This is a genomic window from Coprobacillus sp. AF33-1AC (assembly GCF_003475785.1).
Lineage (GTDB): Bacteria > Bacillota_I > Bacilli_A > Erysipelotrichales > Coprobacillaceae > Faecalibacillus.
On the sequence record NZ_QRQB01000013.1, the window covers coordinates 1 to 57,671 of the forward strand.

General features: G+C 29.5%; 62 protein-coding genes (1 of these 62 running past the window's edge). 47 read left to right on the forward strand and 15 right to left on the reverse strand.

Translation table 11 applies throughout. From position 1 onward, the window contains the following. Window positions 1–263 precede the first annotated feature (263 nt). The 5 genes from pulA (at window position 264) to DWZ53_RS06025 (ending at window position 7,865) form a co-directional block, all read left to right on the forward strand. Complete coding sequence (gene pulA / locus DWZ53_RS06005; protein WP_118432793.1) at window positions 264–2,345, forward strand: type I pullulanase; 2,082 nt, start codon at window positions 264–266, stop codon at window positions 2,343–2,345. A 3-nt stretch (window positions 2,346–2,348) separates the two neighbouring features. Continuing rightward, window positions 2,349–2,903, forward strand: a complete 555-nt coding sequence (gene pth, locus DWZ53_RS06010; protein ID WP_118432794.1) for an aminoacyl-tRNA hydrolase — start codon at window positions 2,349–2,351, stop codon at window positions 2,901–2,903. Between the two features lie 8 nt (window positions 2,904–2,911). Further along, the gene (gene mfd, locus DWZ53_RS06015; RefSeq protein ID WP_118432795.1) at window positions 2,912–6,346 is read left to right on the forward strand and encodes a transcription-repair coupling factor; all 3,435 of its coding nucleotides are present in this window, start codon (window positions 2,912–2,914) and stop codon (window positions 6,344–6,346) included. Between the two features lie 112 nt (window positions 6,347–6,458). After that, complete coding sequence (locus tag DWZ53_RS06020) at window positions 6,459–7,439, forward strand: aldo/keto reductase (RefSeq protein WP_118432796.1); 981 nt, start codon at window positions 6,459–6,461, stop codon at window positions 7,437–7,439. Window positions 7,440–7,448: 9 nt separating this feature from the next. After that, window positions 7,449–7,865, forward strand: coding sequence for a flavodoxin family protein (locus DWZ53_RS06025; protein WP_118432797.1), 417 nt, complete (start codon window positions 7,449–7,451; stop codon window positions 7,863–7,865). Window positions 7,866–7,887: 22 nt separating this feature from the next. Here the strand turns inward: DWZ53_RS06025 and DWZ53_RS06030 are convergent, their stop codons facing one another. The 3 genes from DWZ53_RS06030 to DWZ53_RS06040 form a co-directional block, all read right to left on the reverse strand. Continuing rightward, window positions 7,888–9,354, reverse strand: coding sequence for a family 1 glycosylhydrolase (locus tag DWZ53_RS06030; RefSeq protein WP_118432798.1), 1,467 nt, complete (start codon window positions 9,352–9,354; stop codon window positions 7,888–7,890). Between the two features lie 100 nt (window positions 9,355–9,454). Beyond that, window positions 9,455–9,925, reverse strand: coding sequence for a dUTP diphosphatase (locus DWZ53_RS06035; RefSeq protein WP_118432799.1), 471 nt, complete (start codon window positions 9,923–9,925; stop codon window positions 9,455–9,457). Window positions 9,926–9,974: 49 nt separating this feature from the next. Beyond that, window positions 9,975–10,574, reverse strand: coding sequence for a YigZ family protein (locus tag DWZ53_RS06040; protein WP_118432800.1), 600 nt, complete (start codon window positions 10,572–10,574; stop codon window positions 9,975–9,977). 88 nt (window positions 10,575–10,662) lie between these two features. Here DWZ53_RS06040 and DWZ53_RS06045 point away from each other — a divergent pair, with 88 nt between their 5' ends. From DWZ53_RS06045 to DWZ53_RS06080, 8 genes are all read left to right on the forward strand, one after another. Continuing rightward, window positions 10,663–11,529 carry a DegV family protein gene (locus tag DWZ53_RS06045; RefSeq protein WP_118432801.1) on the forward strand — a complete coding sequence of 289 codons (867 nt, stop codon included), beginning with the start codon at window positions 10,663–10,665 and terminating at the stop codon, window positions 11,527–11,529. Window positions 11,530–11,548: 19 nt separating this feature from the next. After that, window positions 11,549–12,016: a MarR family winged helix-turn-helix transcriptional regulator gene (locus tag DWZ53_RS06050; RefSeq protein WP_118432802.1), complete on the forward strand. Its 468-nt coding sequence runs from the start codon at window positions 11,549–11,551 to the stop codon at window positions 12,014–12,016. Between the two features lie 64 nt (window positions 12,017–12,080). Next, the gene (locus DWZ53_RS06055) at window positions 12,081–13,178 is read left to right on the forward strand and encodes a DEAD/DEAH box helicase (RefSeq protein WP_118432803.1); all 1,098 of its coding nucleotides are present in this window, start codon (window positions 12,081–12,083) and stop codon (window positions 13,176–13,178) included. Beyond that, window positions 13,145–13,774 (forward strand): ComF family protein, encoded by a 630-nt coding sequence (locus tag DWZ53_RS06060; RefSeq protein WP_118432804.1) that lies wholly within the window; start codon window positions 13,145–13,147, stop codon window positions 13,772–13,774. The genes DWZ53_RS06055 and DWZ53_RS06060 overlap by 34 nt, the downstream gene beginning before the upstream one ends. Before the next feature lie 145 nt (window positions 13,775–13,919). Next, window positions 13,920–14,117 carry a cold-shock protein gene (locus DWZ53_RS06065; protein WP_118432805.1) on the forward strand — a complete coding sequence of 66 codons (198 nt, stop codon included), beginning with the start codon at window positions 13,920–13,922 and terminating at the stop codon, window positions 14,115–14,117. Window positions 14,118–14,221: 104 nt separating this feature from the next. Further along, window positions 14,222–16,855, forward strand: coding sequence for a preprotein translocase subunit SecA (gene secA / locus DWZ53_RS06070; RefSeq protein ID WP_118432806.1), 2,634 nt, complete (start codon window positions 14,222–14,224; stop codon window positions 16,853–16,855). Then, window positions 16,855–17,970, forward strand: a complete 1,116-nt coding sequence (prfB, locus tag DWZ53_RS06075) for a peptide chain release factor 2 (protein ID WP_118432807.1) — start codon at window positions 16,855–16,857, stop codon at window positions 17,968–17,970. The genes secA and prfB overlap by 1 nt, the downstream gene beginning before the upstream one ends. Continuing rightward, window positions 17,963–18,832, forward strand: a complete 870-nt coding sequence (locus DWZ53_RS06080) for a YitT family protein (RefSeq protein WP_118432808.1) — start codon at window positions 17,963–17,965, stop codon at window positions 18,830–18,832. The genes prfB and DWZ53_RS06080 overlap by 8 nt, the downstream gene beginning before the upstream one ends. Window positions 18,833–19,050: 218 nt before the next feature. Here the strand turns inward: DWZ53_RS06080 and DWZ53_RS11315 are convergent, their stop codons facing one another. Continuing rightward, a complete protein-coding gene (locus DWZ53_RS11315; protein ID WP_233541851.1) occupies window positions 19,051–19,449 on the reverse strand; it encodes a hypothetical protein in 399 nt (132 codons plus the stop codon). 118 nt (window positions 19,450–19,567) lie between these two features. Here DWZ53_RS11315 and ftsE point away from each other — a divergent pair, with 118 nt between their 5' ends. The 10 genes from ftsE to hisC all read left to right on the forward strand — a co-directional run bounded on the left by ftsE (window position 19,568) and on the right by hisC (window position 27,276). After that, the gene (gene ftsE, locus DWZ53_RS06090; RefSeq protein ID WP_118432809.1) at window positions 19,568–20,254 is read left to right on the forward strand and encodes a cell division ATP-binding protein FtsE; all 687 of its coding nucleotides are present in this window, start codon (window positions 19,568–19,570) and stop codon (window positions 20,252–20,254) included. After that, entirely contained in the window at window positions 20,251–21,162 is a 912-nt protein-coding gene (gene ftsX, locus DWZ53_RS06095; RefSeq protein WP_118432810.1) for a permease-like cell division protein FtsX, read from the forward strand. The genes ftsE and ftsX overlap by 4 nt, the downstream gene beginning before the upstream one ends. Window positions 21,163–21,249: 87 nt before the next feature. Continuing rightward, complete coding sequence (locus tag DWZ53_RS06100) at window positions 21,250–21,822, forward strand: CDP-alcohol phosphatidyltransferase family protein (protein ID WP_118432811.1); 573 nt, start codon at window positions 21,250–21,252, stop codon at window positions 21,820–21,822. Further along, entirely contained in the window at window positions 21,815–22,195 is a 381-nt protein-coding gene (locus DWZ53_RS06105; RefSeq protein WP_118432812.1) for a hypothetical protein, read from the forward strand. Before DWZ53_RS06100 ends, DWZ53_RS06105 begins: the two co-directional genes overlap by 8 nt. Window positions 22,196–22,243: 48 nt before the next feature. Further along, complete coding sequence (locus DWZ53_RS06110; RefSeq protein ID WP_118432813.1) at window positions 22,244–22,432, forward strand: LiaI-LiaF-like domain-containing protein; 189 nt, start codon at window positions 22,244–22,246, stop codon at window positions 22,430–22,432. A gap of 81 nt (window positions 22,433–22,513) precedes the next feature. After that, window positions 22,514–24,034 carry a 2,3-bisphosphoglycerate-independent phosphoglycerate mutase gene (gpmI, locus tag DWZ53_RS06115; RefSeq protein WP_118432814.1) on the forward strand — a complete coding sequence of 507 codons (1,521 nt, stop codon included), beginning with the start codon at window positions 22,514–22,516 and terminating at the stop codon, window positions 24,032–24,034. After that, window positions 24,034–24,549 (forward strand): bacteriocin, encoded by a 516-nt coding sequence (locus DWZ53_RS06120; RefSeq protein WP_118432815.1) that lies wholly within the window; start codon window positions 24,034–24,036, stop codon window positions 24,547–24,549. Before gpmI ends, DWZ53_RS06120 begins: the two co-directional genes overlap by 1 nt. A 2-nt stretch (window positions 24,550–24,551) precedes the next feature. Continuing rightward, a complete protein-coding gene (locus tag DWZ53_RS06125; RefSeq protein WP_118432816.1) occupies window positions 24,552–25,364 on the forward strand; it encodes a zinc ribbon domain-containing protein in 813 nt (270 codons plus the stop codon). A 65-nt stretch (window positions 25,365–25,429) separates the two neighbouring features. Beyond that, window positions 25,430–26,209: an HAD-IIB family hydrolase gene (locus DWZ53_RS06130; protein ID WP_158568193.1), complete on the forward strand. Its 780-nt coding sequence runs from the start codon at window positions 25,430–25,432 to the stop codon at window positions 26,207–26,209. An 11-nt stretch (window positions 26,210–26,220) separates the two neighbouring features. Beyond that, window positions 26,221–27,276 (forward strand): histidinol-phosphate transaminase, encoded by a 1,056-nt coding sequence (gene hisC, locus DWZ53_RS06135; protein WP_118432818.1) that lies wholly within the window; start codon window positions 26,221–26,223, stop codon window positions 27,274–27,276. 13 nt (window positions 27,277–27,289) lie between these two features. Here the strand turns inward: hisC and DWZ53_RS06140 are convergent, their stop codons facing one another. Then, entirely contained in the window at window positions 27,290–28,015 is a 726-nt protein-coding gene (locus DWZ53_RS06140; protein ID WP_158568195.1) for a YaaA family protein, read from the reverse strand. 65 nt (window positions 28,016–28,080) lie between these two features. Here DWZ53_RS06140 and DWZ53_RS06145 point away from each other — a divergent pair, with 65 nt between their 5' ends. Then, complete coding sequence (locus DWZ53_RS06145; RefSeq protein WP_118432820.1) at window positions 28,081–29,085, forward strand: nucleoid-associated protein; 1,005 nt, start codon at window positions 28,081–28,083, stop codon at window positions 29,083–29,085. Window positions 29,086–29,102: 17 nt separating this feature from the next. Here the strand turns inward: DWZ53_RS06145 and DWZ53_RS06150 are convergent, their stop codons facing one another. The 3 genes from DWZ53_RS06150 to DWZ53_RS06160 form a co-directional block, all read right to left on the reverse strand. After that, a complete protein-coding gene (locus tag DWZ53_RS06150) occupies window positions 29,103–32,693 on the reverse strand; it encodes a UvrD-helicase domain-containing protein (RefSeq protein ID WP_118432821.1) in 3,591 nt (1,196 codons plus the stop codon). Continuing rightward, window positions 32,680–35,463 (reverse strand): PD-(D/E)XK nuclease family protein, encoded by a 2,784-nt coding sequence (locus DWZ53_RS06155; protein WP_158568197.1) that lies wholly within the window; start codon window positions 35,461–35,463, stop codon window positions 32,680–32,682. Before DWZ53_RS06155 ends, DWZ53_RS06150 begins: the two co-directional genes overlap by 14 nt. 107 nt (window positions 35,464–35,570) lie before the next feature. Further along, window positions 35,571–37,475: an NAD(+) synthase gene (locus tag DWZ53_RS06160; RefSeq protein WP_118432823.1), complete on the reverse strand. Its 1,905-nt coding sequence runs from the start codon at window positions 37,473–37,475 to the stop codon at window positions 35,571–35,573. A gap of 111 nt (window positions 37,476–37,586) precedes the next feature. Between DWZ53_RS06160 and DWZ53_RS06165 the strand changes: the two genes are divergently transcribed. The 4 genes from DWZ53_RS06165 to DWZ53_RS06180 are packed head-to-tail and all read left to right on the forward strand — an operon-like array spanning window position 37,587 to window position 40,315. Beyond that, complete coding sequence (locus tag DWZ53_RS06165) at window positions 37,587–38,114, forward strand: flavodoxin family protein (protein WP_118432824.1); 528 nt, start codon at window positions 37,587–37,589, stop codon at window positions 38,112–38,114. 33 nt (window positions 38,115–38,147) lie between these two features. Continuing rightward, window positions 38,148–38,648, forward strand: coding sequence for a 2'-5' RNA ligase family protein (locus DWZ53_RS06170; RefSeq protein ID WP_118432825.1), 501 nt, complete (start codon window positions 38,148–38,150; stop codon window positions 38,646–38,648). A gap of 59 nt (window positions 38,649–38,707) precedes the next feature. Continuing rightward, window positions 38,708–39,493 (forward strand): ZIP family metal transporter, encoded by a 786-nt coding sequence (locus DWZ53_RS06175; protein ID WP_118432826.1) that lies wholly within the window; start codon window positions 38,708–38,710, stop codon window positions 39,491–39,493. 60 nt (window positions 39,494–39,553) lie between these two features. Further along, complete coding sequence (locus DWZ53_RS06180; RefSeq protein ID WP_118432827.1) at window positions 39,554–40,315, forward strand: formate/nitrite transporter family protein; 762 nt, start codon at window positions 39,554–39,556, stop codon at window positions 40,313–40,315. A 34-nt stretch (window positions 40,316–40,349) separates the two neighbouring features. Here the strand turns inward: DWZ53_RS06180 and DWZ53_RS06185 are convergent, their stop codons facing one another. Genes DWZ53_RS06185 through DWZ53_RS06195 form a run of 3 tightly spaced genes read right to left on the reverse strand, consistent with a single transcriptional unit; the run spans window position 40,350 to window position 41,360 of the window. Continuing rightward, the gene (locus tag DWZ53_RS06185) at window positions 40,350–40,697 is read right to left on the reverse strand and encodes a DUF6120 family protein (protein ID WP_118432828.1); all 348 of its coding nucleotides are present in this window, start codon (window positions 40,695–40,697) and stop codon (window positions 40,350–40,352) included. Window positions 40,698–40,714: 17 nt separating this feature from the next. Next, entirely contained in the window at window positions 40,715–41,032 is a 318-nt protein-coding gene (locus DWZ53_RS06190) for a DUF6120 family protein (RefSeq protein ID WP_118432829.1), read from the reverse strand. Beyond that, window positions 41,022–41,360 (reverse strand): PadR family transcriptional regulator, encoded by a 339-nt coding sequence (locus tag DWZ53_RS06195; protein WP_118432830.1) that lies wholly within the window; start codon window positions 41,358–41,360, stop codon window positions 41,022–41,024. The genes DWZ53_RS06190 and DWZ53_RS06195 overlap by 11 nt, the downstream gene beginning before the upstream one ends. A gap of 158 nt (window positions 41,361–41,518) precedes the next feature. On the opposite strand from DWZ53_RS06195, the gene DWZ53_RS06200 reads away from it, so the two are divergent. The 8 genes from DWZ53_RS06200 to DWZ53_RS06235 all read left to right on the forward strand — a co-directional run bounded on the left by DWZ53_RS06200 (window position 41,519) and on the right by DWZ53_RS06235 (window position 47,711). After that, window positions 41,519–41,920 carry a hypothetical protein gene (locus DWZ53_RS06200; RefSeq protein ID WP_118432831.1) on the forward strand — a complete coding sequence of 134 codons (402 nt, stop codon included), beginning with the start codon at window positions 41,519–41,521 and terminating at the stop codon, window positions 41,918–41,920. 17 nt (window positions 41,921–41,937) lie between these two features. Next, on the forward strand, window positions 41,938–42,330 hold the full coding sequence (locus tag DWZ53_RS06205) for a hypothetical protein (protein ID WP_118432832.1): 393 nt from the start codon (window positions 41,938–41,940) through the stop codon (window positions 42,328–42,330). Window positions 42,331–42,371: 41 nt separating this feature from the next. After that, complete coding sequence (locus DWZ53_RS06210; RefSeq protein WP_118432833.1) at window positions 42,372–42,764, forward strand: hypothetical protein; 393 nt, start codon at window positions 42,372–42,374, stop codon at window positions 42,762–42,764. A gap of 27 nt (window positions 42,765–42,791) precedes the next feature. Further along, window positions 42,792–43,229 (forward strand): hypothetical protein, encoded by a 438-nt coding sequence (locus DWZ53_RS06215; protein WP_118432834.1) that lies wholly within the window; start codon window positions 42,792–42,794, stop codon window positions 43,227–43,229. Between the two features lie 74 nt (window positions 43,230–43,303). Further along, the gene (locus tag DWZ53_RS06220) at window positions 43,304–44,518 is read left to right on the forward strand and encodes a M20 family metallopeptidase (protein ID WP_118432835.1); all 1,215 of its coding nucleotides are present in this window, start codon (window positions 43,304–43,306) and stop codon (window positions 44,516–44,518) included. A 108-nt stretch (window positions 44,519–44,626) separates the two neighbouring features. Beyond that, window positions 44,627–44,929, forward strand: coding sequence for a metal-sensing transcriptional repressor (locus DWZ53_RS06225; RefSeq protein WP_118432836.1), 303 nt, complete (start codon window positions 44,627–44,629; stop codon window positions 44,927–44,929). Window positions 44,930–44,939: 10 nt separating this feature from the next. Further along, the gene (locus tag DWZ53_RS06230) at window positions 44,940–47,453 is read left to right on the forward strand and encodes a heavy metal translocating P-type ATPase (protein ID WP_118432837.1); all 2,514 of its coding nucleotides are present in this window, start codon (window positions 44,940–44,942) and stop codon (window positions 47,451–47,453) included. Window positions 47,454–47,456: 3 nt separating this feature from the next. After that, window positions 47,457–47,711, forward strand: a complete 255-nt coding sequence (locus tag DWZ53_RS06235; RefSeq protein WP_118432838.1) for a heavy-metal-associated domain-containing protein — start codon at window positions 47,457–47,459, stop codon at window positions 47,709–47,711. 60 nt (window positions 47,712–47,771) lie between these two features. Here the strand turns inward: DWZ53_RS06235 and chbG are convergent, their stop codons facing one another. Continuing rightward, on the reverse strand, window positions 47,772–48,515 hold the full coding sequence (chbG, locus tag DWZ53_RS06240; protein WP_118432839.1) for a chitin disaccharide deacetylase: 744 nt from the start codon (window positions 48,513–48,515) through the stop codon (window positions 47,772–47,774). 120 nt (window positions 48,516–48,635) lie between these two features. Between chbG and aroE the strand changes: the two genes are divergently transcribed. The 6 genes from aroE to DWZ53_RS06270 all read left to right on the forward strand — a co-directional run bounded on the left by aroE (window position 48,636) and on the right by DWZ53_RS06270 (window position 52,914). Then, the gene (gene aroE / locus DWZ53_RS06245) at window positions 48,636–49,499 is read left to right on the forward strand and encodes a shikimate dehydrogenase (protein WP_233541852.1); all 864 of its coding nucleotides are present in this window, start codon (window positions 48,636–48,638) and stop codon (window positions 49,497–49,499) included. 1 nt (window position 49,500) lies between these two features. After that, the gene (gene rdgB / locus DWZ53_RS06250; RefSeq protein ID WP_118432840.1) at window positions 49,501–50,088 is read left to right on the forward strand and encodes an RdgB/HAM1 family non-canonical purine NTP pyrophosphatase; all 588 of its coding nucleotides are present in this window, start codon (window positions 49,501–49,503) and stop codon (window positions 50,086–50,088) included. Further along, entirely contained in the window at window positions 50,088–50,597 is a 510-nt protein-coding gene (locus tag DWZ53_RS06255) for a tRNA (cytidine(34)-2'-O)-methyltransferase (RefSeq protein ID WP_118432841.1), read from the forward strand. Before rdgB ends, DWZ53_RS06255 begins: the two co-directional genes overlap by 1 nt. Continuing rightward, window positions 50,587–51,264, forward strand: coding sequence for a TIGR01906 family membrane protein (locus DWZ53_RS06260; RefSeq protein ID WP_118432842.1), 678 nt, complete (start codon window positions 50,587–50,589; stop codon window positions 51,262–51,264). The genes DWZ53_RS06255 and DWZ53_RS06260 overlap by 11 nt, the downstream gene beginning before the upstream one ends. Next, window positions 51,249–51,809 carry a TetR/AcrR family transcriptional regulator C-terminal domain-containing protein gene (locus DWZ53_RS06265; RefSeq protein ID WP_118432843.1) on the forward strand — a complete coding sequence of 187 codons (561 nt, stop codon included), beginning with the start codon at window positions 51,249–51,251 and terminating at the stop codon, window positions 51,807–51,809. The genes DWZ53_RS06260 and DWZ53_RS06265 overlap by 16 nt, the downstream gene beginning before the upstream one ends. Window positions 51,810–51,909: 100 nt before the next feature. Further along, on the forward strand, window positions 51,910–52,914 hold the full coding sequence (locus tag DWZ53_RS06270; RefSeq protein ID WP_118432844.1) for an aldo/keto reductase: 1,005 nt from the start codon (window positions 51,910–51,912) through the stop codon (window positions 52,912–52,914). A 20-nt stretch (window positions 52,915–52,934) separates the two neighbouring features. On the opposite strand, the gene DWZ53_RS06275 is transcribed toward DWZ53_RS06270, so the two are convergent. Further along, the gene (locus tag DWZ53_RS06275; protein ID WP_199589122.1) at window positions 52,935–53,273 is read right to left on the reverse strand and encodes a helix-turn-helix transcriptional regulator; all 339 of its coding nucleotides are present in this window, start codon (window positions 53,271–53,273) and stop codon (window positions 52,935–52,937) included. Between the two features lie 145 nt (window positions 53,274–53,418). Here DWZ53_RS06275 and DWZ53_RS11425 point away from each other — a divergent pair, with 145 nt between their 5' ends. Genes DWZ53_RS11425 through DWZ53_RS06290 form a run of 4 tightly spaced genes read left to right on the forward strand, consistent with a single transcriptional unit; the run spans window position 53,419 to window position 55,954 of the window. Further along, a complete protein-coding gene (locus DWZ53_RS11425) occupies window positions 53,419–53,550 on the forward strand; it encodes a hypothetical protein (protein ID WP_255415311.1) in 132 nt (43 codons plus the stop codon). Window positions 53,551–53,573: 23 nt separating this feature from the next. After that, window positions 53,574–54,278 carry a LytTR family DNA-binding domain-containing protein gene (locus tag DWZ53_RS06280; RefSeq protein ID WP_118432846.1) on the forward strand — a complete coding sequence of 235 codons (705 nt, stop codon included), beginning with the start codon at window positions 53,574–53,576 and terminating at the stop codon, window positions 54,276–54,278. Further along, window positions 54,265–55,467: a hypothetical protein gene (locus DWZ53_RS06285; RefSeq protein WP_118432847.1), complete on the forward strand. Its 1,203-nt coding sequence runs from the start codon at window positions 54,265–54,267 to the stop codon at window positions 55,465–55,467. Before DWZ53_RS06280 ends, DWZ53_RS06285 begins: the two co-directional genes overlap by 14 nt. Continuing rightward, entirely contained in the window at window positions 55,460–55,954 is a 495-nt protein-coding gene (locus tag DWZ53_RS06290) for an accessory gene regulator B family protein (protein ID WP_118432848.1), read from the forward strand. Before DWZ53_RS06285 ends, DWZ53_RS06290 begins: the two co-directional genes overlap by 8 nt. Window positions 55,955–55,966: 12 nt before the next feature. On the opposite strand, the gene DWZ53_RS06295 is transcribed toward DWZ53_RS06290, so the two are convergent. Further along, window positions 55,967–56,371: a transcriptional repressor gene (locus DWZ53_RS06295; protein WP_118432849.1), complete on the reverse strand. Its 405-nt coding sequence runs from the start codon at window positions 56,369–56,371 to the stop codon at window positions 55,967–55,969. Window positions 56,372–56,435: 64 nt separating this feature from the next. After that, a complete protein-coding gene (locus DWZ53_RS06300) occupies window positions 56,436–57,347 on the reverse strand; it encodes a hypothetical protein (protein WP_118432850.1) in 912 nt (303 codons plus the stop codon). A gap of 40 nt (window positions 57,348–57,387) precedes the next feature. On the opposite strand from DWZ53_RS06300, the gene hflX reads away from it, so the two are divergent. Then, on the forward strand, window positions 57,388–57,671 hold the start of the coding sequence (gene hflX / locus DWZ53_RS06305) for a GTPase HflX (RefSeq protein WP_118432851.1). Its footprint extends 928 nt past the window's final position; 284 of the gene's 1,212 nt are visible here — the first part of the coding sequence; its start codon is at window positions 57,388–57,390; its stop codon lies off the right edge, out of view.

The following is a 57,671-nucleotide window of genomic DNA, read 5'->3' on the forward strand; positions in this document are numbered from 1 at the left end:
CGATATTTTAAAGCGGACCTCTAAGCTACAGATATTTTAATATACCATACATCTTACAAGGAAACTTGTAAGATGTATTTTTTTACATAATATGAATATAATAAATAATGGATATTAAAATTTATACTGTTCTTTTGAAAAGAAAAAGTATATATTAATAGTAGTGGACATAGTACAAATAATTTAACTAGAGTACTTTTATAGTACTCTTTATTAGCGACTAATAGTAAATGAGGTTATAAGTAAAGAAACGAGGCGGTTTGATGGAAAAATATAAAGCAAGGATGTTAGCTTATTTGATTGATCTAGATAAAATAGAAGTTCAGTATTCTAATCATTATTATCAAGGAATGTGTACGAATTTCTATTTAAGAGATTTAAATAATGGTTCATTAATATCAATGAATATTGTATCAGAAAGAAAAGATGAAAAAGATCATTATTATTATTTTGAAAATGTACAGATTAATTTATATCATCAATATCAAGTGGTTGATGGCTATGGATTAAGTGAAACATTACAATATACAAAGTTAGTGAATATGCCTCGTTTTGATGAAGTATTCCAATATCATGGACATGATTTAGGAGCAACATATACTCCTGATGAAACATTATTTAAAGTATGGGCACCTACAGCCTTAGAAGTCATGGTTAAAGTAGAAAACCAATGTTATACCATGAAAAGAAATGAGCATGGTGTTTTTTCGGTGATTATTGATGGTGATTTAGATAATAAGACTTATGTCTATCTTGTTAAACATCACTTATGTTTTCATGAAGCCGTTGATCCTTATGCTTATGGAAGTAGAGAAAACAATCAGGCAAGTGTTGTTGTGGATATTGACCGTTTTGATGATTCTTTATATAAAGAGGATTTGCCAGACATTTCAAGAAAAACTGATGCCATTATTTATGAGGCAAGTGTACGCGATTTTACGATGGATGAAAGTATTTACGCTACTTATCCTGGTAAGTTTTTATCAATGGTGGAATCCGGACTAAAAACACCGGGTGGTCATCCTGCTGGAATTGACTATTTGGTTGAATTAGGAATTACACATCTTCAATTAATGCCTATTTTTGATTTTGCTACAGTAGATGAATTACATCAAAAACAACTCTATAATTGGGGATATGATCCCATTCAATATGGCATTCCTGAAGGAAGTTATGCTTTAGATCCTCATGATGGTTATAGTCGTATTCAAGAATGTCGTGAAATGGTTCAAGGACTGCATAAAAAAGGCATTCGTGTCATTATGGATGTGGTTTATAATCATATGTATGATGTTAATGACAGTGCTTTTGAAAGAATTGTTCCAGGTTATTATTTTAGAAAAAATGATCAAGGTGAACTATCTAATGGTTCTTGGTGTGGTAATGATTTAAATACTAAAGCATGGATGGTAAGACAATATATTAAAGATATGTGTAAAAGATGGCAAGTATTATATGGTATAGATGGATTTAGATTTGATTTAATGGGAATTATTGATGTAGAAACATTAAATCAAGTTTATCGTCAAGGAAAAGATATTGATCGTCATTTTATGATGTATGGTGAAGGCTGGAATATGGATACAGCCCTTGATAATGAAGAAAAAGGAATGCAGGATAATCACGATAAATTAGTGCCTATTGGTTTCTTTAATGATTATTTTAGAGATACATTAAAGGGTGGCAGTGGTGATCAGTCATTAGCTCAAAAAGGTTATTTTACGGGTAATATGTATAACTGTGAAATTAGTGGTGAATGTATGAAAGCGATGCGTTATCAAGAAGTAGTTCAAAGTATTAATTATTTAGAATGTCATGATAATGCGACGATTTATGATAAATTATTAGTTTGTAATCAAGAAGAAAATGAAGAAACAAGGAAGAAAAGACAGTTAATGATGAATATGACTTTACTGTTATCACAAGGGATTCCTTTTATTCATTGTGGACAAGAATTCTATCGCAGTAAGGGTGGTAGAGGAAATACTTATAATTGTCTAGATGATATTAATAAAGTGGATTGGTCATTACTGGATAAAAATCGTTATAGTATTGATACAATCAAGAAGTTAATTTCTTTAAGAAAAGAAAATATTGCTTTTGGTTATGAAACTAAAGAAGAAGTGAATCGTTATGTGAGTGCGAAACATATCAATTATGAAGTTTTAAGATATGGTGTTAAACAAGATGTGGGAATATATAAGGAAATCTTTGCTTATATTAATCCTTCTTATTGTAGTTATCAAATTGATGATATGGCTGGATATGATATTATTTATAATGATAATGATTCAAGAGACCAGTTATCAGCAATTTCAATGAAAATATTTGGATTGAAGAGGTAGAATATGAAGTTAATTATTGGATTAGGAAATCCTGGTAATCAATACCAGGGGACAAGACATAATGTCGGATTTATGGTTTTAGATCAACTGGCAAATAAATGGAATGTAAATATCAACCAAGATAAATTTAAAGGATTATATGTAAAGACAAACTATCAAGGTGAAGCTGTTATTTTACTTAAACCACAAACTTATATGAATTTATCAGGTGAATCAGTAAGACAAGTGATGGATTTTTATAAAATAGAGAGAGAGGATATTATTGTTATTTATGATGATTTAGATATGCCTGTTGGTAAATTACGTTTAAGAGAAAAAGGAAGCGCTGGTGGACATAATGGTATTAAAAGTATTATTAGTCATGTTGGTGGACAAGATTTTAAGCGTATTCGAGTGGGAATTGAAAGAAGTAAAGTGATTCCTGTAGTAGACTATGTTTTAGGTAAGTTTACTAAGGAACAAAAGCCTTTCATTGATCAAGGAATTCATCAAGCTGTAGAAGCAATCGAAGATTGTTTAGAACATGATTTTCATCACGCTATGAATCAATTTAATTAGAGGTTATTATGGATAAGTTATTGAATATATTAAAAGCTAATCAAGCATTTCAAGCTCTATTAGCTAAAAATAAAAATTTAGTTGTTAATCATATTCAAGATGAAGCGCTATTAATATCATGCGCTTTTTTATCGTTGAATCAAGATATTGTGATTATCAAAGAAAATCAATATGAGGCAAATTTGCTATACCAACAAGTTTCTAAACTTATAAAAGAAACAGTTTATTATCCCGTTGATGAATCTTATCGTATTGAAAGCCTAGCTGCTTCACCACAGCTTTTAAGTCAACGTATTAATGCACTTTATCAATTATCAAATAAGGGACATCATTTACTTATTAGCCACGTTCATGGTTTGATGCGCTATGTTCCTAGTAAAAATATTTTAAAACAATACTGTAAAAAAATTAAAGTTGGTCAAACTTTAGATATTTATGAATTACAACAATTTTTAATTCAAGCTGGATATCAAAGAACCAATCGTGTTGATCAACCTCTTTATTTCTCTAAAAGAGGTGGGGTTATAGATGTGTTTTCTAATCAATATGATTTACCAGTCAGAATAGAATTCTTTGATGATGAAATTGATTATATTCGCTTTTATGATCCTAAAACTCAAAGAACAGTAGAAAAAATTAACGAAGTTGAAATTATTCCTGCTAGTGATATTTTATATGATGATCAAGAAGTCAATCCGGTCATTACAAAAATAAAAGATTTAGCCCAAAAACAATTATCAAGTATGGATGAACTTTATCATGATGAGCTTAATGAAAAGATTGAACTAGACATTGAAAATTTACGTAATCATGATACCAGTGCAACAAACTATGCTTATTATCATTTATTTAAAAATGTGACCAGTATTGCTCAATATTTGGATCATCCACTTATTATTCTTTCTCATCAAAATGAAATTAATTTTCAAATGAAAAACTATATTTCTGAAAACCACTATTATTATCAAGAACTTGCTTCAATAGGTAAGGTTGTCAGAGGTCTTCATTTATATCAAGATTTTTATCAAGTGATAGGTGATCAATATATATGTTTTGAGTCTATTTCAGCAAAAGAGGGAGATGTTTTATTTCATAGTCATCAACTGATGTTTGATCGTTCTAAAGAAGGAAAAGTGATTCAACAAATTAAAGATTATTTAAAAGATAATCGGGTTTTGATCTGTTTAGAAAACAAACATCAACTTCAACTTATGGTAGAATTATTTGACCGTCATGAAATGCACTATACACTGATTGGAAATGACAATCAAATCTATGATGGTATTAATATGTATGTAGGTAATTTATCTCAAGGTATTGAATTAGTTGATGAAAAAATCATTATTCTTACTGATTATGAATTATTTGGTCACGTAGAAGTAAAGAAAGGAAAATATGTTAAATACAAAGGTGCCCGTGTTATCAAAGACTATCAGGAATTAAATATTGGTGATTATGTTGTTCATGATAGTTATGGTATTGGTCAGTATCTGGGAATTAAAACATTAGAAGTAAAGGGATTCCATAAGGATTATTTATATGTTGCCTATGCCGGAGATGATACCCTTTATATTCCGGTTGAACAATTCAAACTGGTTAGAAAGTATGCCAGTGGTGATGGCAAAGTACCTAAACTTCATGCTTTAGGAAGTAGTCAATGGAGTAAGCTTAAACAAAAAGCTAAGAATAAAATTGATGATATTGCTGAACAGTTGATTAGTTTATACGCTAAAAGAATGGCTCAACCAGGATTTGCTTTTAGCCAAGATAATGAAATGCAAATAGAATTTGAAAAAGAATTTGGTTATGCACTGACACCAGATCAACAACGTAGTGTTGATGAAATTAAAGCAGATATGGAAAAACCACAACCCATGGATCGTCTATTATGTGGAGATGTTGGCTTTGGGAAAACAGAAGTGGCTTTAAGAGGTGCTTTTAAAGCTATTTTAGACCAAAAACAAGTTGCCTTTTTATGTCCAACGACCATTTTATCAATGCAACATTATAAAACAGCATTAGAACGTTTTAAAAATTTTCCAGTAGAGATTGCTTTATTGAATCGATTTACAACAACGAAAGAAAAAAACAGAATCTTAAAAGGAATTCAAGATGGTACGATAGACTTTGTTATCGGAACACATCGTATTCTTTCTAAAGATATTAAATTTAAAGATTTAGGTTTATTGGTTATTGATGAGGAACAACGCTTTGGGGTTAAACAAAAAGAAAAGATTAAAGAATATCGAGAAACAATAGATGTTCTTTCACTTTCAGCGACGCCAATTCCAAGAACTTTACAAATGTCTTTAATGGGAATTAGAGGATTATCACAAATAGAAACACCACCTAAAGATCGTTTACCAATTCAAACTTATGTAATTGAAAAAAATGATGTTTTAGTTAAACAAGTCATCGAAAGAGAACTAGCAAGAGGAGGACAGGTTTTCTATCTTTATAACCGTACTCAAGATATTAATCAAGTGGCTTATAAAATTGCTTCTACTATTGAACATGCAAAAGTAGCTGTAGGACATGGTCAAATGGATAAAGATGAACTTGAAGATGTCATGTTAAAGTTTATGAATAAAGAATTCAATGTACTTGTTTGTACAACAATTATTGAAACCGGAATAGATATTCCTAATGCAAATACAATTATTGTTGAAGATGCAGATCATTTTGGTTTAGCACAGTTATATCAAATTAGAGGTCGTGTTGGTAGAAGTAATCGAGGGGCATATGCCTATTTATTATATTCTAAAAACAAGATGATGAATGATGAAGCCATGAAACGTTTACAAGCTATCAAAGAATTTACAGAGTTAGGTAGTGGATATAAAATTGCCATGCGTGATTTATCCATTCGTGGTTCTGGTGATATTTTGGGTGGTAAACAAGCTGGTTTCATTGATGATATTGGTTTTGAAATGTATATGAAAATCTTACAAGACGCCATTAACCAACGTAAGGGTATTGAAACTAAACCAGAAGAAGAATTAAAAACTTTACCTATTCAAGTTGATGGTTATATTCCTGAAAACTATGTGGAAAGCGATTATGAAAAGTTAGAATTGTATCAACGTTTAGATCAAGTCAAAGATATGCAGGGACTTGTTTCTTTAAAAGGTGATTTTGTTGATTATTATGGAAAATTGCCTCATGAGGTTGAATTACTGATTGAAAAGCGTAAATTAGATATCTTAGCGCATCATCAAGCTATTGAATCAGTAGAAGATTATAAAGATCAATTAAGAATTAAATTTACTAAAGAAGCATCGAATAAGATAGCTGGTGATGAATTATTTATGCTATGTCATCAATTATTCACAAAACCACAATTTAAGGCTTTAAATAATCAAATTATTCTCATGTTACCAAAAGGTGAACAATGGCTAGAACGTGTCAATCAATTATTAGAAACAGTCATAAAAAATAAATAGTGGCTTTAGGCCACTTTTTTACTATTCATTTATGTTATAGCAGATTACGTTATTGATATTGTACTTTTAAATAACAAGTGAATAAAATAGAAGTAAAGAAAGGGTGAAAATAATGAGAAAAGTAAGATTAGGTAAAACAGATATATATGTTAATGCTGTAGGACTTGGTTGTATGGGATTAACTCATGCTAGTGGGATACCACTTCCTAAAAAACAAGCAGTAGAAATATTACAAAAGGCTCATGATATGGGTTATGATTTTTATGATACAGCACAATGTTATACAGGAATTAATCCGGATGGAAGTATAGCTTATAATGAAGAAGTTGTTGGAGAAGCCATTAAACCATTTAGAAAAGATATAATTTTATGCACTAAATTTGGAGTTAAACATATGGGCGATCATTTAGAATTTGACAGCAGCCCTCAAACAATAAGAAAATCAATAGAAGAATCATTAAAAAAACTACAAACAGATTATATTGATATTTATTATCAACATCGTATTGATCCTGAAGTGGAACCTGAAGTTGTCGCTAGTGTTATGAAAGAATTAATTGAAGAAGGTAAAATTAAGGCTTGGGGTATTTCGGAAACAAATGAAGAATATTTAAGAAGAGCGCATGCGATTTGTCCGGTTACAGTTATTGAAAACAGATATTCAATGATGGCAAGATGGCATGAAAATTTGATGCCTGTCTGTAAAGAATTAGGTATTACATATGTTGCCTTTTCACCACTTGCTAATGGAGCACTTTCAGGAGCTTATCAATCTATTAAAGATTTTGGTAGCGGAGAACAAGATTTTAGGGTTGATATGCCACAATATAGTGAAGAAGGTATTAAAAAGACTAATGAACTATTAGAAGTCGTTTCTAAAATAGGTAAAAAACATCATGCAACAAATGCTCAAATGTCATTAGCTTGGATGATGAACAAATATGATTTTATTATTCCTATTCCTGGATCTAGAAAACTTGAAAGATTAAAATCAAACTATGAAGCAGGAAATATAGAATTAAGTCAAGAAGAAATTAAAACAATTGATGACAAATTAGATTCTATGGAATTTAATGTTTTTGGTGGACATTAGGAGGTTAAGATGAGTATATTATTTATTAATGGAAGTCCTAATAAAGATGGGAATACAGTAGCTCTTACAAGTCATTTTTTAAAGGGAAAAGAGTATCAAACATTGAATTTAGTTGATTATAAAATATATAGTTATGGACAAAAATTTGATGATGATCAATTTAATGAAGTCATTGATAAGATGAAAGAAGCGGATACAATTGTGATTGGTTCTCCACTTTATTGGCATAGTATGTCAGGAGCGATTCGTAATTTATTAGATCGTTTTTATGGATATGTAGATGAAAATCTATTAAAAGGAAAAGATTTGTATTTTGTTTTTCAAGGCTGTGCACCAACACAAGAACAACTTGCTTCTGGTGAATATACGATGAAACGTTTTGCTAGTTTATATGGCATGAATTATAAACAAATGATAACAAAATAAAAAACACGCAATGCGTGTTTTTTTAGTCTAAATCTTCACCTTGACTGGCAATCACTTTTTTATACCAGTAGAATGAATCTTTTTTCATACGTTTCATTGTACCAGTACCATCATCATGTTTATCGACATAAATAAATCCATAACGTTTTCTCATCTCTCCAGTACCGGCAGATACTAAATCGATGCATCCCCATGTTGTATAAGCAATAAGATCTACGCCATTTTCAATCGCTTTAGCCATTTCTTTAATATGTTCACGATAGTATTCAATACGATAATTATCATGGATACTTCCATCTTCTTCAACAGTATCATAAGCACCAAGACCATTTTCTACAACCATTAAAGGCTTTTCATAACGATCATAGATCATTTCTAGATAATATCTTAAACCTTGAGGATCTAAAGCCCATCCCCAATCTGAATATGTCAAATAAGGGTTGCGTACACCAAATGACATATTACCACCTACTGTATCATCATTTGGATGAGTTGTCACAGCTTGTGACATGTAGTAAGAGAATGTATAAATGTCTACTGTACCATTTTTCAAATCTTCTAAATCTTGATCAGTGATATCTAACTGTACATTGTGTTCTTTCCATAGACGTTTAGCGAAAGTTGGATATTTTCCTTTACATTGAACATCACCACAGTAGAAGATTCCCTTTTCCCATTTAGAACGATTAAATAAAATATCTTGAGGATCTGATGTAAGTGGATAATATGTAATACCACAAATCATACAACCAATCTTATTTTCTGGATCAACTTTATGACCAATTTGAACAGCTCTGGCACTAGCTACAAATTGATAATGTAGATGTTGATAAGCTTCTTGATATTGTTCATCACTGGCATCGTCTGGTAAGAAATTGATGGTATTATTAATTTCATTAAATGTTAGCCAGTATTTTACAAGTCCTTTGTATTCATTAAAGATTGTTGTGACATATTTTTCATAGAAAGCAATATATTTTCGATCTTGCCAATCACCATATTTTTCTTCTAATGCAAGTGGTGTATCAAAATGCCAAATTGAAACAAGAGGTTCAATACCAGCATTTCTAAGTTCAGTAAAGACATTTCGATAGAAGTCTAATCCAGCTTGATTAGGTGTGTCTTCTTCTCCGGTAGGATAAATTCTTGACCAAGAAATAGATAATCTAAACATTTTAAATCCCATTTCTTTAAGTAAAGCAATGTCTTCTTTATAGTGATGATAGAAATCAATACCATCATGATTAGGATATAATTCATCATCGAAAACAGCAAAATGAGCACCTTCTGGTAATTTAAAACTATGGCTGTTAGGTACTTTTTGTTTATTTCCATCTTTGTCAATAAAAGTAATCATACGAGGTGTATTGACAGTACCTCCTGTTGTCACATCAGTACGTGCCATACCACGTCCATCTACGTTCCAGGCACCTTCACATTGGTTGGCAGCAACAGCGCCACCCCAATAAAAGTTTTCATTAAATTTCATTTTCTTTCCTCCTTGAATTAGTGTTATTATAACGCTTTTATGTGACTCAAAAGTGAATTTTCAAATTCTAAAAAAATTATAAATAAAAAGATTAGCTTGGCTAATCTTTTTGTTCATATTGATTACAATAAGTTTCAAATAATTGATGCATATCTAAGTCTAATGCAAAACCTAATGTTAAGTAGTCATCAACTAAATCTTGAAAGTCTGTGAATTGATATGTTTGGTTTAATTTTAAGGCTGTTTGATAAAGATCAATAAATCTTTTACTTAAAGATTGATGATTAGTTAATTCATTGACATCTTTTAAATGATCAACCTTTAATTCAAAACCAATCGAAAGTAACATATGCAAACCTTGCATATAGGCACTTGTTAAGTCTTCTACACTATGTTTAGAATGATCCCAAAAACTATAACATTGAGATTCTTCACCTACATGACCTAATTCACTTAAAAAGGATAAGATTTTAGCTTCGACCATTTCCTTATTTAAAAGGTTGTATTGTTCGTTGATTAAAGCAAGTTCATGATGAACATGTCGACGATAAATTTTATCTATTTCATACATTTTAATCACCTCAATATTATTATAAACCTTATTGTGACAATGGGATGAACTATTTTATTTTTACATATTCTTTTTTAATAAACTCTTTTTTATATTGATTACTTGTTAAATCTTGAATAGTGTCAAAAAAACTAAAATCACGAATATAACAACGATAGGTTACTTGATCTAGATACTCTTTATTCATACAATCTATATCTAATGTTTTTAATAAATGTTCAAACTTTTTCGTATAATGATAATCAATGGTGATATCATAGATATCAACAAGTTCTTTTTCTACAATGTCAGCTTCTTTTAATGCTTCACTTACAGCTTGACTATAAGCTCTTGTAAGTCCACCAGCACCTAATTTAATGCCACCAAAATAACGTGTTACAATAGCGATAATATTAGTTAATTCTTGTTTTTGTAATACATTTAACATGGGCAAACCGGCAGTACCTGATGGTTCACCATCATCATTGGCTCTTAAAGAAGAACCAACAATATAAGCAACACAATTATGCGAGGCATCATGGTATTTTTCTTTATATTCATTAATGATTGTTGTGACTTTATTTTCATCATCACAGGGAATTAATGTACAAATAAATTCAGATTTTTTTATTATTAAATGATATTCGCTTATTTGATTTACAGATTTCATAATTTTACCTCATCGCAATAATGATAACACATATTTCTTTTAAATTGACGAGGAATTTGCTATTATAAATAAAGAAGAGGTGTTGAGTATGACAAAAATTGCAATTTTAACTGATAGTGGATGTCAATTGCCAATAGGAAAAAATGAGGATGAAGGTATATTTGTTTGTCCACTTACAATAACAATGAAGAATAAAGGTTATTTAGATGGAATAGAAATTGATAGTCAAACTGTATTTGAAACAATGGAAAAAGAAGACCTTATAGTATTAACTTCTCAACCATCGACAGGAGTCATTCATGATGCGGTTGAAAGAATTAAGGCTCAAGGATATGAACATGTCATTGCTTTACCTATAGCGACAGGTTTATCTTCTACTTTAAATGGGATGAAATTGGCTTGTGATATGGCAGATATTCCAGTGACATTAGTTGATAGTAAAGGAACTGCACGTAATCAACGTTATTTGGTAGAAACAGCAGCAATGCTTGCTAAACAAGGAAAAGAGCCAGAAGAAATAGGTGATATTTTACGTCAAATGGTTGAAGAGTCAGCAACGATTATTATGGTACCTAATTTAGAACATCTAAAAAAAGGAGGACGTATTACTCCAGCAGTAGCATTACTTGCAGGATTACTAAAGATTGTTCCGATTATGAAGCTTAATTATGATTTAGGTGGAAAAATTGATACTTTGGATAAAGTTCGTACAGTTAAAAAAGCAAATTTAAAGATTATTGATCATATGATTAATGATTGTCATGTTAATGCTAAAGATTATATTTTTGCTATTGAACATGTTTTAAATGAAAAACTTGCTAATGAAATGAAAGATGAATTAATTCGCCGTTTAGGTGATTGTGATATTTTAGTTCGTGAGTTACCGGCAGTTGTAGGAGCTCATATGGGAATTGGTGGTATTGGCTATCAATATATTAAGAAATATCAAGGATAATAGATATAAGAGGTAAGCTATGGATAAAAAGACAGATACTGTGGAACTTATTGTGGATTTGGTTAATACAACATTAGATATTCAAGATCTTTATTTAAGAGAAAGTGAATATAGTCAATTATCAATGAGTGAAATGCATGTTATTGAAGCGGTAAGTAAAGAAGAAGTTCCTTCAATGACAGCAGTTGCCAATCATTTGAATATCACTTTAGGAACATTGACAACAGCAGTTAAAAAGATTATCGAAAAGGGCTTTTTAGTCAAAGAACGATCAAATGAAGACAAAAGAATTTTCTATCTTCGTTTAACTAAAGAAGGAGAAAAAGCATTAGAAGTTCACAATCAATTTCATAAGGAATTAGCTTATTATATTAAATCACATATACCTCAAGAAAGAATGGATTGGGTTTATGAAACAATTAAACTTATTTATTCTGATTTAATTGATTATCGTAGTGAATTAAGAACAAAGAAAAAAGCTAAATAAACATGGCACATATTTAGGACACTTTTTGTGTCCTTTTGTTTTACAATATAAATGGGTGATGAAGATGATTTGTCCACGATGTTTAAATGAAGATCCTCAATATTTTTATCAAATTCAAGATCGTTATTATTGTCGAAAATGTATTCATTATGGTCATCAGGAAACTTCTATTCAACTTACTTATCCTAACCAAAATGTTGATTATCATTTACAATATGAACTAACGAAAGAACAAAAACGCATTGCTTTTCAAATTTTAAAACGGTATCAAAAGAAAAAAGATACCGTTGTTAAATCAGTGACGGGGTCAGGCAAAACAGAGATGATTTATCCAGTTATTAAATATGCTTTAAATCAAGGACATAAAGTATGTTTTACAACACCACGAAAGGCCTTAACTCAAGAACTTGCAATGCGGATAGAAAAACAATTTACTGGCATTAAACCTGTGATTGTGTATGGGGGACATTCAAAGCAGGTGGATGGGCAGTTTATTATTTGTACAACGCATCAGTTATTTCGTTATCGTCATTGTTTTGATTTGTTAATCCTAGACGAATTTGATGCTTTTCCTTATGCTGGAAATAATGAATTACAAGCGATGTTAAAGACGAGCATAAAGGGACATTATGTTATGATGTCAGCAACGAATCAAGAAAGTGATCTTTTATTAAAACGACGCTATCATGGTCATGATTTACCAGTACCTAAGAGTATTGTTGTTCCTGATATTTTCAGTTATTTCATGATGATGAAGTTGTTAAAGCGATATCGAGCATCTAAAAAACCAGCATTGATCTTTGTACCAACAATCAAAGATATTAAACCTGTTGTCAAATTTTTAAAGGTTGTGGGATTTAAAGTCTATGGTGTATCCTCTCAAACTGAAAATATCAAGCATCATTTAGAATTATTAAAAGAGAATCTTTATGATGCATTAATTACGACCACAATTCTAGAAAGAGGGATGACAGTAAAAAATATACAGGTTATTGTTATGAAAGGTGCTCATCCAATTTATGATTGTCCAACATTGGTTCAAATAGCTGGCAGAGTGGGAAGGGTTGTTCCTTTTAATGAGGGTGAGGTTATCATATTAAGTTATTTTAAAACTAAGGAAATAAGACAATGTATCAAAGAAATAAAAGCACTCAATGCTTAATATGTAATCAAGATTTAAACCAAAGTGTAGACTTATTTCATCTAATATATCAACCACCAATATGTTGTGAGTGTTTGCATCAGTTTGTAATATGTGACTATCACGGGCACTTCCATCACTATCCATTAACAATCCTCTATCATTATAATGATTTCTTTAGACAACTATTATACCAATATAAAGGTTTGGGAGATATAGCATTAAAGTCAGTGTTTCTCTTACCGTTTGTTCATGATTTAAAAAGACACCATCGTTTAGTTGTTGTTCTTCCTAGTAGTAATCAAGATAATCAAAAACGAGGATTTGCTCCCAATGAAACCATAATGAAAGAAGCAGGCTTTCAAATTTTTAATGGTTTATACAAAACGTCCAATTACAAACAAACGAAGCAAAAAGATCGAAGTCAAATTAAAAAGGTGTTAAAGATGAAAAATGGACATTTGCTCAAAAATAAAAGAGTTATTATTTTTGATGATGTGATAACATCGGGACATACACTTCAAGCAGCCTTGTCCTTAGTTGAACAATATGATCCGCGTTCTATTGAAATTCTTATTCTTTCAAGTAAACAAATACCGCCACAAATTTCTAAATGATGATTCTTTTACTTAGTATTCGATTTTATTGCAGACCGGATTCGACACATAATGATATGATGATAATTTTGTCGATTGAAAAAACTCACTATTTTAGCCACTATCCAATATACTAGAAATGTACCAAGGAAAGGATGAATTTTGAATGCGTGGAAAAGTAAAATGGTTTAACGCCGAAAAAGGGTTTGGATTTATTGATCGTGGAGAAGGAAAGGATATATTTGTTCACTATAGTCAAATTGTACAAGATGGTTACAAGACATTGAATGAAGGTGAAGAAGTAGAATTTGAACTTTATCAAAGCGAACGTGGAATGCAAGCCAAACATGTTGTAAAAATCTAGGTATAACCTAGATTTTTTCATATAGATAAATAAAAATATCTTTTAATAAGATAGGCTAGGTGTTATAATGAACTAGACTTAATATGGAGGAGTATATATTTTTTATGGCAAGTAGAAAAGAAGAAATTAGAAAAGAATTAAAAAAGAAAAATGCCAAACAAGGACTTAATATCGAAGCTGAAAAAAATATTGTTGATTTACAAGATCAACAAGGTAGTGATATACATGTAGAAGATTTTAAGAATGAAGAGTTCAATGGCAAAGTGATTCCATTTTCAACAGAACCACAAAAAAACAAAAGAAGTTTAGTATCAAAAATCAAGGGTGTCTTTGATGATGAAAGAAAACAATTAAAAAGAATTGGCAAGATGGCAGATCAAATTATTGCTTTAGAAGGAAAATATGAAGCAATGAGTGATGAAGATTTAGCTAGTCAAACACAAATTTTTAAAGATAAACTAGCTGATGGGAGTACATTAGATGATATTTTAATTGATGTTTTTGCAGTTGCCAGAGAAGCAGCTTGGCGTCAATTAGGGTTAAAAGCATTTAAAGTGCAATTAATGGGTGGTATTGCTTTACATGATGGTGATATTGCTGAAATGAAAACTGGTGAAGGGAAAACATTAACTTCTATTTTCCCAGTTTACTTAAATGCTTTAACTGGTAAAGGTGTTCATGTTGTTACTGTCAATGATTATCTTGCTGAACGTGATGCAAGAAACAATGGTAAAGTATATGAATTTTTAGGTTTAACTGTAGGGTTAAATAAAAGAGAATTAACTCCAGAAGGAAAGAAAGCAGCACATGGTTGTGATATTACTTATACAACAAATGCTGAACTTGGATTTGATTACTTAAGAGATAATATGGTGACTTCATTAGAAGATAAAGTTTTAGTGAATGGTTTAAATTATGCTTTAATTGATGAGGTTGACTCAATCTTAATTGATGAATCAAGAACGCCACTTATTATTTCTGGTGGTCGTAAAAATACTGCTGCACTATATATTCAAGCAGACCGTTTTGTTAAATCATTAAAAGCAGATGAAGATTATGAAGTTGATGTGGAAACAAAAACAGTTGCTTTAACTCCAAGTGGTATTACAAAAGCAGAAAAAGGATTTAAAATTGATAATTTATATGATATTCAACATACTTCTCTTGTTCATCATATTAATCAAGCTCTAAAAGCAAACTATGCTATGCAAAGAGATGTTGAATATATGATAGCAACAGAAGACGGAACACGTGATATTAGAAATGCTAAGATCATGATTATTGATCAATTTACTGGACGTGTGATGCCAGGGCGTGCTTATTCTGATGGGTTACATCAAGCTATTGAAGCTAAAGAGGGTGTACCGATCAAAGAAGAAACAGAAACAAGAGCAACGATCACTTATCAAAATTTCTTCAGATTATTTAATAAATTAGCAGGGATGACAGGTACTGCTAAAACTGAAGAAGAAGAATTTATGATGATTTATAACATGCGTGTTATCGAAATTCCAACTAACAAACCAGTTATCCGTGATGACCGTACTGATAAAATTTATTCAACAAAAACAAATAAATTTAAAGCATTATGTGATGAAGTGGCTGCAAGACATGCTTATGGTCAACCAATTTTGATTGGTACTGTTTCAGTAGAAACATCTGAAGTACTATCAAAAATGTTAGATCGTCGTGGTATTAGACATAATACTTTAAATGCTAAAAACCATGCTAAAGAAGCTGAAATCATTGCTCGTGCTGGACAAATGGGTGCTGTAACTATTGCCACAAATATGGCTGGACGTGGTACCGATATTAAACTTGGAAAAGGTGTTCCTGAAATAGGTGGTTTAGCTGTTATTGGTTCTGAAAGACATGAATCACGTCGTATTGATAATCAGTTACGTGGACGTTCCGGACGTCAAGGAGATCCAGGATATTCAGTATTCTATGTATCATTTGATGATGAATTAATGCAAAGATTTGCGGGTGAAAGACTTCAATCATTTACTAAGTATTTAGATGATGATATGGCAATTGAAAATAAGATGGTCTCTAAAACAATTGAAAATGCTCAAAAACGTGTAGAAGGTCAAAACTTCGATGCTCGTAAACATATTCTTGAATATGATGATGTAATGAGACAACAACGTGAAATCATGTATAAAGAACGTGATGAAATTATGACAGCAGAAAGTTTAGATGATGTCATTAAAGGAATGTTCAATCAAGCTATTGAACAAGTTATTAAAAAATGCACAACACATGAAAAACATGATACTGTTGATGTTAAAGCTGTTGTTGATTATGTAGCCAAAAATTACATGTTATTATGTGAAGTAGAAGCAACTAATGAAGAAGCAATGACTAAAGATCCTGCTAAATTATTAGAATCATTAACTGAATTATGTTTTAATCAATATCAAATGAGATTAAATCAAGATCTTGAAAAAGATAAATTATTAAGATATGAAAGAAGTATTCTTTTAGGAGTCATTGATTATACATGGATTAATCATATTGATGCAATGACTAAACTTAGAAATGGTATTTATTTACGTGCTTATGCTCAAAAAGATCCACTTGCTGAATATACAGAAGAAGCTTTCTATATGTTTGAACAAATGACTTTATCTATTGCTGATGCTGTGAGTCAAAATATTGTTCACATGGGAATTAGACCTGGAAGCGAAGCTGAAAAAGATATTCCTCATTTAAAATTAGAGTTAACGTTTAATTAATGGAATTATATGAAATAAAAAATGGGCTTGATCAAGCCCATTTATTAATAAAAGAATTTTATATTTCAGCAAGAATTGAGGAAAAGCTTCGTGAAATAGATGGGTTAGAACATCAAACATTACAAGATGGTTTTTGGGATGATGCCAATCATGCAAAAAATATCTATGATCAATTAAATGGAATGAAAAAAATAACTGATGAATATACAAGACTAAATCAAATGTTATCATCATTAGATGAAACTTATATTTTAGTTAAAGAAACAGATGATCAGGAGTTTATGCAAGTATTAGAAAGTGATTATGAAGAATTTAAAAAAGCATTAGATGAATATGAAAAACTATTACTCTTATCTCATGAACATGATCATTTGAATGCGATTGTTGAAATTCACCCTGGAGCTGGAGGTACGGAAAGTCAAGATTGGGCAGAAATGCTATTTAGAATGTACCAAAGGTATTGTGATAAAAAAGATTATAAAATAGAAGTATTAGACTATCTAGATGGTGATGTAGCCGGAATTAAATCAGTTACTTTTTTAGTTAAAGGATACAATGCTTATGGTCATTTAAAAGCAGAAAAAGGGGTTCATCGTTTAGTGAGAATCTCACCATTTGATTCTTCTAAAAGACGACATACTTCTTTTGCATCAGTTGATGTCATTCCGGAATTTAATGATCAAGTTGAAATTGAAATTAGAAGCGAAGATATTCGAATTGATACTTATCGTGCTAGTGGTGCTGGAGGACAGCATATTAATAAAACTGATTCAGCAGTACGTATTACTCATTTACCAACAGGCATTGTTGTAACTTGTCAAAGTCAACGTAGTCAGATACAAAATAGAGAACAAGCTATGTTGATGTTAAAAAGTAAGTTGTATCAACTGATGTTAGAAAAACAAGCTAAAGAATTAAAAGAAATCCAAGGAGAACAAAAAGAGATTGCATGGGGATCACAAATTCGTTCCTATGTTTTACATCCTTATTCTTTAGTCAAGGATGTAAGAAGTCAATATGAATCTAATAATCCTAAGGATGTATTAGATGGTAACCTAGATCCTTTTATTTATGCTTATTTAAAATCTGAATTAAAGGAGGGAAAAGATGACTAACTTATCTGGTTTAAAAAAGACAATCTTTGAAACAGTTATGATTGTTTTAGGAAATTTGATTTTAGCTTTTGGAATTTGTGCCTTTATCACGCCTCATGGTATTATCATGGGAGGGGCAACTGGAATAGGGTTAATTGGTAAACATTTAACAGGGATTCCAATGTCAATGATTGTTTATGCTATTAACATCTTTATGTTTATTCTAGGCTATTTTTGTCTGGGGAAAAAATTTGCATTAGGAACAGCTTTGAGTACCATTATTTTCCCTACTTTTCTTACATTATTTGAAAATATTCCAGCAGTGAGTCAGATTACTCAAGACATGTTACTATCTGCAATTTATGCCGGTATTTTTATTGGTGGTGGTTTAGGATTAGTGATTAGAATGGGTGCGAGTACTGGAGGAATGGATATTCCTCCATTAGTTGTAAATAAAAAAACAGGGATTTCCGTTGCTGTTTTAATTAATGCATTTGATTGTGTGATTTTGGCTTGTCAAGTTCCCTTTTCTAGTGTTGAACAGATTTTATATGGAATCTTAGTCGTTTTGATTAATGCTATTGTGATGGATAAAATGATTATGTTAGGTGAATCAAAAGTTCAAGTGATTGTTATTTCACCTAAATGGCAAGAAATCAGACATGTTGTTTTTGATGATATTAATCGAGGATGTACATTATTAAATGTAACAACAGGATATATGCAAAAACAAAGCTATGCCGTCATGGCAGTTGTTAGTAAAAGAGAGTTACATACATTAATGGGATTGATTAGAGATGTTGATCCTGCGGCATTTATTATTAGTAATGAAACACATAGTGTACATGGTAGAGGATTTACCCTACCTAATATAGATTTATAAAAGGCTTTATTTTGAAGCCTTTTTGGCTATTCAAATAATTTAGGGGTCTACTTTAGGGGAATGAACTTCTAATAATTGACATTGAAAAACAACAGCTATGATCCTGGCTGTTTTTTTTATAGTTCGTTTATCGTTAATATTGTCTAGATACTATGAAAGGAACAATTTAATTGATTGCTTCTTTAAACTTATTTTCTATTGAATTATTAGGTTGCCCCCTAAATAATTTGGTTACCCGCCTTTTTTTGTAAACGTTGTTGATGCAATTTTTGTTTCTTTTTAAGGTTTAATATACGTCTTTGGTCTGCTTTTTTAGTTTCTTGTTCTTTTTTTTCTTTTTCAATTCTTTGGTTATATTCTTGAGCATATTTTTTTGCTGTTACAAATAAATCTTGAGGATTATCAGTAATATGACTGACTTTACTATCGTTATTTAAATCAATATATAATTCAACATAGCCACATTGAGGACAGTAACATGATTTTAATTCATGACTTGATTTTTTGTAATTTTTTTCTTTAATGATAAGATGTGGATAACTTAAAGTTACACCTTTATCTTGAATGTAACAGTTATCTTTTAAAATGTGTTGACAATGCGGACAAATTCGTTTCATATATGACCTTCCTATTCGTTTATAATTTATTATACCATGAAAAAACATAATTAATAGCATGAAATAACAACTATAAATGACAATTTATGCTATAATGTTTGAGGGAGTTGATAAAAAAATGATAAAACTTACACACGTAGTAAAAATTTATAAAACCGGTGTTAGAGCTATCAATGATCTTTCTCTAACAATTGAACCAGGTGAATTTGTATATGTTATCGGGACAACAGGTGCTGGAAAATCAACTTTTATTAAATTGCTTTATCGTGAAGAAAAAGCTACTTCAGGAACTGTAGAAGTGGTTGGGCGCGATGTCTCAAAAATTAGAAATAGTAAAGTTCCTTATTTTAGAAGAAATATTGGTGTTGTTTTCCAAAACTTTAGACTTTTACCTAGAAAAACAGTCTTTGAAAATGTAGCTTATGCTTTAGAGGTTATTGATACCCCTAAGATGGAAATTAGACGGCGAGTTCGTGCAACGTTAGAATTAGTAGGTTTAGAAGACAAAGTGAATGCTTTCCCACATGAATTATCAGGTGGACAACAACAACGTGTCGCTATTGCTAGAGCAATTGTGAATAAACCAAAAGTTTTGATTGCTGATGAACCTACAGGAAACTTGGATCCAGAAACATCAAAAGAAATTATTAGTTTATTAGAGAGAATTAATGAAGAACAAGGAACAACAGTTCTTGTTGTTACTCATGACCGTGAAATTGTTCAAGAACATAAAAAACGTACAATATTAATGGAAAATGGATGTGTAACAGCTGATACAACATTAGGAGGTTATGATTTAGCATGAAAGAATTAGTAAGTTGTATAAGAAATCTTCCTAAACATTTTAAGACAGCTTTTGTTAATTTATGGCGAAATGGTGTTATGTCTTTTTCATCTATTTTTGCTGTAACGATTACATTATTATTAATTGGGGTTATTAGTGTTTTAGCTATTAACGTACAAGGAATTTCTGAAAATATTCAAGAAGGTGTACGTATTTATGTTAAGTTAGATCGTTCTATTGATGAAAATGCAGAAAAAGCAGTAGGTGAAGAAATTAATAAAATTACTGGTGTTAAATCTTCTACATATTCATCTAAAGATCAAGAATTAACTAAACTTATTGAAAAACAAGGAAATGATGGAAAAGAATTATTTGAATCTTATCGTCAAGATAATCCTTTAGGTGCTGCATATGAAGTTGAAGTTAAAGATTCTCAAAAAATCGCAACGATTGCTAAAAAGATTGAAACAATTAATAATGTTAAATCTGTCAATTATGGTGGAGATTCAACAAAAAGTATGATTAGTACTTTACATACCATTCAAACAGGTGGTTCTGTTTTTGTTGTTGCCTTAATTGTTGTTGCTCTATTTATGATTTCTAATACAATTAAAATTACCATTACAGCACGTCGTACAGAAATAGGTATTATGAGAATGGTAGGAGCAAGTAACTGGTATATTCGTATTCCTTTTATGTTAGAAGGTATGCTTATTGGTATCTTTGGCGCTATTGTTCCTATTATTGTATTGATTTATGGATATAGTATGATTTATAACTATACGGGTGGTAGTTTGATGTCTACAATGTTAGTATTGAAAGCACCAATGCCATTTATTCGTAATTTCTCATTTGTACTTGTTGGTTTAGGTGCAGGTGTTGGATTAATCGGAAGTTTTGTTTCTATGAGACGTTTCTTAAAATTCTAATCATCTTCTTAAGAAGATGATTTTTTTATTTGTCATGATAAACAAATGTAGTATAATACCCATATATCTATTGAAAGGGGATTGGTTATGAATCGAAATAGATTGAAGGAATTTTTTAGTTTACCTAATTGGCTCAGTTATTTTAGAATTGTACTAATTCCTGTTTTTTTAAATTTATATTTAAATGGTCAAGGGAAATATGATCATATTGTAGCTGGTGTAATTTTGGTTATTTCTGGATTATCTGATTTTTTAGACGGACAGATTGCACGAAGATGTCATATGGTGACTGACTTTGGGAAAGTCATTGACCCTATTGCTGATAAATTAACACAATTTGCTGTCGCCATTGCATTATTATGGACATATCCACTTATTTGGATGTTATTGCTTATTATTGTCATTAAAGATGGTATGCTTGCTTTAGTAGGACTGTTTTTATTTAAAAATGGTACAAAGGTGAAAGGTGCATCATGGTGGGGAAAAGTGGCAACGGCTTACTTTTATTTTGTTGTCATTACATTAGTCTTTATTCCCTTACAAAATTCACCAGTATCTTCATTTTTAATCATTACAAGTACATTACTTATGCTTTTAGCGTTTGTTTTATATGCTAAAGAATTGTATGGTTTGTATCAGGAGAATAAAAAGAATGGATAATCGACAACTAAAGAAGGATTGTTATTTAGATTTGTTAGATGATGCGATTGTAGATGTTGAAGCTATTTATAATCAATTAAATAGACTTGCAGCTAATAATCAGACAATTGATGAAAAAGTCATTAAAAAAGATAAAATTAAAACGAAATATCAATTAGAGTTATCTCTTGCTTCTTTATGCATTTTACTTCGTAAAATGGCAGAAAATATGTTTATTCAATTACCAGCAGAAATAAGGAAAGATATGAATAGTATTATTCACTCTAATCGTTTTGAATTTGATGATCAAGATATTATTTATGTTTATTCACAAAAGGGTAAAGAAGAAGTTTCGTTAAAAGGACTATTATTATTTGCTAGAAGTGTCTTATAATGACACTTTTTTTGTTGGGTTAAATTTAAAATAAAAGAGGTGATTGAAATGAATATAAAGAAGAATACAGGAATAGTTTTAATATTATTGGGTATTGTTTTAACGATGGATAGAACTAATGATTTCAAAGGAATTGTGTCGATGATTGCGTATTATATGAAAGAATACTGGCCTTTTATTTTAACTTTTATTGGTATTTATTTATTAAGTGCACCAAAAAAATCAAAAAGGAAATAATCTTATGATTAATACATCAAATAAATTGAAAATAAGTGATAAAAATGATAATATGATGAAGAAAAAATGGAGGAATAAATTATGAAAAAAAGACCAATTGTGTTATGTATCTTAGATGGTTATGGATTATCATCAAGAGTAGAAGGAAATGCAGTTAAACTTGCTAATACACCAAATATAGATGATTTAATGGCGTTATATCCAACAACAACAATCCATGCAAGTGGAATGCCAGTAGGACTTCCTGATGGACAAATGGGAAACAGTGAAGTAGGACATTTAAATATCGGTGCAGGTAGAGTTGTTTATCAATCTTTAACTTTAATTAATAAAGCAATTCAAGAAAAAACTTTCTTTGAAAATGAAAAATTCTTAAAAGCGATTCAACATGCTAAAGATAATAATTCTAAGTTACATATTTGGGGATTATTATCAAATGGTGGGGTTCACTCATCAAATGAACATATCTATGGTTTATTACAATTAGCTAAAGAACAAGGTTTACAAAAAGTATATGTTCATGCTTTTCTAGATGGTAGAGATGTTGCTCCTGATAGTGGTATTGATTTTGTAAAAGAATTACAAGCTAAAATGGAAGAAATTGGCGTAGGTGAAATTGCTTCTATTTCAGGTAGATATTATGCAATGGACCGTGATAAGAGATTTGAACGTGTTGCTTTAGCTTATGATGCAATCGTATCTCATAAAGGTGAATCTTTTGAATGTCCAGTTCAATATGTAAAAGATTCATATGCTAAAGATACTTTAGATGAATTTGTTATTCCTGGTTATAATAAAAACGTAGATGGTACAGTAGATGATAATGATGCTGTCATCTTTGCTAACTTTAGACCAGATAGAGCTATTCAATTAGCAACAGTTCTTACAAATCCATCATTCTATGAAGCTTATACTCCAGAAAAACAAGTTAAAAATATTGAATTTGTTTGTATGATGAAATATGCTGATAGTGTTAATGGTGAAGTTGCTTTTGTATCACCAGAATTAACAAATACATTAGGAGATTATTTAGCTGAAAAAGGATTAAAACAATTACGTATTGCTGAAACTGAAAAATATGCTCATGTTACTTTCTTCTTTGATGGTGGAGTTGATAAAGAAATCGAAGGAGCAACTCGTGTGTTAGTTAATTCACCTAAGGTGGCAACATATGATTTACAACCAGAAATGTCTGCTTATGAAGTAAAAGACAAATTAATTGCTGAATTAGATAAAGATATTCATGATGTTGTAATTGTTAACTTTGCTAACTGTGATATGGTTGGACATACTGGTATTATTCCAGCAGCTATCAATGCAGTAAGTGTTGTTGATGAATGTGTTGGTGAAGTATATGAAAAAGTTCTTGAATTAGGTGGAACAATGTTAATTACTGCTGATCATGGTAATGCAGAAGAAGAATTAGATGAAGAAGGAAATCCATATACAGCACATACTACAAATGATGTACCATTAATTGTAACTAATTCTCATTTAGAATTAAAAGATGGTGGTAAATTAGGTGACTTAGCACCAACAATGTTACAATTATTAGGATTACCTATTCCAAGTGAAATGGACGGAGAATCATTAATTAAATAATGAAAAAGTTCATATTCATTACATGTTTATTGCTTATAATAAGTGGGTGTAGTCATACTACATCCACTCATACTATTGTACAGGATTCTTCTTTAAGTGGAATTCATGATATTTCTTATCAAGAACTTAATAAAAAAATGAAAGAAAAAGATACGTTTGTTTTATATATTGGTCGTCCTGATTGTCAGGATTGTCAAGAATTTAGTCCTATCATTGAACAATACCTTCAAAAACATCCTGGTGTATATCTTTATTATTTCAATACTAAAGCATATCGAGATCAGGCTAATCAGTCAAAAGAAGGTAAACAGTTTTATAATCAGTTAAGAAAGAAACTTGATTTTAGTTGGACACCAACATTAAAGTTTATTGTTAATGGAAAAAATGAAACAACTTATACTTATTTAGATGAAGAGTATTACTCGCTAGATTCAAATAAACAAAAACAAGAAAAAGAGAAATACAAACAACAATTTTATAAGTGGATGAATAAGATATTTATAGAAGGAGATTAATAATGAAACAATGTCCAAATTGTCATAAAGATATACCTGATGATGCCAAAGTATGCCCTTATTGCGGGATGCCTCAAAGAGGATATCAACCAATGAAACGTAGAAAATATAATAAAAATAGATCAAGAATTGCTTTGATGTTACTTGCATTCTTCTTTATTTTTTCACCACTTATTGCTTTTTCTTTTTTTATCGATAATGATCTTATTTCGTCATCATCTGATAATCAAAACGTGACAGTAGGAACTTATGAAGAAAAATTAAGAGATCCTGTTACCCATCGTTATGAATCACTAGCGGCATTTAAAAAACATGTAACCAATAGTAGTCAGTATATAAGTGTATTAGAAGATAAAGAAAGTCAATTAAAAACTCTTTATCCTCAAAATGAAATAGATAAAGATTATTTGTTTGATATTACTAAAGGCAATAATGTTTATGTATCTGCTAGTTATGAAATAAAGGATGGTCAAAACAAAATTATGATTGATTATAATTATGATTTAACAAACCAAAATGAGTGTGAAATCACTTATCAAGTCGATCATCTTACTTTAGATCAAATCAAACAATTTGATTTAGATTCTGTAAAAAAATTAGTTTATATTTTTGATCAAAATAAAAATTCAAAATTAATGGACAGAAGCCAAAAAGAATTTATTTCTCTATTAGATAAAAGTGATCTAACAAAACAAATTTCTCATTATGGATTAGGAAATGTTAAAGAATCAGGGAAAAAGTCTTGTTCATTTAGAATATTTAATCAAAATGATCAGTATCGTTTAAAATTTGGATACAAAACACAAATAAAATAAGTCATAGTAATGACTTATTTTTTTGTTGTGATATAATTTTGATAAATCTAAATAAGGAGATGTTTATGAAAAAAATATTATTTTGTGATATGGATGGAACAATTATTGAAAATAACTTGCCAATCCATCATCTGGATATAGAAATGATTCATGAATTAAGAAAACAGGGTTATTATTTTGCTTTTTGTACAGGAAGAAACTTAGAAGAGGCGAAAATAGCCAGTCATCATTTTGAATATGATTTTATGGTATTAAATAATGGGGCGATGATAGTTGATCAAGATGATCATGTTCTTTATCATAAACAAATTAAAAATCAAGATGCTAAAGAAATTCTTGATTACTGCATGATGCATTATCCACATTTGCAGTATTCATTTTACAATGGACAACAAACATTTAATTATTATCAAGGTAAAACTTATGTTCATAATCTTCAAGGAACAGTTGAAACAAAAGAATATCAATTCATTAATGAGTTAAATAAAATGAAAGATGATTTCGATATTTTTTGTGCTTTTAATCCAGATGAAACAACAAATGATATTTTAGAAATTCAAGATTATATCAGTCGAAATTATCAAGATATTCAAGGAACACAAAATGTCATTTATTTAGATGTGACTGTTGCTCATTGCAGTAAAGGTACTGGAATACAGGCACTATGTCAAATTTTAAATGAGGAATTACAAACATATTGTATCGGGGACTCATTTAATGACCAAAGTATGTTTAAAGTAGCTGATTATGCTTATACTTTTAATCGAGTAACAGATGAGATAAAAAAAGAAACGGACAAACAAGTAGATTATGTTTATGAAGTTATTCAAGATATGTTGAAATAGGGGGATGAAATATGAGTTGGCAAGATAAATTAAGAGCAGTTGAGCCATATGTTGCAGGGGAGCAACCAAAAATTGTAAATATGATAAAGTTGAATACGAATGAAAATCCGTATGGACCAACACCAAAAATAAAAGAGGTATTAAACCAATTAGACATAGATAAATTAAAATTATATCCTAATAGTGATGCGGATGATTTAAAAAGTGCATTAGCAAAATATCATGGATTAAATGAAGATGAGGTTTTTTTAGGAAATGGATCAGATGAAGTATTAGCTTTGACTTTTTTAACTTTTTTTAATGGTAAAGATCCCATTTTATTTCCTAATATTACTTACTCATTTTATCCAGTATATTGTGATCTTTATCAAATGTCATATAAAGAATTAGCTTTGAATGAAGATTTCACAATGAACATTCAAGATTTTATGCAACCTAATTCAGGGATTATTTTTCCCAATCCAAATGCACCAACTGGTTTATTAGTAGATTTAGATTTTATTGAAACTATATTAAAGAATAATAAAGAGAGTATCGTTGTTGTAGATGAAGCCTATATTGATTTTGGTGGTGTAAGTTGTGTACCACTTATTCATCAATATGATAACTTAGTTGTTATTCAGACCTTTTCTAAATCTCGTTCACTGGCAGGAAGCCGTATAGGGGTGGCTTTAGGAAACAAAGAAGCAATTTCTCATTTATATGATGTGAAAAATTCATTTAATTCTTATCCAGTAGATTATGTAACACAGCAGGTTGCCTTAGCGAGTGTGTTAGATAGCCAAGATATGAAAGAAAAATGTAAAAAAGTAATAAATACACGTGAAAGAACAAAAGCTGCTTTGAAGGAACTAGGATTTATTGTTCCTGATAGTTATTCAAACTTTGTTTTTGTTAAACATCCAGAAGTCGATGGGAAAACATTGTTTTTAGCTTTAAGAAAAGAAGGAATCATTGTTCGTCATTGGGATAAAGAAAATATTAATCAGTATCTACGTATTACAATTGGAACAGATGAACAAATGGATCGTTTACTTGCATTTTTAAAAGATTACTTAAAAAGATAAATTCAGACTGAATTTATCTTTTTATATATTTCATTTGGAGTTGTCTTTGAAAAACAAAATGTTGAGAAGTAGATAACTGATCATTATATTGATAATCATCAATAATGATTGTTTTAATTTGTTCAACATCTCTAACTTGATGACGAATGAGATAATCAAGCATTTGACCTCTTGCTTTTTTTAAGTATGTTGCTCGTCTTTTGATTGTATCACCAGAAACTTCTTGAAAGTCGATAGTGATCATACGAGGATGTTCAATCATCTTTTCATATTCTTTGGTACTTAATGAAATAATCATATCTTCATCTTTAAGATAATGTTGGATATCTTGATGCCAATAGTCATATAAATTAATATGATGGGGATGATGAGAGATTTCTAAACGATGCTTTTCTATTTGATCTTGTGGTCTTAATAAGCCATAAACTGGAGAATTAATGAGAAGATGATGATTAAGATATTGGATTTGTTGATTATTATATTGATCAAGATGTAATTGTTTATATACTAAACCATCAAATAAATTTAATGCAGCATAAGACTTCTCTTCTTTTAAATCTTTGTATAATTGTTTGCTTTGTTGAAATGATATTTTTAATAAATCGTGTAATTGTGTTTCATTCATACTTTTTAAAATAGATAATAATTTTTGGCTTTTATCGTTAAAAATAGGAATTTGTTTATTTAACGGATGTTGTTGTACTTTTAATTTTTTTGCGTCTGCAATTATTATTTTCATTGAAATCACCATTTCCATTATATCTTATCTTTTTAAATTATGATATACTTAATCCGGTGATAAAAATGAGTACAACAATAATAGATAAAATTCTTATACATATGTTAGATATGGAACATAGTCAAGTCATTTATTCAGATACCTATATTGATTTAGTTGAAGGAACAACTGAATACTATGATAAAAAATTAGAAAAATGTTTAACAAATACAACAATTAAACAATTAGTAGTCGGAAATGAACATCATTTATTACAGGCTGCAAGAAACATGATTATTGATGATGAACAATTTATGGCAGAATCTAGAAAGATTGCTCAAGATTTGTTTATGGTATGTAAAAATGTGGAAGAAATGCCTAATTCAAATTTAATGTTTATTGAATGTAAAGTTGATGGTGAAAAAATGATTATTATCATTAAACTTAACTATAAAGTTACACCAGTGAGTGTTATTGAAGAGGTTGATGGTAAGCAAATGATCAAATTTGTTAATAGACAATTATTGCCACCCAAAACAACAAATGTGGATGAAGCAATTTTAATTAATGTTGATCAAAGCACTGTATCTATGATAGAAAAAAGATTTCAAATAGATGGCAAACCTGGTTATTATTTAAATGAACAGTATATTAAGGGAGAACCTTTATTATCTGATAAACAAAAATTAAGTATCGTTAATAAAGTTGTTAAAAAGGTAGATAGTGAATATAACGTATTTGAAGGTGATCCGGTTGCATTAGTAAAAAAAGAGATGATTGATTTAGTTATGGATCATCAACCTATTAAACCTTTAGCGTTAGCTAAAAAAGTTATGGGTGATGACTATAATGCTAGTGAAGAAGTAGAAACGATTATGAAAGATTTAGGTATTCAAGAAGAAGATGAAATCGTTAATGTTCCTATTTCTATGGATCGTATGTCTCGTTGTAAATTAGTATTAGATAATGATCGTGTCGTTGAACTTAATGTAGAAGATTATTTAAATCATGAAAATATTGTAACTGAAACTGATATGACAGGAACAACAACGATTACATTAAATAATATTCGTGATATTAAAATAAAATAGTAACCAGAAAATGGTTACTATAAGATAATATATCGATTAATTGCAAGATAGTAAACAATGGCTTGAATATTAGCTTGAGGGAAAACTCGAGCTAATATTTTTTTATAATAATTCATTTGTTGAACATGTAATGATTTTAAAGTTTGTTCATCGCAGTTTTGACTCACGCGATCAGTCTTATAATCAATAATATAGATATTGTTATTGTGAACACAAATAACATCAAATATACCATGAATAATTTGTCCATTTTCATCTTTCATTGAAAAAGCTTTTTCTTTATAAAGATGGTCACTTTGATTCATAAGTTGGTAAACATCACTACAAATAAAATCATGAATATGATCTTTATATTGTTCAATAAGTTGGCAAGTTTGTTCATCAAACTCATCTCGTTGATATATTTGGTTGAGTTCTTGATCAAGATTATTGATATTTAAAGGTAATAATTCTAAAACACGGTGAATAATTGTTCCTCGATCTGTTGCCTTGAAAGAAGAAGTTTCTTCATTTCTTTCAGGATAAATGCGATTGCCGTCATCAATAATTTGGGTAACAGCACAGGTTTTATCTAACTCATTTTGATTATGATAAACAAATTCACAGTTATTTTCATAAATCACTTGATGATGTGATAGAACTTGTTGATGAGGGTAAATATATTCATCAATTGTACGGCAATCAATGATTGAAGTATGAAATTTTGCGTGACGTGTATTCATCGCAACTTGTGTTTCTTGATAAAGATTTATTTTTGAAGCATTATGCATGACTTCATCTAAAGGATAAGCGTTTTTAATTTTATCATCAAAAAGAGAGAGGTCCATACATTGATGAATGAAATCAGGATGGCGCATAATGGCTAACATAACCCAATTTAGCATTTGATCTGACTTTCTAAGATGTGCTGGTAATAAATGCTTAGAAGCATCTAGAGCATAATCAATAATCTGATTTTGCCATTTTTCAATCATATGAATGTCTTTTAAACCACCAGTAAGAATCAATTTTTGGGAAGCACGAGTTAATGCTACATAAAGAATACGCATTTCCTCATTAATTGTTTCATTATCTAATGTTGTTTGAAAGATGCCTTTTAATGGATGACGATATTCTGTTAAAACATTTTCAAAGTCATGTAATTGTAATGTTTTGTGTGGTTTTAAAATAAGACCAAGACTTTTATCTTGAATTAAATTAGCTTTACTATCAGAAAAGTTAAATTGGTGATTAAGCTGATTGACAATGACAATAGGAAATTCTAATCCTTTTGATTGATGAATGGTCATAAAAGTTACAGCCTGATCATCCTGTGAAATTGTTGCTGGTTTGTAATCAATATTAAGAGTTATCGTTTGATTGATTTTTTGAACAATTTGATAAAGTGATAATTGCTGATCAGCTTTGAGCATTTCAACTAATAATTCAATGTTTGCTAATCGTTGTTTACCATTATATAAAGAACTAACAAAAATAGAATAGTTACTGTCATCTAAGAACTTTTGTAATACTTTATGCGTTGGTTGTTGTTTTGCATAATCTAATAAAGAGTGGAAATAGTTTAAAAACTGAATTACAGTTTCATCTTGTGATTCAAGAAGAGATTCATACATTGATTTTTTTTCTTGAATATGTTGATAAAGAAAATCTTCATCAAAATGACTAAAAGCATAATTTCCTTTAAGTAATGATATAAAAGCAATATCATCTAAAGGATTATCAAGGGCTTTTAAGAAATGAACACAATCAATGATTTCGTTACTTTCAAAGAACCCTTTGGTAAGGACAATTAAATTAGGAACCCCTTTAGCGTCAAATACTTTTTTATAAGTAATGAAGTTTGCGACATTTCTCATTAATACAACAATATCTTGATATTGAGCTGGTCTTTTTTCATTAAAGAAATCTAATTCAAGATGACCAACCATATCATGTATCTTTTTAGCAATCATCTTTGCTTCATATTCAATCATATCCACTTTTTCTTCAGGTTTTAATACTAACATAATATCTGTATCAAACCTTTTTTCATGATCAAGACGAGTAAGGGCTTGATTGAGTTTTTCATCACTATCACATTTTTCTTTTCTTAAAAAGTCATAATTTAATTTAGCGTGAGGATCATGATCATATTCTAATCCACCATAACGGGTATCCATAATTGCGTTAAAAATATAATTGATGCTATCTAAAACGATTTTGTTGGAACGATAATTGAATTTTAAATCTATTCTTTGATTGTTGTCACTTACACCATAATTCATGTATTTTTCATTAAAAATATCAAGATCTGCTTTTCTAAAACGATAGATAGACTGTTTCATATCCCCAACCATAAAACGATTAATTTCTGGCAAATGACAACGAGAAATTAAAAGAATCAGGTTTTCTTGAATTTCATTAGTATCTTGATATTCATCAATCATGATTTCATTAAATTGTTGGTAAAGAGTTTCACTTACACCATTATCTTCACTTAATAATTGAAGAGTGTATTGTTCAAGATCATTAAAATCTAAATAAGATAAAGACTTTTTATAATTTTGATAGGTTTCTTGGAATTGTTTTAAATAGTCTAGATAGATATCTAGATGTTTTAAAGTGAGACTTAATACTTCACTTAATTCTTCAATAGAAGCAGGCATACATTTTTCATAAGCACTTGAAAAAGTTGTTTTAGCTTTAGAAAGTAACGATTTATAAGTTTCTTTAATATGATCATCAACATCTTTAAATACAGCATTACGATGTCTATCCACTTTAACATTGATATTAAAGTCATCATCTTGTTCAAGTTTATTTTTAATTGAATCATAATATTGTTGTAATACATCATGAACAGATGGTAATTTATTTGTTGCTTCTTGATAAAAACCAAGACCATAGGTCTGACAAAAATCTTCTAGTTGTAAGTAGTATTGGTATCCTTCTTGATAAGCATTATTTAAGATATCATAGAGGGGCTGTTTAAAGGGAGTATCATCAATTGTTTGATGATGAATAACTTGATCATATAACTTATCTTTTACTTGGCTTAAATATTGGTCAAAGTGATAAATATTATGAGATAGATTATCAAGTTTAAAGATGATTTCTTTAAATTCATCAAAACGATATCCAGCAAAGTTTTCTTGATAAAATTGTTTAAATTGTGGCTCTTGGACCCATTGATCTAAACATTGATTAAGAATCTTTTCTTTAATAAGAGTAGGATTTTCAAGAATGTCAAACTGTACGTCAAGATGAATCGTATAGCCATATTGACTTAACAAATCACTACAAAATGAATGAAAGTTAGTAATATAAGCATCATTTAATAGCGTTTTTTGTTTTTCTAAGTGCTTTTTTAATTTTTCATCATCAACAACTTGAATTCTTTGATCTAAACTTTCTATTAATCTTTGTTTCATTTCTAAGGCAGCAGCCTTAGTAAAGGTTAAAACAAGTAAAGAATCAACATTGAAATGATCATCTTCGATTAAAGACATCATCCGATTGACTAATATTTTTGTTTTACCAGAACCAGCAGGTGCCGAAACAAGTATCGAACTGCCACGACTATAAACAGCTAAATTCTGTTCATCATTTAAACTTTTATCTTTCTTCATTGTTTTCTCCTTGTTCAATCATGTGGTTTTCATTATAAAATATATCATAATTACATAATGGACGATAATGACAAAAACGACATGGATTAATATGTTGATCTATTGCGGGTTGGTCACTTCTTGTTGGATAAATGGAAATATCACCGGATATCATTTGATCATATAAATCTTGAATATGTTTTGCAATATCACGCAATATATCACTTAAATCTTCTTGAGATATGAGTTTTGCATTTTGATAAGGACTGCCATCTTTTTTTAGTTTAACTTTAATAATATCACTTTCATTATCCATATCACGATCAATATCTTGATAAATTTCATTTAAACAATAACCGTCCATTTGATAGAGTTTAAAGAAATTCTCTGGTTTTTCTTTCTCTAAAATAGAAAGTTCACTTTTTAGAATTCTTTTTTTAGTATTGAAATATAAAACAGCTCCCTTATCATATTGTTTATTTTTAGATAAAATATCTAAATAAATAAGCATTTGCATATTAAATCCTAATTTAGCCAATTCTAAGTTTAATTCTTTATTAGATGATTTATAATCAATAACTTTAATATAATTTTGATAAAAATCAACACGATCTATAAATCCCTTTAATTCAATATCATCTATTTTTTCATAAACTTTTTGTTCACAAGTTTGTAAAGAAAATAAACCTCTAGCCATTTGTTTATTCAAAACAATAATTGTATTATACAAATCATCTTCAATTAATTGTAAGATAAACTGATTTTGAGGAAGTTTATACTTTGGTAATTCGTGATCATGAAGATATTCATGAATAGTACGTGAGATATCTGTTTTTAGATTTGAAAAATCAACAGCTTGATTATCATTAAAGTAATGATGATTCTTTTCTAAAACGTAGTGTACAAGAGTTCCAATTTCATTACTTTGAATAGAAGAATCAACAAATGGATCAACCTTTAAAATATATTGAACATAATATTTGTAAGGACACTGATTGTAAACTTCTAGTTTACTGGCTGATAATGGATTAGGATTAATATGAGTCAGTAATGGGTTGACTTGATGATGATTTTGTTTATAGAAAAGTAACTGTTGGTTTAAGGTAACCATTTGCTTATCTTCTTCACCTAGTAAATAATAGTCTTGTTTTAAAGCTGGATGAAGAAGTTGATGTTTTTTGAATGTTCTTACTGATAACAATTTTTTTACTTTTTTAATAAGTGATGAAACAACAAGATCATTTCCTGTTAAATCACGTAAGGCATAACTTAAAATGATTCGTTGATGGTGATTTGAAAACAAGTGTTGTAAAGCACATTGTTGGTGATGAAGTTGATCATAAGTTGTAGGGTAATTTAAAGCTGAAGCTTCATGATTTAATAATAATTCAGTATTTTTAAATTCTTGAGGAACAATCGTTTCATTAAGACCAAGACAATAGATATATTGGACATTTAAGAGTTCACTATAAGGTTGTTGATAATTTAAAATATAAAGACTATCTATTTTTTCTTTATGATAAGCCGTTTGTAAAGAGAATAATTCTTTTAATAAATTTAAATATTCATTTAAAGTGATATCATCTTCATTAGTTAAATCTAATTTTGTGATTAAAGTGATGACATCTTCAGTATGAATAAAATGATTCTGAATAAATTCTATGAGTTGTTTAGAAAGCTTACAAACGGTATGAGCGTTTATACAAAGCAAATCTTGTTTTAAATGGATGTAGTTTTCATCATTGATAAAACCTTGGGTATACTGTATCTTTTTTATTCTGGCTATGTATTGGATATCTTGGAAAGAAGATAAATACATAGAACTGATGGCGTCAAGTAGATATTGCTCATCATGATTGATTAAATAATTTAAGAGCATTAAAACCACTTGAAAAGGACGATTTTCTACTTTTTCTTTTTGATTATAGGCAAAGTGAAAACGATCAAGAATGAGTGTTAAATGTTCGTAATAATCATCATTAGGAATATAAATTGCAAAGTCACTTAAATGATGATGAGAAAGTAATTGATTGATATCAAAGACGACTTGTTTAACTTCTTCTTGAATAGAAGAAGCACATAAAATTTCATAAGGATTCGCTAATTCTTTTTTTATTTGTAAAGAATCAAATAAGTGATTAACTAAATATGATGTATAATCTTCACCTTGATGACCTACAGTATCATCATAGATAAAAACATGACCATAGTTATCTAGTTTATTGATGATTTGTAAAGCTTTAGGATAAGAAAAATTTCTAGTTAGAAAGTAGTAATAATGATGACATGATGAGTCAATCAATGATGTAATAAAATCATGTTCTAAAAAGTGAACTTGATCAAATTGATGATATAAATGAAATAATGTTTTAATTTTATTTTTTGATAAATCAGGTAGGTTTTCGTTTGTTTCTTGAATATTGTATAAATAAAAATTGGTAAAGACGTTAAGAATTTGTTTTGCAGTTAAAACTTGATTTTGACTATGATGAAATAAAGAAGAAGGATCTTCTTTATTAAGTTTCATGATTTCTAAAATATTATCAAGATTACTTTTTTTATGAAAAGTTTGATGATATTGTTCAAGAATGATATTGAAAAACTGTTGAATTGTTATAACTTCAATATTAAAAAGAGCATCCGTTTTCTTTAGAAATATTTCTTCTATGTATTTTTGATCATCAACAATGACATAGTGAAGTTCAAAAGGATGTTCTTGACTACTTGTGATGCAATCATCAATAATTTGATTGATCATACTTGAATAATGATTTGATTGATATGTATACATAAGGTCACCTCGATTATATTTTATCATAGATAGGGTTTAATAATGATAGAAAAGAGATAATGAAAGGATAAAAAGAGGCTTTCAAATAAAAAAGGCGTGAACACGCCTTAAATTTTTTCTATTTCATTAAGCCATATTTGAACACTTGCATCACTAGGCATACGCCAATCTCCACGAGGAGAAAGGGCAACAGATCCTACTTTAGGTCCATCAGGAATACAGCTACGTTTGAATTGTTGAGTGAAAAAGCGCCAATAGAATAAACGTAACCATTTTTTAATGGTCTCTTTATCATACTTATCTTTAAACGCAAGTTTTGTTTTACGATAAAGTTTTTTAGGTTCATCACCAAAACGGACCATATGATAAATAAAGAAATCATGTAGTTCATAAGGACCCACTATATCTTCAGTTTTTTGTACAATCTTGTCATCTTCTTGCGGTAATAATTCAGGCGATACGGGTGTATCTAAAACATCTTGAAGAATTTTTTCTAAAGGTTGTCCTTTATAAAGAGAAGAGACATAATCTACAAGATAACGAACTAAAGTCTTAGGAACGGAAACATTAACAGCATACATGGACATATGATCACCATTATAAGTAGACCAACCTAAAGCGACTTCGCTTAAATCCCCAGTTCCAATAACTAAGCCACCGATTTGATTGGCTTTGTTCATTAAAATTTCTGTTCTTTCTCTTGCTTGAACATTTTCATAAGTGACATCATGAACATTTTCATCTTGATGAATATTCTTGAATTGTAATTTGACAACTTCAGCAATATTCACAGTTTCACTTGTTACACCTAATTCTTCCATCAAGCCTAAAGCATTATTCTTGGTTCTTGAAGTTGTTCCAAAACAAGGCATGGTAATGGCATAAATATTCTTTTTATCATAACCTAATTTTTCAAAAGCCATAACACAAACAAGTAAAGCCAAAGTTGAATCTAAGCCACCAGAAATACCAATAACAACTTTACTAATATGAGTTGCTTTTAATCTTTGCATGAGACCTCGTGTTTGTATTTCAAAGACTTCTTTACATCTTTGTTCTCTCAATTTTAAATCATGAGGAACAAATGGATGAGGATCATAATATTTATTAAGTTGTAAATCGACAGGTTCTAAATCAAAATATAAATGATCATATTCATATGATGATTTAAAAGTATTCATTTTTCTTCTTTCGCTGCATAGTTTACCTAAATCAATATCACCATAAATGATAGATTCATCAAAACCTTGACTCTCATTTAAAATACTTCCGTTTTCAACAATCATATGATGACCACTAAAAACAACATCAGTTGTACTTTCACCAGAACCAGCATTAGTATAAACATAACCACAAATGAGTTTAGCTGATTGAACACTGACAAGCTGACGACGATAATCTTTTTTAGTTGTGAGTTCATTACTTGCAGAAGGATTTAAAATGAGGGTTGCCCCATTTAGCGCTAACTGTTGACTTGGTGCGTCAGGTAACCATAAATCTTCACATATTTCTATCCCTAAAGAAAGTTCAGAAATTTGATTACAATCTAAAACAACCTTACGACCAAATAAAACAGGTTGATTAAATAATTCAATTTCTAAATTATCTTCAAAACATGGTTCAAAACGTCTTCCTTCATAAAATTCTTGATAATTAGGAATGTGTGTTTTAGGAACTAATGCCAGTAATTGACCATTATTGATGATAGCCGCAACATTATATAAACTATTTTGATAAAAGAATGGTAAACCAACTACCACAATCTGTTGGTAACCTTGAGTATATTTAACGATTTCTTCTAACTGATTTAAACATTCATTTAATAAACGATTTTGTAAAAATAAATCTTCAATTGTATATCCTGATAAACATAATTCAGGGAAAACAACAATTTTAGCGTTTTCTTGACGTGTGATATCAATACGTTTTTTTATTTCTTGACTATTATAGATAACATCTGCAATTCTTGTTTCAAAAGAAGCACAGGCTACTCTTATATATCCATCTAACATAATAAACCTCCATTTTTCTCTATTATACCAATAATTACTTGATTTTAAAGATGAAATCAAAAAAATACATGCTAGAATAAGGAGGAAGGGAACGTGAAAAGGAGGTAAGTTATGAATATTGTTATGATTAATGGGAGTGCCAGAAAAGGAAATACTTTAACAGCCATCAATGTTTTTAAAAAAGGATTAGCCAACTGTCATGAAATAGATATAATCAATCCTGATCAATTAAATATTGCTCCATGTAAGGGATGTGGAGCATGTCAGTGCCATCAAGGATGTGTTGATCAAGATGATACAAATTCAACAATTAATAAAATTGTAGCAGCTGATATGATTGTATTTGCTTCACCAGTTTACTGGTGGGGGATATCAGCTCAGTTAAAACTTATTATTGATAAATGTTATTGTCGCGGTTTACAGCTTAAAGGAAAAAAAGTAGGTGTGATTATTGTAGGAGGTTCACCCACTGATAACATCCAATATCAACTCATTAAACAACAATTTCAATGTATGGCGCAATATTTATCATGGAATGTGTTGTTTCATCAATCATACTTTGCAAATAGTCGAGATGATTTATCAAATAATAAACAAGCACTTAGTGAATTAGAAAAATTAGGACAACAACTTGACTAACTATGCCAGTTAGTCTTTTTTAAGGAGATGTATATGTATCATTTATCTTTGTATTTTGATGAAAAAACAACCAAACAATTACAAACATATCAAATTCATTTATCACAATCATTAAAACCTACGGTTCATCTAACTTTAATACGTTTTGATAGTCATCATCTTGATTGGATAATCCAAGAATTAGATAATTTATTAAAGGAATATCGTATTTTTGAACTATATTTTGTTTCTTTGGGTTCTTTACAAGCAAAGCATCTTTTTATTCAACCAGTTTATCATGCTTCACTCCATGATTTAATGAAAAAAATAGATTTGATTATCAAATGTGACCCATCCGTTCATCTTTCTTCTTATTATCAATTTTTAAATTGGTTACCACATGTAACCATTGCCAGAAACCAAAATAGACAACAAATAACACAAAACTTTTCTTTATTAAACCAACAATTTAAACCATTCAAAGGAAAAGTAACCCAAATACGGTTGACGCATTTACAACCTTATCAAGAAATAAAAGTCTGGAATTTACGATAATGAGCATATGATTATACAAATCTTTGTAGATTTGTATAATAAATTCAAGGAGGAAGAAAATGAAACCTATTTTATATGCATTGTTAGGAACAATGTTTACATTTATGTGTACAACAATAGGAAGTGCTTTGGTTTATCTCTTTAAAGGAGAAGTCAAACTATCTTATCAACAACTATTTTTAGGCTTTGCAGCAGGAGTGATGATTGCGGCTTCGGTGTGGTCGTTGCTTATTCCTTCAAAAGACATGGCTCAATCTTTAGGTCAAATAGAATGGCTAGTTTTAAGTGGGGGCTTTATTACAGGAGCAATATTTTTATTATTGTTAGATCATATTATACCTCATCAACATTTAGGGGAAGATCAACCAGAAGGACTTCATGCGATGCTTGGTAAAAATACAATGCTTGTTTTAGCCGTCACGCTTCATAATATTCCTGAAGGAATGGCAGTAGGACTTACTTTTGCGATTGCTTGTCAAACTGGATCTATTTCACTGGCTTCGGCATTAGCGTTAGCTTTAGGAATAGGGTTGCAGAATTTACCAGAAGGGGCTGCTATTTCATTACCTTTAAAACAAGAAGGAATGTCTAATCATAAAGCATTTATAATGGGAAGTTTATCTGGAATTGTAGAACCGATTGCGGGAACTTTAACAGCCATGTCAATTCAACTGATGCAAACGGTTTTACCATTTTTATTATCATTTGCTGCAGGAGCAATGATGTATGTGGTAGTTGAAGAATTAATTCCTGAAGCTCAACTTGGAAAACATAGTCATATAGGGACTTTTGGTGTTTTAAGTGGTTTTGTTATTATGATGTTAATGGATATATTTTTATCATAAGGAAGATTGCAATTATTTTATGATTTGTTATAATAGGTCCGTTATGGATGGGAGGATATTATGACTGATTTTCAAAAGTTGCATACGGCGGCAATAGGTAAATATGAAATGTGTAAAAATGATCCATTTCGCTTTTTTATGAGAAGTATTGTAGCTGGATTATATTTGGGACTAGCAACAATTCTATCTTATACGTTAGCTGTTTTATTAATTGAGCATCATGTTATTGTAGCAAAGATTGCTTTTGCAGGTGCTTTTGGAATTGGGTTAGTTATTATTGTTTTATTAGGATCGGAATTATTTACAGGAAACTGTTTTACTTCGATGTTTTCTGTATATCATGGAGATTTAAAATTTGTTGATATTATTCCTATGTGGATTATTTGCTATGTGGGTAACTTTGTCGGTATTGCTTTAGTTTGTTTTTTATTTATTAAAAGTGGTGTCAATCATGATGCTATGAATCAATATCTTGCTAATGTGGTAAGTGGTAAATTAAATTTTGATTGGTTACAATTATTAATTAAAGGTATTCTTTGTAATTTTATTGTTTGTGCAGCAGCTTTTGTTGGAATGAAATTAAAAGAAGAAATCGCTAAAACAATTATTATGATGATTATTGTTATGACATTTGTTTTACCGGGATTTGAACATAGTATTGCAAATATGGGAACATTTTCAATGGCATTTACAGCACTAGGAACAAGTATTTCTTGGGCAGGTGTTTGGTTACATATGGTATTATCTACTTTAGGTAATATTATTGGGGGAAGTATCATGTTAGCTTTACCAATTTATTTAATGAATAGACCTGAAAAATAAAAATGACTGTTTACAGTTTGATGTAAACAGTCATTTATTTTATAATCATGGATTCAACGGTATGATTATATTGAGAGGATTGGTAATCTGTATAGAGATAATATCTTAAATAAACGGTTATTAAGAAAAATAAAGTTATCAAAATAAATGCTAAAAACTTTTTAATATTTACTTTTTTTATTATATAAGCACTATCAATTGACTCATAATAAGATATGACAATATCCAGAGGCTTTCCAAAATGAGAAACTAATTCTTGATAATTCAAATCTTGATATTCTTGTATTTGTCTTTTCAGTGCTTTAAGGAAAAGGGCTTCTTTTCTTCCATATAAGGGAAATAATTTTTTTACTTCTCGGTAATATTTTTTACTATCTTTCATATAAATACCTTCTTCCTTTATAGAGGAGTAACTTTCAATAATAGATATATTTGATATAGAACAAGAATAATCATAAGGATAACTAAAACAAAAGAACCTATTTTTATATAATGTTGAATATTAATTTGTTGAAGAAGATAATCTGGGTCTACTGTTTTATAGTATGAAACAATAATGTCAACTGGGTTACCGAATTCACTTACCAATTCATTGTATGTATAATTATCATATTCGTTAATTTGTTCCTTAAGGTGATTTAAATAAATCATTTCTCTTTTACCGTTTAAAGGGAATGTTTTTTTAATATCACGAAAATATCTTTCATTATCTTTCATAATGTTTAGTACCATGAACTATTAAATCAATATTTTGAACTAAAGAATCATACTCTGCCGTAATTGATTTTAAATAGTCTTTTCCTTTTTCTTCAAGATGATAATATACACGTGCTTTATTTCCGACTAAAACAGTGTTGCTGGAAATATATTCTTCTTCTAACAATTTATAAATAATGGGATACATTGTTCCATGTTTAGGAACAATCGTTTCGTGGGTTCTAGAAGAAATTTCTTTTATAATTTCATAAGCATATTTATCTTTTTCCTTTAGCACACTTAATAATAGAAGATCTAATTTAAATAGAAAATTAGTATTTTTAGCCATTTTTGTTGCTCCTAATTAGTTTATTTCATTATTTATTATACTTAACACAGTTTAAATAAACAATAGGTCGAAAAAAATACTATATTTATTGACATATATAATGCTAATGGTACAATATAGATAAAGAAGGTACCTTTTTAAAATAGGGAGGATTGATTATGGGAAAATCAAAATTAATTAAAATTTCGGTTACATTTTTATGTTTGTTTTTATTTAATTGTTTTACAACAAATGAAGTTTACGCATTTGGAAATGAAAAGATAGACACGTATTCTGTAGAAACATATACTCGCAATGTAACCATTGGGTTAGGTATTTATGGAAGTGTTGATGCACAAGTAGATATTAGACATAATATTACTACAGGAAAAAGCTATGTTTTATCTGTTAAGCATGAAGATAAATATTCTTATAAATATAAACTTAATATTTCAACAATATCAGTAACAACTAACCCTAAAGTTGGTAGTTATTTTTCTGGATCTATCAGACTATCTGTGATATTGAAATATAAAGTATCAGGTAATGTACATACAGAGACAAGATATATTCAATTATAAAAGAGGAGATGATAACAATGTGTAAGACGAAAAAATTTTTAATTATTATAATAATGCTTATATTTTGTGTGAATAGTCAAAGTGTTTTTGCTTCAGATAAAAGTGATTTAAAAATTGAACCATTTGCTGTAGAAAAATATACAAAAAAAGTGAATTTGAGTTGCGGTAGATATGGGTATGTAACAGCAACAGTTGTTATCTCTCATAATTTAACGACTCAACAATTCCGTGTAGATAAAGCCACTTATACTGAACATTTTAACACAGGGTTTGTAGGCGCAATGACTCGAAATTTTAAAACAAATCCATCAGTGGGTTCAATAATTACAGGTAAGGCAATAAAAGTTCAAATTAATTATTTTGTTATAGGGGTTTGTAGTGAAACTGTCAGCGGATATATATATTTATAACTATGATATTACAATTTTATAGTAGAAGGTGGTTATTGTTTATGAAAAAACATTTAGATCAATCAATTATTATTATTTTTATTGTTTGTTATATTTTATATCGTGCATTATGCGTTATGGGTTCAAATTATGGTCCATATTGGTCATTTCCGTTAAGTTATGGTTCAATTTGTAACTTAGCAATGATCGTTTATGCAGTATTGTATGGATTAATGCTTCTTTATAGTATAATCATTATTATAAAAGTAAAGAAAAAAGAAGTTATTAAGATGAAGGCGAATACGATAATATTATTGGTATTATTTGTCATTGATGCTATTTTATATTTCTTTGATTTTTCATTAATGATTATTTCTTCACCTGCAATACACTTTTTGATTTTAGATGTGATTATATATGGGTTACTTACCTTGATGAATAAAAGTATTGAATAATATTTTAAAAAGAAAGAAGCGATACAAATGCAAAGATATAATGAGATTTATTTAATTTATATGAGTTACATATTAGAAATTCTAGTTGATTTTTTATCTTCGTTATATCAATTATACTTAAAAGCTAATCCTGCACCTCTTGATATAAATGGTAATGTCGTGTATGGCGGAGAGCAATTTTTAATGTATGCCTATTATCTTATTAATTTTTCATTTTTTATTTTAGCTGCTTACTATGTTTTTTTACTGATAAAAAAATATAAGTATCGTATCCACATCAATATTTTAAAGAATTTATTTTTATTAGCGGGTATATTTATATTAGATCTCATTTTGTATTTTGGTGATTTGAATCCATTGATAATGTGTTCCTATGCTTTTAAATTCATGATTATATGTTTTATTGCAGTTATCGTGATGGGAATTTTACAAATTATAAGAAATAAAACAACTGTTTCATTATAGAAGAAGTTAATCTTCTTCTTTTTGTTTTATATAAGAAATTAATGGATTATAATAATAAAGAAAGAAGGGTTTATATGAATGCAAAAACAATATTAGATGAAGTTAAACAATTAAAAGATGAAATAATACAAAATAGACGATATCTGCATTTACATCCAGGTATTGGCTTTGATATTAAAGAGACTATTCAATATGTTGAAAAGAAGTTAACTGAGATGAATTATGAAGTTCATCACTGTGGTAAAGCAGGATTATATGTCATGGTAGGAACAGGTAAACCTACATTTTTAATTAGAGGTGATATGGATGCTTTACCAATTAAAGAAGAAAGTGGATTAGATTTTGCTTCAACAAATGGATATATGCATGCCTGTGGTCATGATATGCATACAGCTATGATGTTGGGTGCTGCAAAAATATTAAAACAGCATGAAAGCGAATTAAAAGGTACTGTGAAGTTAATGTTTCAACCAGCCGAAGAAATATTTGAAGGATCAAAAGATATGATTGATCATGGTATTTTAGAAGATGTTGATCAAGCCATGATGATGCATGTTATGGCTAATTTTCCTTTACCAGAAGGAAGTGTCGTCGTTTCAGCACCGGGGGTATCAGCACCGGCAGCAGATTATTTTGAAATAGAGATTCAAGGTAAAGGGTGTCATGGTTCTATGCCTAATATGGGAGTGGATCCTATTAATATTGCTGCTCATGTTATTGTTGCTTTACAAGAAATTAATGCCAGAGAATTATCTTTATCAAATGATGCTGTTGTAACAATAGGTAGTATTCATGCTGGAAAGGCTCAAAATGCCATTGCTGATATGGCTAAACTTGGGGGAACAATTCGTACATACGATGAACAAACACGTACTTTTATTAAACAAAGGATGCAAGAAATTGTATCAGGCGTCGCTCAGACTTTTAGAGGAGAAGGAAAAGTAATTTTTGGAAGTGGTTGTCCGACATTGGTTAATGATGAACAATTATCTTTAGATACGACAAAATACGCAGAAGAATTACTTGGTAAAGAAAAGGCATGGAGTGTAGCTAAACTTCAAGAGATGACAAAAAGTCCAGCATCGAAAAGTACCGGATCTGAAGATTTTGCTTATGTAAGTCAAGAGGTACCTTCAATTATGGTTGCCCTTGCTGCTGGTATGCCAGATAAAGGATACGGTTATCCGCAACATCATCCACGAGTTAAATTTGATGAAGAGGCATTAGTCAATGGTTGTGCCCTTTATGCTTATACACCAATGCGTTGGTTAGAAGAACATTGTAAATAAGGAATTGACTTGTATTCATTTACAAGTCTTTTTATTTGACATATACCCTAATAGGGTATATATTGTTATTGTGAAATACCCTATAAGGGTATATAAGGAGAGGCTAAAATGGAAAAGAATGAATGTACATGTCACAAAAATACGAAAAGAGATGAAGAACAAATTAAGAAATTAATACATCGTTTAAATCGTATCGAAGGTCAAATTCGGGGAATAAAAGGAATGATTGAAGCAGATGCTTATTGTAAAGATATCCTTGTTCAATCATCAGCTGTATCTGCAGCAATGAATGCTTTTAACCGTGAATTATTGGCAAGTCATATTCATACATGTGTCGTAAGAGACATTAGGAAAGGTAATGATGAGGTTGTAGATGAACTGGTATCATTGCTTCAAAAATTAATGAAGTAGGAGGAATTTTATGGAACATTATGCTATAACGGGTATGTCATGTGCAGCCTGCAGTAATCGTGTTGAAAAAGCGGTAAGCAAAGTATCTGGTGTAACGTCATGTTCAGTAAGTTTGCTGACAAATGCGATGTCAGTTGAAGGAACGGCATCATCAAAAGAAATTATTAAGGCAGTGAAGGAAGCTGGATATGGTGCTAAACTACAAGGACAGAAAGATGAAAAAGAAGATGATTTATTAGAGGATCATGAAACACCGGCATTAAAGAAAAGATTGATAGCGTCATTGTTCTTTTTAATTATTTTAATGTATTTTTCAATGGGACATATGATGTGGGGATGGCCATTACCATCGTGGTTTAATGATAATCATATAGCTATGGGTATTGTTCAAATGTTACTGGCTGGAATTATTATGGTTATTAACCAAAAATTTTTTATTAGTGGTTTTAAAAGTTTATGGCATCGCTCACCTAATATGGATACATTAGTTGCTCTTGGATCAATGGCATCATTTGTTTGGAGTGTTTATGCACTTTTAATGATGACAAGAGCACAAGTCGATGGACAACATGCTGTTGTAATGAAATATATGATGGAGTTTTATTTTGAATCAGCAGCTATGATTTTAACCTTGATTACAGTTGGTAAAATGTTAGAAGCACGTTCAAAAGGAAAAACAACGAATGCATTAAAGGGATTAATGAATCTAGCTCCTAAAAAAGCGGTGATTCTAAAGGATAATCAAGAAGTAACGGTAGCTATTGATCAAGTGTTAGTAGGCGATATCTTTGTTGTTCGCCCAGGAGAAAGTATTCCTGTTGATGGTGTGATTATTGAAGGAAACAGTGCTTTAGATGCATCGGCATTGACAGGAGAAAGTATTCCGGTGGATAAGACTGTTGGTGATCAAGTTTCATCAGCTTCTATTAATCAATCAGGATTTTTAAAATGTCGTGCTACGAGAGTTGGTCAAGATACGACTTTATCGCAAATTATCAAAATGGTATCAGATGTAGCGACAAGTAAAGCACCGATTGCAAAAGTTGCTGATCAAGTTTCTGGTGTTTTTGTACCAGTTGTAATTGGAATAGCAGTTGTTACCTTTATTATATGGATTTTAGCAAAAGGTGATTTTTCATATGCTCTTGCACGCAGTATCTCAGTTCTTGTGATTAGTTGTCCTTGTGCTTTAGGACTTGCTACACCGGTTGCTATTATGGTAGGAAATGGTGTTGGCGCAAAACATGGTATTTTATTTAAGAGTGCTGAATCTTTAGAAGAAACAGGAAGAGTACAAATTGTGGCTTTAGATAAAACCGGAACGATTACAAAGGGTCAACCTAAAGTAGTGAAAATAGAAACAGTAGGTGAATATGATCAACAACGATTTATTAAAGAAGCTGTTTCTTTAGAAAGTAAAAGTGAACATCCTTTAGCTAGAGCGATTATTGAATATGCTAAAGAAAAAGGTATTCAAGATGAAGAGGTCAGTAATTTTGAAGCTTTACCAGGTCATGGATTAAAAGCTAAGTATTATGGAAAAGAATTAGTAGGAGGAAGTCTTACATTTATTGAACAACTTGTCAGTATTCCTCAAGAATTTATAGATTTAGCAATGAAAGAAGCTGATTTAGGAAGAACACCTTTATTATTTGCATTAGATCATCATTTTATTGGAATGATCAGTGTTGCAGATGTAATTAAAGAAGAGAGTCCTCAAGCAATTAAAGAATTACATCAAATGGGTATTCAAGTCGTCATGATTACAGGTGATAATGAAAAAACAGCAAAAGCAATTGCTAAACAAGTCGGCGTTGATGAAGTCATTGCTGGTGTTTTACCAGATGGTAAAGTAGCAGCGATTCAAAAATTAAAATCACTAGGAAAAGTGGCAATGGTTGGAGACGGTTTAAACGATGCGCCAGCTTTAACTCAAGCGCATATCGGAATTGCGATTGGAGCAGGAAGTGATGTAGCTATTGATGCAGCAGAAGTTGTTTTAATGAATAGTCGTTTAAGTGATGTTTCAGCAGCGATTCGTTTAAGTAGGGCTACTTTAAGAAATATTCATGAAAACTTATTTTGGGCTTTTATCTACAATATTATAGGTATTCCTTTAGCGGCAGGAATTTGGATTCCAATTTTTGGTTGGACACTTAATCCTATGTTTGGTGCCCTTGCTATGAGTTTATCAAGCTTTTCTGTGGTTTCTAATGCTTTAAGATTAAATTTTGTTAAAGTATATGATACAAAACATGATAGAAAAATAAAACATGCAGTAAGTTTAGTTCAACAAGAAACATCTTTAGTTAAAGAAATTGAAATAAAAGGAATGATGTGTACTCATTGTCAAGGACGTGTTCAAAATGCGTTAGAAGCATTAAAAGAAGTTAAGCAGGCTGATGTTGATTATCAAACAGGTAAAGCTATTATTTATTTAAATGAAGATATTGAAAATCAAGTCTTGATAGATTGTATTAGTCAAGCTGGTTATAAAGTAAAAAAGATAAAGAAAAGAGGGTAAATTATGATTAAAACAACAGTAGAAGTTAAAGGTATGATGTGTGGTATGTGCGAAAGTCACATTAATGATGCAATTAGAAAGGTATTTGATGTCAAGAAAGTTTCTTCTTCTCATCGTAAAGGGATAACAGAAATTATTTCTAATGAAGCATTAGATGAAGATAAATTAAAGGCAACAATTGATCAAACAGGTTATACGGCTTTATCAATTAAAAATGAGCCTTATGAAAAGAAAGGATTTTCCTTATTTAAAAGATAAAAATGGAGAAAATTTGAAGTGAACCGAAAAAGTTTGACAACTTAGGAGGTTCACTTCAAATTATTCTCCATTTTTTATTTGAGTATAGTTTATTAATTCAATATGATTTTTATGTAAATAGTCTTTAATTTCTGGAAGACAAAGTAATTCAAGTTCCTTTGTTCTTAAAATGTTATAACTAGATTGACTATAAATAGTCCAATCCATAAAGGCTGGATGACACATAATTTCAAATATTTCATCATCATAATTAAAAATTTGATAGAGCATATCTTTGGTTACACTCTCACCATAAAAATCTTCACTGAAACGAGCAAAAGGATAATCATTGATAAGCGGTTTGTCCTGACGCATTGGTAAATGATATTCATCAGCAAGTCTTTTGGTAACTTCTATGCATTGTGGTAACAAATGGACATGATGATGAGAATCAAGATGGGTTGGTAATTTTCCGGTCATTGAGATAAATTTTTCAATTTGTGCTTTCCATTCTTGATAAAGTTCATCTTGATCTGGATGAGGTTCGTAGTCATCGTAAGCACCTCTTTTTTTGAAATAGCCATTTTCATCGGTAAAACTTAAGCCCGTTTTTAAAACAGGTTTACCAATTGTGATGGTTAAATGAAGACCAATTCCCAGCTGAGGATATTGTTTAGCCATTTCTAATGACTGACTAGCAAAAGGCATATTAATAAGACAAGTTGTTGAAGTTAAAATGCCATCACGATGTGCTTTTAAAATACCGAGTGTTTGACCTTCACTTAGGCCAAAGTCGTCGCCATTAACAATTAATTTTTTTATCATACTTTCATCTCCTTGTAACTCTATTATACATAAAATAATACTAAACCGTTACTTTTTTATTGGTGGAATGAAAGGAATGCTATATAATAAACACAAGGTAATAACGAGGAGATGAATTGATTGGAAAAACTAGAAAATAAAATAACAGGATATACTGGTCTTTATGGGATTGTTGCTAATCCTATTAAGCATTCATTTTCACCTATGATGCATAATACAGCATTTCAAGCATTAGGGATTGATGATGTTTATTTAGCTTTTGAAGTAAGTGAAGACCACCTGGATGATTATATTACAAGTGTAAAGACATTAGGAATTAAAGGTTTTAATGTTTCAATGCCTTATAAACTTAAAATTATGAAGTATTTAGATGAGATAACGGACGAAGCCAAATTATGCCAAGCTGTTAATACAGTAAAAAATGAAAATGGTAAATTAATTGGTCATATTAGTGATGGTAAAGGCTTTGTCATGGCTTGTCATGAAAAAGGATGGCAGGTTGAAAATCAAAAAATTGTTGTTCTAGGAGCTGGGGGAGCAGCCTGTGCTATCATTGTTTCACTTGCTCTAGCAAAGGCAAAAGAAATTGTTGTTTATAATCGTAGTGATAAACCATTTATTAGAGAATTAAATGATAAATTGCCTTGTCCTGTAAAATTAAAATTATTAAGTGATGAACAAGGATTAAAAGAGGATTTAAAAGATGCCTATTTATTAGTACAAACAACAAATGTAGGTATGCATCCTTATGAAGAAGGATGTCTAATTAAAAATGAAAATGATTTACCTGAAGGATTAAAAGTAGCTGACATTATTTATAATCCTAAGGAAACAAAGTTATTACAAATGGCTAAACATCGTCATTTAGAATATATGAACGGAGAAGGAATGATTTTATATCAAGGAGCTGTTTCTTTTGAATTTTGGACACATCAAAAGATGCCCATTCTCCCAGTAAAAAAAGCATTAAAGATGGAGGAGTAAAATGAAAGAATTAATTGTATCTTCTACTAATGAAGGAAAAATTAAAGAAATAAGAGCAATGTTAAAAGATTTAGGAATTGAAGTGAAATCATTAAAGGATGTTTATGAAACAGTTCCTGAAATAGAAGAAAATGGAAAAACATTTAAAGAAAATGCTTTAATTAAAGCAAAATATGTTGCTGATGAATTAAATAAAGTCGTTTTAGCGGATGATAGTGGATTAGAAGTTGATGCTTTAGATAAAAAGCCAGGTATTTATTCTGCTCGATTTTTAGGACATGATACAAGTTATGATATTAAAAACCAGTATATTATTGATGCGGTTAAAGGTAAAGATCGTACAGCACGCTTTGTATGTGCAATGGCTTTAGTTATTCCTGGACGTGATCCCATTTTAATTGAAGAAACATTTGAAGGAGAAATCAATGATTGTATTGATGGTGAAAATGGTTTTGGTTATGATCCTATATTCTATTATCCACCATGTAAGAAAACAAGTGCAGCGATGTCACCAGAAGAAAAAAATAAATATTCACATCGTGGTAAAGCACTTAGAAAATTATATAAAATTTTAAAGGAGGAGTTATAATGAATCATATTGTTTTAGTTCATCCTGCTATCCCTCAAAATACCGGAAATATTATGCGTACATGTGTTGCAACCAATACTTCTCTTCATATCATTAAACCGATGTCATTTGACTTAGATGATAAGAAAATGAAAAGAGCAGGATTAGATTATATTAAAGATTTAGATTTACATGTTTATGAATCATATGAAGAATTTGAAAAACAAAATCCAGGTAAATATCATTTCTTTACACGTTATTCACATCTTTGTTATACTGATCAAGATTTTAGTGACGATCAAAAAGAACATTACTTATTTTTTGGTCATGAACATGACGGGATTCCTAAGGAAATCTTAACGAAGCATTTAGATCGTTGTTTAAGAATACCAATGAGTGATAAAGTAAGAAGTCTTAACTTATCTAATTGTGCAGCTATTTGTATTTATGAAGTATTAAGACAACAAAATTATCCTCAATTAAGTAAAGTAGAAGTTCAAAAGGGAGAAGATTTTTTATATGAGCTATAGTAAGAAAGACATCATAACCAGTCTTTCTTTATCTTTATTTATTATTAGTTTTGCTATTGTTGTTGCTGTTTTTATGCCAATTATCTATCATTTAGATATTCATTATTTAAAGATTGATCAAACTACGCATTTAACAAAGCAACAGTTACAGTTAAATTATCAACAGCTAATACATTACCAATCTATTTTTTATCAAGGACCTTTAAGAATGAATGATTTTATTATATCTCATCATTCTGTTATTCATTTTCAAGAAGTAAAAAAAATATTTGAAATCATTCAAATCATTTGTTTAGGTAGTGGAATAACATCTTTGATTTTAGTCATTTATCAATGTTATCATCATGAATATCGTTTTTTTAAATTAACTGCTATGATTTCAATTATCTTACCAGTATCTATTGGTGTTCTAGCAAGTATTGATTTTGATGATTTATTTATTCTATTTCATAAAATGGCTTTTAAAAATCAATACTGGATATTTGATCCTAAAATAGACCCGGTTATTAATATGTTACCAGAAGCATTTTTTTATCATGAATTTATTTTAATTGTTATCATTATTTTTGTACTAGCTGGTGTATGTTATGGTTTGTTTAGTTATAAAAGAAAACAAATCTTATGTTATAATACAAAAAAGGATGTGGGAGCATGGCCATCAATGTAAAAAAGATTTTAGCTGATGAATTACTAGAACTTATTAATAAACAAAACTTACAAACAATCACAATCAAACAGCTACTAGATGCAACGGGGATTAGTAGGCAAACATTTTATAATCATTTCATTGATAAAAATGATTTAATTCAATATATTTATAATACACGAATTGTTCCAGGTTTTGACATTTCTAAGCCAGAAATATCTTTTTATGATTCTTTATTAGAAACATTAGAAAATATGAAGACATACCATGTATTTATGAAACAAGCTTGTATGATGGAAGGACAAAATTGTTTAAAAGATTATATTTTTGAACATTGTGAACAATTTGATTTACAATATCATCGACATCTCTACGGTAAAGATTTACCTGAACCCCTTGTTTTTGCGACAATATATCATGCACATGCTTCAAGTAGTATGACTTTATCGTGGATTTTATCAGATATGCCTGTTTCAACAAAAGAGATAGCAAAATTAATTGTTAATATGCGTAGTTTAGGTATGGATCAATTGTTTGGTGAAAATAAAAATCCTTATAAAGATTGATGATTCAATCTTTTTTTATAACTAAAAAGCATAGGGAATGATAATGATTAGGTATTAGATATTTTATTTATATATTTTATAATGAAATAGAGGTGATAGTATGAAATATACAACATTAGGAAATACAGGAATTAAAGTATCTCAACTATGTTTGGGATGTATGAGTTTTGGTCAAGCAGGTACGATGCATGATTGGACTTTGGATGAAAAAGAGACTGAAAAAATGGTAAAGCATGCGCTTGATTTAGGTATTAATTTCTTTGATACGGCAAATACATACTCTAAAGGAACGAGCGAAGAGTATTTAGGGAAGGCTTTTAAAAATTTAGGAGTAAAAAGAGAAGATGTGGTCATTGCTTCAAAGGTTTATTTTAATGAAGGTCGATTATCAAAAGAGGCTATTAAAAGAGAAATTGAAGGAACATTAAAAAGATTACAAACCGACTACTTAGATTTATATATTATTCATCGTTTTGACTACGATACACCAATAGAAGAAACAATGGAAGCATTACATGAATTAGTAGAAGCAGGAAAAGTAAGAGCTATTGGGGCATCAGCTATGTATGGTTATCAATTTTATAATATGCAATTAGTAGCTAGAGACCATCACTGGACACCTTTTTCAACAATGGAAAATCACTACAATTTATTATATCGTGAGGATGAAAGAGAACTCATTCCTATTTGTGAACAAATGAATGTCTCTTTAATGCCCTATAGTCCATTAGCTGGTGGACATTTGGCAAGAAGTACATGGGAGTCCAGTACGCTAAGAGGACAAACTGATCGTGTTGTTCATGGAAAATATGATCGCTATGAAAAATATGATATTGAAATAGTGAAAAGAGTAAATGAATTAGCACAAAAATATCATTGTAAGATGTCGCAAATTGCATTAGCTTGGCAATGGGCAAAAGGGGTGGCTTCACCTATTATAGGTGCAACTCAATCTCATTATATAGATGATGCTGTTCATGCATTAGATATTCAACTTACCAATGAAGATATAAAATATTTAGAAGAAATGTATGTTCCTCACCATATTGTAGGAGCTATTAGTGAAAATCCACCTCAAGGTACCGTGTTATTAGATAAAAAGTGATAAGACATATTTTTGTCTTATCACTTTTTGTTTGTGTTATCTTGTGATGTTTTTTGTTCTTTCATTGCTTGATATACTTCTTCTTGATCTTTTATTTGTTGGATAATCATTTTATGAACTGGAGAATAGTCAGTAATATCAATGATTTCTCTATTTGATGAAGAACTATCATATGTTAATTTGATAGAGAAAAAATCAAGCAATCTTTTTACATTTTTATTAGACGTATTTAAATCATAATTATTTTCTATTCTAGAAATTGTTGATTTCGGAATATTGAGTGCTTGAGATAACTCAACAATACTTAATCCACGTTCTTTTCTCTTTTGTTTTAAAAGTTCATTCAACTTCTTATCCACAATTATCACCATTTATATGTTATCAATCATTTGTTCCAATAAATGGGAATTAAAATGCTTTCTAGGAACAATGATGGTTGTTGAAGAAAAATAATACGTTCTGTGTTGAAATTTGTATAAATTAGTTTTATAGGAGGTGGGGATTATGTTAAAATGTTTAGTGAGAAAATATTTTTCATTCATTAAAGGTGTAGCTTTTGTTAGTGCTTCATCTATGTCTTATTTAGGATTTTATGAACATGAATGTCCAAAACAATTAGAACATTTAAAAAAATAAGTGATTTACGGGGAGGATAAATAATGAATGTCTTGATTTTAGAGGATTCATTAGAATTTATTGATAGATTAAAAGAGATTGTCTTAAAAGGACAATTGGGAACATTTTTAAAACTATCAATAGAAGCCTATAATGATAATTTTCAAAGTATTGATTTTTCTCGTAATTACGGGCTGATTTTTATCGATATTCATTTAAATGAATATGATGGGATGAAATTAGCTGATGAATTAAAGCAGCGCTATCCAGATGCTGCTTTAGTTTTTGTTACTGCAGATGATAGTTTAGTATTTCAATCTCTTACTGTGCAACCTTTCTTCTTTATTAGAAAAGAATGTTTCGATGAGGATTATGAATTGTTTGAAAAAATGTTTGTTAAACATTATAACGATCATTATATGATTGCCTTTACTACACGTAGTAAAAAAGTAAATTTACGATTGAAGGATATTGTTTATATTGAAGTTGTTGGACATAAGCTTAATATTAAAACAATTATCGGGGAAACTTATACAATATCTAAATCAATGCAAGACATAAAAAAGGAAATCAAATCAAATAAGCTAGTTCAAATTCATCGCTCATTTTTAATTAATATGGATTATTTATATAGTGTTTCAAGTAATACTGTATCTTTAAGTAATGGCGATGTGCTTAATATTGGAAGAAACTATAAAAAAGATTTTCAAGAAATATTTCAGGAGTATTTAATGAATGGCGGCATCTAGATTATTATTTGATTTTATCGAAAGTTTAATTATTGTTTATTTTATCATCGCTTATTTTAGTTTGCCCAAAAAGGGCAAGAATACTACTATATATTTTATCTTTGTATTTTTAGTAGAATTATTATGTGATATTTTAAATTGGAATGGTTTTCAAATTGGGATTATTCATTTCTTTATTAATATATTTGCTGTTTATAAAATGACCCATAAAATGAATTTTTCAACAGTGTTTGTTATTTTATTTTATGAGTGTATCATTAATTTAAGCACATTAATTTGTTTTATGATTTATTGTTCAATTTTTGGCTATTCACAATATGTGCAATTGGGTTTAATTTCATTTTGTGCAGTTGCGGCTAGTTCTAAGATGTTTTTACTGATTTTGTCTATGTTTATTTTAAAAGCAACTAAAATGGATTTTAGTTTTGCAAAGAAAAGATATTTTTGTGTAATAATCAGTGAAATGACCATTATGGTTACTTTTTCACTTGGAAGTTATAAATTGATTATGGATGAAATTGATCAATATACTTTAATTTATATGTTATTTGGATTAGTTATTGTCTTTTTATGTAACATAGTTTATATGGTTTGTTTAAGTAATTTATATAAAGAAAAAATGGATTTTGAAAAGAAAACACAAAAAATTTATTATCTTGAACAAGGCGTAGAATTAATAAAAAATATTCATTTTGATACATATCAAACTAATCATCGTTTATTTTATGTTATGAAAAAGTTAAAGCAGTTAGCCGAAAATGATCATAATGAAGATGCATTAAAGATTATCGATCAGTTTGAACATGAAAGAGAAATGACAAGTAAACTTTTTAGTACAAACAATCCTTATTTTGATATGATTGTTTCAATAAAAATCAATGAATTAATTGAACGACATATTTTAATTAAACCACAAATTTCATTATTACCAGGGGATAAATATAAAGATATTGCTTTTATTAATCATATCGTTTCAATTTTAAATTATATTAAAGATAATAAAAGCATTACGCTACATATTAAAGATCAAGGGGTTTATTTTTTAGTAGAAATGTATAGTAAAGAAGATTTTTATAAATACGATCAATTTTTATTACAACACTTAAATTTGCTTATTAAAAGTCGCTATCAGCATGAAAACGATCTTTATATAGCTAGATTTTTATTAGGAGATTCAGATAATGAATAATCGATTATTAAGTAAACTTTATCGTACTTTTGGTGAAGATCAAGATGATCTAGAGGTATTATTATATGGACAATCTGTCTTTTTATTTAATGGATTTGTTTATTTATGTATTCTTATAGAAGGATTTATATTTAAAGAATCTGTTTATACATTACTTTGGATGTTTATGTTTACAATTTTAAGAAGTCAACTAGGTGGGTATCATTGTAAAAAAATGGTATCTTGTTTTTGTACAACAAATCTGGTTTATCTTTTTGGTTTGTTAATCAACTATTACAAACAATATACATTGTTTTATGTTGTTTTTATATTAGTATTATTAGTTGTCTATCTGTTTTTTAACAGACAAAAAGTAAAATTACAAAAAAGAGTAGGATTGATTATTATAATAGAATTGGTTTTAGGATATTTATTTAATATATGTTTATTTCCGGCCATGATAAGCATATGTCAAAATATCTTGTCTTTTTTGATACGATACAAATAAAGGAAATAAGTTTTAACTTATTTCCTTTTCTTTTTCCATACAATTTTTACAAGTTCCTAACATAGCAAGATCAATAAAATCTATATGATGCTCGACCATAGATTGTAAAGATGAGGATAAGGCATCATGATGATCATGGTGAATATCATAAATATGATGACACTTTTTACATATAAAATGATAATGGTCATTTGTATTACCATCATAGTGAACAACTTGTTCACCAAAATCTAATTTACGAATCATATGATGATCAACTAAATAACCTAAATTACGATATACCGTTCCCATGCTAAGGTGAGGGTAATCTTGCTTTAAATCCTGATATATCTGTTCTGCAGTAGGATGATCATGACGATTAAGTAAATTATGATAAATGATTTCTCGCTGTTTTGAATAACGTGTTTTTGCAGGCATAGTTATCTCCTTATTAGTAATCGTTCCTAATTGCAGTATACCATATTTCCTCATTTTGTCAATTCTAACTTATAACCAGTATGCCATAACAAATTAAAAAACTACAAATACCATGTAACAAACGAAATTTAAAATAAGATTGGTGATTATAGGGAATATCTTCTAACAAGTTGTCACATTGCATCATAACACTAAGACTACTAAAGGAAAGGAAAAAACAAATACAAGAAATAAGAAATGGATTGAGGGGTTGGTGAACTAATCTTAAACAACCACTACTAAATTCCATCAATCCTTGTAATAATTCAATGGTTAAAGTTGAATGAATAAACGAACCTAAAAAATAACTTAGAAATTGAAAGACAAGCATATAACCTAAAATAAAGATAAATGCATACATACTTGAAATAATACTTTTTTTAAAGGCTAAAACAAAATTGAGATGAGGTTCTTTGATTGTTTTTAAAGCATGATGAAGTGAAAGAGTTTGTTTTGGATGACGATAAAATAGAGCAAATAATAAACTAGGAAGAATATGACTTAAATATATAATCAAAGAATATTTGTTTTTTAAGGAGACAAAGATAAATGAAAGGGATGCAAATGAACAAATGTGTAAAAGGTGTTGTAATTCATTAATATTGATATAATGAAGTAAATAGGCTTCTCTGATTAATTTGACATTTGTTGGATAACCACAAAAAAATGAAATAAAATAGAGTGAGGACATCATTGGTGTAAGATGAAATAAAGAATAAAAAGGTTTTTGAATGATGAAGCCTAAAATATCTAATAAACCGAGATTTAAACATAGGGATGTTAAAATCATAAATGGAAGTAGTGAAGGGAGTAGATTTGTATAAACAATGGTAATCACCTGTTTAGATAAATCTACAATAGTGAACATTTTAAAAAAAGCAAAAACTGTCATAAAGATGACAAGAATTAAAGTAAAATAATAATTGTATCTTTTCATGATGACTCCTAATTGATAGAATAGAACAAGAGGTGAGAGAATGAAGGCCATACTGGTACAAGTACAATTTCAAAATGAAGAGAAATCGTTAGTAGAACTTGAAGCGTTATGCCAAGCCTGCCATATTGATGTTGATCAAGAATTTATTCAAAAAAGAGAAAAAATAGATGTTTCAACTTATATTGGTAAAGGTAAAGTACAAGAAATAAAAAGAAACATAACAGATCAAGATATGATTATTTTTGATGATGAATTATCACCTTTACAAATTCGTAATTTAACAGATATTTTAGGTATAGAAGTGACAGATCGAACTGATTTAAT

Bases quoted from the DNA above. Each gene is read 5' to 3' on its own strand.
- pulA (WP_118432793.1), top strand. From the start codon at position 264: ATGGAAAAATATAAAGCAAGGATGTTAGCTTATTTGATTGATCTAGAT.
- pth (WP_118432794.1), top strand. From the start codon at position 2,349: ATGAAGTTAATTATTGGATTAGGAAATCCTGGTAATCAATACCAGGGG.
- mfd (WP_118432795.1), top strand. From the start codon at position 2,912: ATGGATAAGTTATTGAATATATTAAAAGCTAATCAAGCATTTCAAGCT.
- DWZ53_RS06020 (WP_118432796.1), top strand. From the start codon at position 6,459: ATGAGAAAAGTAAGATTAGGTAAAACAGATATATATGTTAATGCTGTA.
- DWZ53_RS06025 (WP_118432797.1), top strand. From the start codon at position 7,449: ATGAGTATATTATTTATTAATGGAAGTCCTAATAAAGATGGGAATACA.
- DWZ53_RS06030 (WP_118432798.1), bottom strand. From the start codon at position 9,354: ATGAAATTTAATGAAAACTTTTATTGGGGTGGCGCTGTTGCTGCCAAC.
- DWZ53_RS06035 (WP_118432799.1), bottom strand. From the start codon at position 9,925: ATGTATGAAATAGATAAAATTTATCGTCGACATGTTCATCATGAACTT.
- DWZ53_RS06040 (WP_118432800.1), bottom strand. From the start codon at position 10,574: ATGAAATCTGTAAATCAAATAAGCGAATATCATTTAATAATAAAAAAA.
- DWZ53_RS06045 (WP_118432801.1), top strand. From the start codon at position 10,663: ATGACAAAAATTGCAATTTTAACTGATAGTGGATGTCAATTGCCAATA.
- DWZ53_RS06050 (WP_118432802.1), top strand. From the start codon at position 11,549: ATGGATAAAAAGACAGATACTGTGGAACTTATTGTGGATTTGGTTAAT.
- DWZ53_RS06055 (WP_118432803.1), top strand. From the start codon at position 12,081: ATGATTTGTCCACGATGTTTAAATGAAGATCCTCAATATTTTTATCAA.
- DWZ53_RS06060 (WP_118432804.1), top strand. From the start codon at position 13,145: ATGTATCAAAGAAATAAAAGCACTCAATGCTTAATATGTAATCAAGAT.
- DWZ53_RS06065 (WP_118432805.1), top strand. From the start codon at position 13,920: ATGCGTGGAAAAGTAAAATGGTTTAACGCCGAAAAAGGGTTTGGATTT.
- secA (WP_118432806.1), top strand. From the start codon at position 14,222: ATGGCAAGTAGAAAAGAAGAAATTAGAAAAGAATTAAAAAAGAAAAAT.
- prfB (WP_118432807.1), top strand. From the start codon at position 16,855: ATGGAATTATATGAAATAAAAAATGGGCTTGATCAAGCCCATTTATTA.
- DWZ53_RS06080 (WP_118432808.1), top strand. From the start codon at position 17,963: ATGACTAACTTATCTGGTTTAAAAAAGACAATCTTTGAAACAGTTATG.
- DWZ53_RS11315 (WP_233541851.1), bottom strand. From the start codon at position 19,449: ATGAAACGAATTTGTCCGCATTGTCAACACATTTTAAAAGATAACTGT.
- ftsE (WP_118432809.1), top strand. From the start codon at position 19,568: ATGATAAAACTTACACACGTAGTAAAAATTTATAAAACCGGTGTTAGA.
- ftsX (WP_118432810.1), top strand. From the start codon at position 20,251: ATGAAAGAATTAGTAAGTTGTATAAGAAATCTTCCTAAACATTTTAAG.
- DWZ53_RS06100 (WP_118432811.1), top strand. From the start codon at position 21,250: ATGAATCGAAATAGATTGAAGGAATTTTTTAGTTTACCTAATTGGCTC.
- DWZ53_RS06105 (WP_118432812.1), top strand. From the start codon at position 21,815: ATGGATAATCGACAACTAAAGAAGGATTGTTATTTAGATTTGTTAGAT.
- DWZ53_RS06110 (WP_118432813.1), top strand. From the start codon at position 22,244: ATGAATATAAAGAAGAATACAGGAATAGTTTTAATATTATTGGGTATT.
- gpmI (WP_118432814.1), top strand. From the start codon at position 22,514: ATGAAAAAAAGACCAATTGTGTTATGTATCTTAGATGGTTATGGATTA.
- DWZ53_RS06120 (WP_118432815.1), top strand. From the start codon at position 24,034: ATGAAAAAGTTCATATTCATTACATGTTTATTGCTTATAATAAGTGGG.
- DWZ53_RS06125 (WP_118432816.1), top strand. From the start codon at position 24,552: ATGAAACAATGTCCAAATTGTCATAAAGATATACCTGATGATGCCAAA.
- DWZ53_RS06130 (WP_158568193.1), top strand. From the start codon at position 25,430: ATGAAAAAAATATTATTTTGTGATATGGATGGAACAATTATTGAAAAT.
- hisC (WP_118432818.1), top strand. From the start codon at position 26,221: ATGAGTTGGCAAGATAAATTAAGAGCAGTTGAGCCATATGTTGCAGGG.
- DWZ53_RS06140 (WP_158568195.1), bottom strand. From the start codon at position 28,015: ATGAAAATAATAATTGCAGACGCAAAAAAATTAAAAGTACAACAACAT.
- DWZ53_RS06145 (WP_118432820.1), top strand. From the start codon at position 28,081: ATGAGTACAACAATAATAGATAAAATTCTTATACATATGTTAGATATG.
- DWZ53_RS06150 (WP_118432821.1), bottom strand. From the start codon at position 32,693: ATGAAGAAAGATAAAAGTTTAAATGATGAACAGAATTTAGCTGTTTAT.
- DWZ53_RS06155 (WP_158568197.1), bottom strand. From the start codon at position 35,463: ATGTATACATATCAATCAAATCATTATTCAAGTATGATCAATCAAATT.
- DWZ53_RS06160 (WP_118432823.1), bottom strand. From the start codon at position 37,475: ATGTTAGATGGATATATAAGAGTAGCCTGTGCTTCTTTTGAAACAAGA.
- DWZ53_RS06165 (WP_118432824.1), top strand. From the start codon at position 37,587: ATGAATATTGTTATGATTAATGGGAGTGCCAGAAAAGGAAATACTTTA.
- DWZ53_RS06170 (WP_118432825.1), top strand. From the start codon at position 38,148: ATGTATCATTTATCTTTGTATTTTGATGAAAAAACAACCAAACAATTA.
- DWZ53_RS06175 (WP_118432826.1), top strand. From the start codon at position 38,708: ATGAAACCTATTTTATATGCATTGTTAGGAACAATGTTTACATTTATG.
- DWZ53_RS06180 (WP_118432827.1), top strand. From the start codon at position 39,554: ATGACTGATTTTCAAAAGTTGCATACGGCGGCAATAGGTAAATATGAA.
- DWZ53_RS06185 (WP_118432828.1), bottom strand. From the start codon at position 40,697: ATGAAAGATAGTAAAAAATATTACCGAGAAGTAAAAAAATTATTTCCC.
- DWZ53_RS06190 (WP_118432829.1), bottom strand. From the start codon at position 41,032: ATGAAAGATAATGAAAGATATTTTCGTGATATTAAAAAAACATTCCCT.
- DWZ53_RS06195 (WP_118432830.1), bottom strand. From the start codon at position 41,360: ATGGCTAAAAATACTAATTTTCTATTTAAATTAGATCTTCTATTATTA.
- DWZ53_RS06200 (WP_118432831.1), top strand. From the start codon at position 41,519: ATGGGAAAATCAAAATTAATTAAAATTTCGGTTACATTTTTATGTTTG.
- DWZ53_RS06205 (WP_118432832.1), top strand. From the start codon at position 41,938: ATGTGTAAGACGAAAAAATTTTTAATTATTATAATAATGCTTATATTT.
- DWZ53_RS06210 (WP_118432833.1), top strand. From the start codon at position 42,372: ATGAAAAAACATTTAGATCAATCAATTATTATTATTTTTATTGTTTGT.
- DWZ53_RS06215 (WP_118432834.1), top strand. From the start codon at position 42,792: ATGCAAAGATATAATGAGATTTATTTAATTTATATGAGTTACATATTA.
- DWZ53_RS06220 (WP_118432835.1), top strand. From the start codon at position 43,304: ATGAATGCAAAAACAATATTAGATGAAGTTAAACAATTAAAAGATGAA.
- DWZ53_RS06225 (WP_118432836.1), top strand. From the start codon at position 44,627: ATGGAAAAGAATGAATGTACATGTCACAAAAATACGAAAAGAGATGAA.
- DWZ53_RS06230 (WP_118432837.1), top strand. From the start codon at position 44,940: ATGGAACATTATGCTATAACGGGTATGTCATGTGCAGCCTGCAGTAAT.
- DWZ53_RS06235 (WP_118432838.1), top strand. From the start codon at position 47,457: ATGATTAAAACAACAGTAGAAGTTAAAGGTATGATGTGTGGTATGTGC.
- chbG (WP_118432839.1), bottom strand. From the start codon at position 48,515: ATGATAAAAAAATTAATTGTTAATGGCGACGACTTTGGCCTAAGTGAA.
- rdgB (WP_118432840.1), top strand. From the start codon at position 49,501: ATGAAAGAATTAATTGTATCTTCTACTAATGAAGGAAAAATTAAAGAA.
- DWZ53_RS06255 (WP_118432841.1), top strand. From the start codon at position 50,088: ATGAATCATATTGTTTTAGTTCATCCTGCTATCCCTCAAAATACCGGA.
- DWZ53_RS06260 (WP_118432842.1), top strand. From the start codon at position 50,587: ATGAGCTATAGTAAGAAAGACATCATAACCAGTCTTTCTTTATCTTTA.
- DWZ53_RS06265 (WP_118432843.1), top strand. From the start codon at position 51,249: ATGGCCATCAATGTAAAAAAGATTTTAGCTGATGAATTACTAGAACTT.
- DWZ53_RS06270 (WP_118432844.1), top strand. From the start codon at position 51,910: ATGAAATATACAACATTAGGAAATACAGGAATTAAAGTATCTCAACTA.
- DWZ53_RS11425 (WP_255415311.1), top strand. From the start codon at position 53,419: ATGTTAAAATGTTTAGTGAGAAAATATTTTTCATTCATTAAAGGTGTA.
- DWZ53_RS06280 (WP_118432846.1), top strand. From the start codon at position 53,574: ATGAATGTCTTGATTTTAGAGGATTCATTAGAATTTATTGATAGATTA.
- DWZ53_RS06285 (WP_118432847.1), top strand. From the start codon at position 54,265: ATGGCGGCATCTAGATTATTATTTGATTTTATCGAAAGTTTAATTATT.
- DWZ53_RS06290 (WP_118432848.1), top strand. From the start codon at position 55,460: ATGAATAATCGATTATTAAGTAAACTTTATCGTACTTTTGGTGAAGAT.
- DWZ53_RS06295 (WP_118432849.1), bottom strand. From the start codon at position 56,371: ATGCCTGCAAAAACACGTTATTCAAAACAGCGAGAAATCATTTATCAT.
- DWZ53_RS06300 (WP_118432850.1), bottom strand. From the start codon at position 57,347: ATGAAAAGATACAATTATTATTTTACTTTAATTCTTGTCATCTTTATG.